The sequence below is a fragment of the Acrocarpospora catenulata genome, from assembly GCF_018476525.1.
GTDB classification, from domain to species: domain Bacteria; phylum Actinomycetota; class Actinomycetes; order Streptosporangiales; family Streptosporangiaceae; genus Acrocarpospora; species Acrocarpospora catenulata.
On sequence record NZ_JAHCST010000003.1, the window covers coordinates 105254 to 161499 of the forward strand.

The window sequence follows — 56246 nt, forward strand, 5'->3', positions numbered from 1 at the left end:
TACGCGCCGCTCGGGGCATACCTGGCGGGCGCGATCGCGGCGGGCACCCTGATGGCGGTCTTCCTGTCCAACTCGGGCGGCGCCTGGGACAACGCCAAGAAGCTGGTCGAGGACGGGCACCACGGCGGCAAGGGCTCCGAGGCGCACGCGGCGACCGTCATCGGCGACACCGTGGGCGACCCGTTCAAGGACACCGCGGGCCCGGCCATCAACCCGCTGATCAAGGTGATGAACCTGGTCGCGCTGCTGATCGCGCCGGCCGTCGTGGTGTACGCGGACAACGTGGCGCTCCGGGTCGGGGTGACCGTGGTCGCGGTGGCCGTCGTGATCGGGGCCATCCTGGTCTCCAAGCGGCGCTCCAGCGGGGACATGGCTTCCCCCGACAACAGCAAGGAAGAGCTCGAGCCGGTCGCCAGCTGATCTTCTGATCCGCTGACCGCACTGAGGGTCCCCCGCGACAGTGGGGGGCCCTCAGCTGTTCATAGACTCTGGTTCCATGGACAAGTCCTCCGGCGGCCGGAGCCTGATGCTGATCCTCCTTGCCATGGTGGCCGTGCTCGCGGCGATCGTGAGCCTGGCGCTCTGGGCGGCGCCGTGAAGACCCTCATCGTGGTACGGCATGCGAAGGCCGAGCACACGGCCGGAGTGCTCGACTTCGACCGGTCGCTCACCAATCGGGGGCAACGGAACGCGCGTGAGGCGGGCGAACTGCTCGCGCCGTTCGATCCCGATCTGATCCTGGCCTCCTCCTCGCGACGGACCAGGGAGACCGCCGAACTGCTCGGGCTGGCGGCGCCGCTGGAACTCGACCGGGACATCTACGAGGCGTACGCCGACGAGCTGCTCGGGCTGATCCGGCAGGTCGCGCCCGAGGTGGGGACGTTGGTGCTGGTGGGACACAATCCGAGCGTGCACGAGCTGGTGCTGGGGTTGACGGGCGCGCAGGTGGACACCTTCCCGCCCGGGGCGTACGCGGTGATCGGGGTGCCCGGGAGCTGGGCCGACCTCGACCCCGGGACGGGCACCCTGGTGGCCACGCATCGGCCGTAGCGCCATGGCCGGGGTCGGCGACCGTCGGCTGGCGATGGGGTACGGGCTCGTCGCGGCGCTGGGGGTGACGATTCCGCTGGTCGCCGGGGTTGGTTTCGGGCATCCCGTACTGGGGGGAATTGTCGCGCTTGGCGCCTGGCTTGTGGCGGTCCGGGCAAATATCGACCCGCCGGGGGTGCGGGTCGAGTACATGCTGGTCGGGGTTCTGTCGTTGGCGTTCGGTACGGTCCTCGGCATGCTGGTGGTCGAGCGGGAGTGGGTGCTGGTCCTGGTCGCGCCCGTGGTGGCGGCGGGGAGCATTCTGGTGCCGCTGGTGGGGCCCACCGCCGCGCTGGCGTTGCTGATCACGGCCGCCAATCCGCTGCCGGTCGATCTGTGGGGGCATCTGGGGCTCACGTTGATCGGGGGCCTGGTGGCGGCGGTGCTGGTGACGCTGTCCTGGCCGTGGCGGCGGAGCCGGCCGCTGGGGACGATCCTGTCCGAGGCGGCGGAGGAGGTCGCCCTGCTCCTCTCGGCGACCACCTCGGCGGACTGGGAGGCGCAGCGGGTCCACGCGGCCTCGGCCGTCTACCTGGCGCGTACGGCGTGCGCCCGGCGGCGGTGGCGGGGGCGGTCCCGGGAGTCCGAACAGGTCGCCACGGCGCTTCGGAAGATCTTCTATGAGGCTGTGACCTTGCGTGACCTGTTCCAGGCGACCGAGGGGAAGGTCACGTCGGAGCGGGTGGGGCTGGGGGAGCTCGCCGGATCGCTGGCCGCCGCTGTTCGGTCGGTGTTCGGCACGGTGGAGGATCTGCCGCAGGACTGGGGGATCGGGGCGTTCACCGCCCGGATCGAGGAGTTGCGGGGGGAGCGGCTCGCGGATGAGCGTGACCTGTTGCTGGTGGTGTTGCTGCGGCAGATCGGGCATACGGCGGAACGGATCCGGGAGGACGTCGAGGAGGCGCGGCCGGCGGCTCGGGCGGTGCGGCTGGGAGGGCTGTCCCTTCCCCGGCTGGATGGGAGTGGGTGGCGGTCGCGGCTGACCCTGGACGATCCCGGGTTCCGGCATTCGCTGCGGTTGGCCCTGGGGACGGCGGTGGCCTGCCTGGGCATCGTGGTGTTCCAGCCGTTGCACGCGCAGTGGCTGGCGGTGACCGTGTTGCTGACCATTCAGCCGACCTATGGGGAGACGTTCGCCAAGGTGTGGGCGCGGGTCGGGGGGAGTGTGGCCGGGGCGCTCGTCGCCGCGCTGGTGTTGCTGGTCGCGCCCGGGTACTGGGTGCTCGCGGCGATCATCGCGGTGTGTGCGGCGCTGGGGTTCGGGTTGGTGGTGGTGCATTACGCGTACTGGGCGACGTTCATGACGTTGTGCGTGCTGTTGCTGATCGATTTTCAGACGCCGTTGTCGCCGGGGATCGCGGCTCTGCGGGTGGGGTTGACGGTTGCCGGAGGGGTGATCGCGCTTGTTTGCACGCGGTTGTTGTGGCCTCGTGGGGAGGCGGTGCGGTTGCGGGAGCGGGTGGCGCGGTTGTTGGAGTCGCATGCCGCGGCGGCTCGGACCGTGGCTGGGGTGAGCCGGGGGGAGCGTAGCGAGGAGAAGGCTACTGACCGCATCAGTCAGGCCGCCCGCGACGCGGACGCTGTCTCGGTGGCCCTCGCGTACATTCCCCACGAACCCGGGGCTCTGTTGCCCGAACACCTCGAAGGCGTGCTGGACACGGCCACCCGGGTCCGCGACGACCTGATCACCCTCACCACGGTCCTCCGCGAGCACTCCGGCGACGTCGGCCCCGCCCCCAAAGTCCTCGACGCGGTCGCCGACCGCCTGTCCGCCGGCGCCGAAGCCATCAGAACCGGCGAGCCCTACCAATCCGGCGGCGACGTCGACACCCGCCTCGCCGACCTCACCCGCTACCTCGGCAAACTAGCCACCACCCGCCTAACCGAAATCACCACCACCCCCACCCAAACCCAAACCAAAACCCGCAAAGCCCTCCTCCACGCCACCGCCACCAACCACGCCCTCCGCCAACTCAACACCGCCTCCTCCCACCTCGTCCAACAAGCCACCACCGCCCCCTGACGTCCCTCACCGACCGTGGTTCTCCCACCCGCCCACCCTTCTGGCCCTGACCCTGCCCAGCTTCCGCCGGGACGGATGGTTACCGTGGAACTCCCACCCACCCTGGGTGACCTTCGGTCGGACCCGGCTCCGCTGGGCGGGGCGTTGCGGGCTCCGTGCCCTGGCCACATGCGGCGCAAGCCCCAGCCTGGTCAGCGTAGAAGTGATCTCCGACGCCCTGGCCGCAGCACGGCGTTCGAATCGGCCAACGAGGCCGGTGGAGCCGGATCTGCGACCGAAGGCCGAAAGGTGGGTGGGAGTCCCGGCAACCAATGTTCGGGGCGTTTGGGGCGGTAGCTGACGCGGCTCCACTCCACCTCGGCGGAGTCTGGGCCCACCGGGCGCGTGGGCTTCCAGCTCGTGGCCGGGATCCCCGGCTTGGCCGCCGCTCTGCGTGACCGGGCCGCCCCTCACGGCGGAGCCGTCCGACCGGAGGTCAGTGATGGGCTGGGTGGGTGGGGCCTCACGGTAATGGAGGGGGCGGGTGGGTGAGTTAACGAGGGCAACCGGAATCGTGCGTATCAACGCGGCAGCCGACCATACGGTGGGGCTGGGTCTGGCCGGAGGTCGAGTGAGTTGAGCGGGTGGGAGTCCCGGCAACCAATGTTCGGGGCCGTTGGGGCGGTAGCTGACGCGGCTCCACACCACCTCGGCGGAGTCTGGGCCCACCGGGGGCGCGGGCTTCCAGCTCGTGGCCGAGATTCCCGGTCTGCCCGCCGCCCTGCGGGACCGGGCCGCCCCTCACGGCGGTGCCGGGTCCGACCGGAGGTCAGTGATGGGCTGGGTGGGGCCTCACGGTGATGGAGGGGGCGGGAGAACGGCGGCAACCGGAATCCCGCGTGTCAACGTGGCGGCTGGTCACCCGGCAGGCGTGTCAACGTGGCGGCTGGTCACCCGGCAGGCGTGTCAACGCGGCCGCTGGCCACCCAGCGGGCGTGTCAACGTGACGGCTGGCCACCCGGCGGGTCGGGTCTGGACGGAGGTCAAAGTGGGTTGGGTGGGGGGCTGGGACGGCCACGGTAAGCAACCACTCCGGTGGGAGTAGGGACCGGACCCGGAAGGTCGATCAGGGTGGGTGGGAGGCGGCAGGCATGGGGAACCCCGGCTGGGGAGGGGCGCAGCCGGGGTTTGGGAGGGGTCAGGTTTCGGTTAGGCCGTCTTCGGCGTCGGCGGCTTCTACCTCTTCGCGGGAGATGCCGAGGAGGTAGAGGATGGAGTCGAGGTAGGGGACGGTGACGGCGGTGTCGGCCGCTTGGGCTACCACGGGTTTGGCGTTGAAGGCGATGCCGAGTCCGGCCGTGGCGAGCATGTCGAGGTCGTTGGCCCCGTCGCCGATGGCCACCGTCTGGCTGAGCGGGATGCCGGCCTGGAGGGCGAAGCGTTCCAGGGCGCGAGCCTTGCCGGGACGGTCGACGATCTCCCCGGTGACCCGCCCGGTGAGACGCCCGTCAACGACTTCGAGCGTGTTGGCGGCGGAGTAGTCGATGCCGAGATCGGTCACCAGCGCATCGGTGATCTGCGTGAACCCGCCACTGACGATCGCGAACCGGTAGTCCAGCCGCTTCAGGGTCCGTACCAGAGTCCGCGCCCCAGGCGTGAGCACAACCTCCTTGACGACCTTCTCGAAAACCTCCTCCGGCAGCCCTTCGAGCAACGCCACCCGCCGCACCAGCGACTCGGCGAAGTCGAGCTCCCCCCGCATGGCGGCCTCGGTAACCCGAGCCACCTCCTCCAGGTTCCCGGCATGCCGGGCCAGCAGCTCGATCACCTCCCCCTGGATGAGAGTGGAGTCCACGTCCATCACGATGAGCCGCTTGGCGCGCCGGTGGATGCCCCACCGCTGCACGGCCACATCCACCTGCTGCTGGTACGCCTCGGCCGCCAGTTCAGCCCGGAGCGAGGCGGGGTTGGCCCCGGAGACGGCCATCTCGATGCAGGTCACCGGATAGCTGGACAGCCGTTCGATGCGGTCGATGTTGGCCCCGCTGGCCGCCACCCGCCCGGCGATCCCGGCCATCGCGGAGGGCAGCAGCGGCGACCCGATCACGGTCACCTGGAGCCGCCCGCGGCGGCGCTTCTCCTTGGACGCGGTGCCGGTGGTCAGCTCCAGGTCCATGTCGAGGTCGGCGGCCACCTGCTCGATCGCCGTCCACAGCCCGCCGATGGTCCCGCCGGTGCGGGTGGACGGGCCGCCGGCGTAGGCGACCAGGACGCCGAGGGTGAGCCGCCCGCGGATGACGACCTGTTCCACGTCGGCGACGGTGACCGGGAATCCCGCGAGTACGGTGAAGAGTCTTGAGGTTACCCCCGGCCGATCGGGGCCGGTAAGGGTGATGAGAAGGGTGCGCTGGTTCATCCGGATCTCTGAAGTGAGCGGGGAACTTACGACGCCTCCACGCTACTGGTCCCTGGTCGACGCCCGCTCACCAGGTTCACCATCCGGACGCATCCGCAACGCCGGTAGGAGATCTGACCGTCATTTCCGCGTGTCGTCATGTCCACATGAAGATGAACCTGTCGGATTCCCGCGGTCGCTACACCGTGGGAATCGCGAACGACGCCGCCGAGGTCAGGGCGGCGCAGCGGTTGCGTCACGAGGTGTTCGCCGGGGAGATGGGCGCCCGGCTGGACTCGCCGGTCTCCGGCCTGGACGTGGACCGGTTCGACGCCTACTGCGACCACCTGCTGGTGCGCAGCGGCGAGGAGGTGGTGGGCACCTACCGGATGTTGCCGCCGGGCCGGTCCGACCGCCTCTACTCGGACACCGAGTTCGATCTCGGCAAGCTGGCCTCGATCCGCAGCGGCCTGGTCGAGGTGGGCCGTACCTGCGTGCACCCGGACCACCGGGGCGGCGCGGTGCTGGCGCTGATGTGGGCGGGCATCGCCCACTACATGGTGGCGGGCGGTCACCAGTGGCTGGCGGGCTGCTGCTCGGTGCCGCTGGAGGACGGCGGCGCGGCGGCGGCCGGGGTGGTGGAGCGCGTGGGGCTCGGCCCGGACGAGTACCGCGTGGTCCCGCACAACCCCTGGCCGGGCGCGACCCCGCCGGAGCGGTTCGTGATGCCGTCGCTGCTCCGCGGCTACCTGCGGCTGGGCGGCTGGGTGTGCGGCGCCCCCGCGTACGACCCGGGCTTCGGCACCGCCGACTTCTTCGTGCTGCTCTCGCTGGCCAACGTGGACACCCGTTACCTGCGCCACTTCCTCGGAGAGTCGTGATGACCGTCACAGCGATACCGCCCGCGGTCACCCCCTGGCAGCCGCTGGCTCCCTGCGAACCGGAGACCTGTGTCTCCCCTGCGCTGACGGAGGCCTCCCGCGCCCGCCGCGTGGCCAGGGCCGTGGGCGCCGTCACGGTGCTGCTGGGCGGCGTGCCGGTGGCGATGGCCGCCCGCTGGATGAGCATGCCCCGGCGGGGCCGGATCACCCGCGGCTGGGCCCGGCTGCTGCTGCGCGCCCTGGGCGTGAAACTGGAGCAGACCCGTGGGTTCGCCTATGTGGCCGGCGTGCCTCTGCTCAGCGCGGTCCCGGACACCTCGGGCACGCTGCTGGTGGCCAACCACGTCTCCTGGATGGATCCGCTGGTGATGGCGGCCACCATGCCCTGCCGTCCGCTGGCCAAGAGCGAGGTCGGCGAGTGGCCGGTGATCCGCACCCTGGCCAGGGGCGCCGGCGCGCTGTTCATCCACCGCGACCAGTTGCTCACGCTGCCGCTGGCCGTGGCGGGCGTGGCGGGCGCGCTGCGGGACGGCGACACCGTGGTCGCCTTCCCCGAGGGCACCACCTGGTGCGGCACCGACATGGGCCCGTTCCGCCCGGCCGTCTTCCAGGCCGCCCTGGACGCGGGCGCCGCGGTCCGCCCGGCGACCATCCGCTACCACGAGGGACCGGCCTGCTCGGCCCGTACCTCCTACGTCGGCGGCGACAGCCTGGTCGGCTCGATCGCGCGGACGATCGGCACCAAGGACCTGACCGTGACGGTCACCCTCTTCCCCCCGGTACGGCTGACGCCCGCCGGCCGCCCGCACGAGGCCAGGAAGGCCCTGGCGGGAGTGGCCGAAGCCCAGGTTCGCACCGGCCTCAATCCCACCCCGCACCATCACCAAATGATCGCCTAGCCTTGGCGGCATGGGGCAAACCATCGTCGTACGCGACCTCCACAAACGGTATGGCGACGTCCATGCCGTGGACGGCGTGTCCTTCTTCGTGGAAGAAGGAGAGTTTTTTGGAATTCTCGGCCCGAATGGCGCGGGGAAGACCACCACGTTGGAGATCATCGAGGGTCTCCGCCAAGCCGACGCCGGCACCGTCGAGGTGCTCGGCCTGTCGCCGTGGCCGCGTAACCCGCGCCTGCTGCCCCGGATCGGTGTGCAGCTCCAGGCGTCCTCGTTCTTCGAACGGCTGACCGCCCGCGAGCAGATCCGCACCTTCGCCTCCCTGTACGGCGTGCCGCCCGCCAAGGCCGACGAGATGCTCGCCGTGGTCGGCCTGGAGGACAAGGCCGGCACCCGTGCCGAGCAGCTCTCCGGCGGCCAGTCCCAGCGGCTGTCCATCGCCTGCGCCCTGGTGCACGACCCCGAGGTGCTCTTCCTGGACGAGCCGAGCGCCGCCCTGGACCCGCAGGCGCGCCGCAACCTGTGGGACCTGCTCCGCTCGATCAACAAGGCCGGCCGTACCGTCGTGCTGACCACCCACTACATGGACGAGGCCGAGTCGCTCTGCGACCGGGTGGCGATCATGGACAACGGACGCATCCTGGAGCTGGGCCCGCCCGCCACGCTGGTCCGGGGGCTGGACAGTGCCACCCACATCAGCCTGGAGACCGGCACGCTCGCCCTGGCCGACGCCCGCGAGCTGGCCGGCCCGGAGGCCGCCGTGGAGGACGACGGGGTGTCGCTGAAGATCGCCACCCACGCGCCCGCCACCGTGCTGACCGCGCTGGCCGAGCGGAACCTGCTGACCGGCATCCAGGTCCGCGGCGCCACCCTGGAGGACGTCTTCCTCAACCTCACCGGACGGGAGTACCGCGCGTGACCCCCCTCAGGTCGCTCTCCCGGGCCATGCTGTACGGCTTCCTCCGTGACCGCATGGCCCTGTTCTTCGCCATCCTCTTCCCGTTGATGTTCCTGGTGCTGTTCGGCACGATCCTGGCCAACCCGGGCACCTCCAAGTCGGAGATCATCCAGGTCGGGGCGGTGCCGCTGCTCGACAACGCGCCCGCCGCCCGCGAGGTCCTGGAGATCAGCAAGGCTGACGACCTGGCCGCGGCCCAAGAGAAGGTGCGCCGGGGCGACGCCACCGCCGCCGTCCGCCAGCAGGGCGACAAACTGGAGCTCTACTACAGCGCCGCCGACCAGGTCAGGGCCGGGACCGTACAGGGGGTCTTCGGGCAGCTGGTCGGCCAGGCCAACATGGCCGGGGTGCCGCAGCGGTTCACCCTCGCCACCGAGCAGGTCGAGGACAAATCGCTCAATACCATCCAGTACATCACGCCGGGCCTGCTGGCCTGGGCCATCTCCATGGGCGCCGCGTTCGGGGCGGCGGCCACGCTGGTGACCTGGCGGGAGAAGAAGATCCTGCGGCGGCTCCGGCTGGCCCCCGTGCGCACCGGCACGATCGTGAGCGCCCGGGTCGGGGTGAGCCTGGCCATCTCGCTGCTCCAGACGGCGATCTTCCTGGGCGTGGCCAGCCTGCCGGTGTTCGGCCTCCAGCTGTCGGCCTACTGGTGGATGGCGGTGCCGCTGGTCATCGCGGGCACGCTGGTCTTCATGGCGATCGGCATGGTGGCCGGCGGCCTGGCCAAGTCGGCGGAGGGGGCGACCAGCGTCGCCAACCTGATCGTGCTGCCGATGGCCTTCCTGTCCGGGGCGTTCTTCCCGCTGGACGCCGCGCCGGGCTGGCTCCAGACGCTCTCCAACATCTTCCCGATGAAGCATATGACCCAGGGCATGCTGGATGTCCTGGTACGCGGCCAGGGCCCGGCGAGCGTGCTGCCCGAGCTGGGCATCATCCTGGGCTTCGCGCTGGTCATCGGGGTGGCGGCGGTACTGATCTTCCGCTGGGACGACGTCTGACGCGGTGATCGCACGCCTTACTTCACCACGACGGTCTTGACCTTCTTGGTGTAGATCCAGCCCTTGATGCCGAGCTCCTTGAGGGCCCTGCGGTCCAGGTCCTCCGCGCCGCTCGGCACGTCGTAGGCGATGGCGCCGACCTGGCCGACCTGGGTGCCGCGGGCGTTCTTCTTGAGGCGGAACTTGATCGACAGGACGTCGGAGTCGCCCACCTCAAGGACGTACGGGGCCCAGCACCAGAACTCGCGCCCGGCCCACTCGCACTCGGTGCCCTTCGCGCCGCTCCAGTAGATCTTCTTCTTGGTGTCCACGGCCTTGGGCAGGATGCCGCCGATCCAGTAGTAGTCGGCGTCGTGCGGGCCGGTGTTGGTGGCCTTGAAGGAGTAGCTGACGAAGCCGCCGGCCTTGGCCTTCTTGGTGTACTTGACGTTGCTGATCTTGAAGATCGAGAACGGCTCGTCGACCTTCGCGGCGGCCGGTGCCGTCGCGAAGAGCGTGGCACCCACCACGGGGGCCAGCGCGAAACTCGCGATCTTGACGATCGTGTTACGCATGCGGATGTCTCCTGTGAGGACGAAGGGGAGCATGCGGAAAGCAGCCCCCGATTGAATCGCAAAGATTTTTACCAGTTCTTGGGGCAAAACGTAAACATCTTTTGCTTTCGATTCGGCATCCTGCCGCATGCCACTTGGAGCGGCCTTGTGTCCCACTGGTGTGGCCGAATGGTAATCAGGTAATTGCTCTATGTGACATCGAGAGGTGGAGTGCGTCCTCAATATTGCGGAGGGTGGGCAAGCGACTGCGTTCAGTGTTTCTGGCGTATGTCGGGGCGTGAATTATTGAGTGTCCCGAGTTGATAACAATTGCCCAGAAGTTGCCATCAAAAATGCTGTGCAATTACGTCAAGCCGTACCGATACGCAATTTCTTATCGGAGAGCCGGGCGGATGTCAGCGTTGGTCGAGCATGACGTCGATGCTGTAGTCCTGGGCCCGGTAGGAGTGGTCGCCGTACTCGATGGCGTTGCCCATCGCGTCGAAAGCGGTGCGGGTCATGGTGAGGACGGGTTCGGCCGGCTTGAGGAGGAGATGGCGGCGTTCCTCGGTGGTCGGGGGGCGGGCGCCGATGGTCTGGTGGGCGACGACGGGGCGGGCGCCGCGGTCGCGCAGCACGGCGTACAGGCCCTTGGTTTCGAGGACCGACTGGGGGATTCCGGCGTAGGGGGGCGGCAGCCAGTTGCGGAGGATGGCCAGGGGGCGGTCGTCGGACAGGCGCAGGCGGACGATGGCGAGCAGTTCGACGTCGGGGGCGAGGTCGAGGGCGGCGGCCACGCGTTCGTCGCGGACCCGTTCGTGGCGCAGGACCCTGGTGGCGGGGCGGCCGCCGGCGCGTTCCAGGTCGTCGTAGAGGCTGGTGAGCTCGGCGCGGCGGTGCACCTTGCGGTTGGCGACGGTGGTGCCGAGACCGCGGCGGCGGAGCAGGAGACCTTGGTTTACCAGTTCCTGGATGGCTCTTCGTACCGTGGGCCGGGAGAGGCTCAGCCGTTCGGCGAGCGCGATCTCGTTCTCGAACGCGTCGCCGGGCTCCAGCTCCCCGCTGGAGATCGCGGTGCCGAGCTGCTCGGCGAGCTGGTGGTACAGGGGAACGGGGGAAGCTCGGTCGATCGCCACAGCCACTTGTCTTGCCACGAGGTACATCTTACCTCTGTATGACATTAAGCAAATATGTCAGGACAAACTCTTGACGCAACATTCGGTTAACAGGCAGGCTCACAGCATCGCGGGCGGCTGACCAGAGCCTTCGGCCGGCCGCGGTGCGGTTCAGCCACTGGATAGGACGGGACGCGCATGCGCATCGGACTCGCGGGTGTCGGACGGATCGGCGCCTTCCATGCGAGAACTCTGCAGGCCCTTGACTTCGTCGACGAGCTCATCGTGACCGACGCCGACCCGGCGGCGGCCAAGGCGGTCGCCGCCGAACTGGACGTGCCGGCCGTCCCTGACGTGGCGAGCCTGCTGGCCTCCGGCGTCGACGGCTTCGTGATCGCCACGGCCACCCCCGGCCACGCGCCGCTGCTGCGCCTGGGCGTCGCCGCCGGGATCCCGACGTTCTGCGAGAAGCCGGTGGCGGGCACGCTCGCCGAGACCATCGCGCTGGCCAAGCTCGTGGCGTCGGAGGACGTGCCGGTGCACGTCGGCTTCCAGCGGCGCTTCGACGCCGGCTACCAGCGGGCGCGGGAGGCCGTCGCCTCCGGGGAGCTGGGCTTCGTGCACACGATCCGCGCCAACACCCACGACCAGGCCCCGCCGCACGCGTCCTACATCCCGACCTCCGGCGGCATCTTCCGCGACTGCAACGTGCACGACTTCGACATCCTCCGGTTCGTCACCGGGCGCGAGGTCGCCTCCGTCTACGCCACCGGCGGCAACAAGGGCGCCGCCTTCTTCGCCGAGGCCGGGGACGTCGACACCGGCGGGGCGCTGCTGACCCTGGACGACGGCACGATCGTCCTGGTCTCCTCGACCCGCTACAACGGCGGCGGCCACGACGTGCGCATGGAGATCCACGGCGAGCGGGGCGCCATCGCCGTCGGGCTGGACCACTCGCTGGCCATGCGCTCCGCCGAGGAGGGCGTCGACTTCCCGCGCGGCCCGCGGAAGTGGTCGTTCATGGAGCGGTTCCTGCCCGCCTACCAGGCCGAGCTGACCGCGTTCGCGGACGTCGTGCGCGGCGTGCGGCCCTCGCCCTGCACCGTCCAGGACGCGCTGGAGGCCTTCCGCGTCGCCGAGGCGTGCGAGCGGTCCCGGGCCGAGGGCAGGCCCGTCGCGCTCTCCGAGATCGAGGGGATCTGAACCATGACCACCACCACCCACGTGGCCGACCGTGTCGCGGGCGCCCCGATCTCCTGGGGCGTCTGCGAGGTCCCGGGATGGGGGCACCAGCTCCAGCCCGACGCCGTGCTGCGCCAGATGCGCGAGCTCGGGCTGTGCGCCACCGAGTTCGGCCCCGAGGGGTTCCTGCCTGACGACCCTGCGGCCAAGGCCGCCACCCTGGCCTCGTACGGCCTGCGGGCGGTCGGCCAGTTCGTCCCCGTCGTCCTGCACGATCCCGGCCACGACCCCCTGCCCGAGGTCGAGCACGCGATGACCGGCCTGGTCGCGGCCGGCGCCTCGACGGTCGTCATCGCCGCCGCGACCGGGCGGGACGGCTACGACGACCGCCCGGTCCTGGACGAGCACGGCTGGGCAGCCCTGCTGGGCAACCTCGACCGGATCACCGACGCCGCGTCCGCCCGCGGCCTGGTGGCCACGCTCCACCCGCACGTCGGCACCATGGTGGAGAGCGGCGAGGAGACCGAACGCGTCCTGGACGGCAGCCGCGTCGGCCTCTGCCTGGACACCGGCCACCTGCTCATCGGCGGCGGCGACCCCGTCGCCATCGCCCGGCGCCACCCCGGCCGGATCGCGCACACCCATCTGAAGGACGTACGCCTGGACTGGGCCCGGCGCGTCCAGTCCGGCGCGGCGAGCTACACCGAGGCCGTGGCGGGCGGCATGTACGTGCCGCTCGGCGCGGGCGACGTCGACATCGCGGCCATCGTCGCCGCGCTGGAGGGGCACGGGTACCAGGGCTGGTACGTCCTGGAGCAGGACACCATTCTGGCCGGACCCCCGTCCGGCGACGGCCCGGCGGCCGACGTACGGGCGAGCCTGGACCACCTGCTGGCCGTTGGGGCAGGCACATGACCCCGTACGACCTGGTGGCCATCGGCCGGTGCGGGGTGGACATCTACCCGCTCGACCACGGCGTCGGCCTGGAGGACGTCGAGCGTTTCGGCAAGTTCCTCGGCGGCAGCGCCACCAACGTCACGGTGGCCGCGGCCAGGCACGGCCGCCGGGCGGCGATCATCACCAGGACCGGCCGGGACCCGTTCGGCCGGTTCATCCACCGGGCGCTGCGCGGCTTCGGCGTCGACGACACCTTCGTCACCGAGGTGGACGGCCCGCCGACCCCGGTGACCTTCTGCGAGATCTTCCCGCCGGACCGCTTCCCGCTGTACTTCTACCGCTACCCGACCGCCCCCGACCTGATGATCGAGGCCGACGAGATCCCGCTGGAGGCCGTCCGCACGGCCGGGGTGCTGTGGGCCACCGTCACCGGGCTCTCCCAGGAACCGTCGCGGTCGGCGCACTTCGCCGCCTGGCAGGCGCGCGGCCGCCGTCGGCACACCGTGCTCGACCTGGACTACCGGCCCATGTTCTGGCCGGACCCCGGCGAGGCCGCCGCCCAGGTGGGCAAGGCGCTCGACCACGTCACGGTGGCGGTCGGCAACCGCGAGGAGTGCGCGGTGGCCGTGGGGGAGAGCGAGCCGACGCGGGCGGCCGACGCCCTGCTGGAGCGCGGTGTGGAACTGGCGATCGTCAAGCGGGGACCCGAGGGCGTGCTCGCCGCGACCGCCGACGAGCGGGTCGAGGTGCCGCCCTTCCCCGTGGACGTGGTCAACGGGCTCGGCGCGGGCGACGCCTTCGGCGGCGCCCTGGTGCACGGCCTGCTGGCCGGCTGGGATCTGCGCCGCGTGGTGCGGTTCGCCAACGTGGCCGGGGCGATCGTCGCCTCCCGGCTGGAGTGCGCCGACGCGATGCCGGCCGAGGCCGAGGTCACGGCCGTCATGAACGGCCGGCTGGAGGGGGAACGATGACCACGACCTGGCGCCCGGACACCGGGCGGCTGACCGAGATCCGGGCGCGGGAGCCGTGGCGGATCGCCGGCGGGTGGGCCGCGCGGCGGCGGCGCGAGCTGCTTGGCCAGGACGGCCGGCTGCTCATCGTGGCCGCGGACCATCCCGCCCGCGGCGCGCTCGGCGTCCGCGACGACCACCGGGCCATGGCCTCCCGCAGCAACCTGCTGGAACGCCTGGCGGTGGCGCTGTCCCGGCCGGGTGTGGACGGCGTGCTCGGCACCCCCGACATCCTGGACGACCTGCTGCTCATGGGCGCGCTGGAGGACAAGGTCGTCGTCGGGTCGATGAACCGGGGCGGCCTGCAGGGCGCGGTCTTCGAGCTGGACGACCGGTTCACCGCGTACACGGCCGACGAGATCGCCGCCCGGGGCCTGGACGGCGGGAAGATGCTGACCAGGATCTGCCTGGACGATCCGGGCACCGCGGCCACCATGGAGGCCAGCGCCCGCGCGGTAACCGCGCTGGCGGGCCACGGCCTGATGGCCATGGTGGAACCCTTCCTGTCCGTCCGCGAGGAGGGCAGGGTACGGAACCTGCTGGACCCCGACTCGACCATCACCTCGATCCACATCGCCGCCGGGCTCGGGGCCACCAGCCGGCACACCTGGTTGAAGCTGCCGGTCGTCGAGGACCTGGCGCGGGTCATGGACGCCACCACGATGCCCACCCTGCTACTGGGCGGCGACCCCAGCGGGCACCCCGACGAGACGTACGCCGCCTGGGGAGAGGCCCTCCGCCTGCCAGCCGTACGCGGCCTGGTCGTCGGCCGGGCGCTGCTCTTCCCACCGGACGGCGACGTGGCCGCGGCCGTGGACATCGCCTCCGGCCTGGTGCACGGGGGTGGCTCGTGAACCGCTGGGTCCGCCCGTACGGCACCGCCGCCGACGGCCCGTTCGAGGTGTCCATCACCGGCGCGATCGAGGGATGGCGGCACACCAGCCTGCGCGTGGCCACCCTGGCGGCGGGGGAGGAACTGCGCCTGCCGACCGGCGACACCGAGATCATCGTGGTTCCCCTGTACGGCGGCGCCGAGGTCACGGCCGCCGGACACCGGGCCCGCCTGGCCGGGAGGGACAGCGTCTTCGCCGGCCCGACCGACATCGCGTACGTCCCGCCGGGCACCGACCTGACGGTCAGGGCGACGGCGCCGGCCAGGATCGCGCTGTGCGGCGCGCGGGCGGCCAAGCGCCGGACACCCCCGCAGTTCAGCCACCTGAAGGCGGCCGACGTCCCGGTGGAGCTGCGCGGCGCCGGTCAGGCCTCCCGCGAGGTGCGCAACTTCGGGATCCCCGGCGTGCTGGACGCCGACTCGATCATCGCCTGCGAGGTCGTCACCCCGGCGGGCAACTGGAGCTCCTACCCGCCGCACAAGCACGACGAGGAACGCGACGGGGTGGAGACCGAGCTGGAGGAGATCTACTACTTCGAGGTCGGGCCCGAGCCGGGGGCTCCCGACGGTGCCGATCCGGTCGGCTACCACCGGGTCTACGGCACGGCCGAGCGGCCCATCGACGTCCTGGCCGAGGTCCGCTCCGGCGACGTGGTTTTGGTGCCGCACGGCTGGCACGGCCCTGCCATGGCCCCGCCCGGCTACGACCTCTACTACCTGAACGTGATGGCCGGCCCCGGCGCGACCCGGGCCTGGCTGATATGCGACGACCCCGCCCACGCGTGGGTGCGCCGGTCGTGGGCCGGGCAGGACGTCGATCCCAGACTCCCGATCGGAGGATCACGATGAACACGGGCACGGTGCGCCTGACCGTGGGCCAGGCCGTCGTACGCTTCCTGACCGCCCAGTGGAGCGAGCGGGACGGCTACCGCCAACGGCTCTTCGCGGGGTGTTTCGGAATCTTCGGTCACGGCAACGTGGCCGGGCTGGGGCAGGCGCTGCTCCAGCACGAGCTGGCCGGGGGCGCGGAGCGCCTGCCGTACGTGCTGGCCCGCAACGAGCAGGCCATGGTGCACACGGCGGTGGCCTACGCCCGGCAGCTCGACCGCCTCCAGACGTGGGCGTGCACCGCCTCGGTCGGCCCCGGCTCGACCAACATGCTCACCGGGGCCGCGCTGGCCACCGTCAACCGCATTCCGGTGCTGCTGCTGCCCTCCGGCACGTTCGCTACGCGGGTCGCCGCGCCGGTGCTCCAGGAGCTGGAGGTGCCATACGCGGCGGACGTGACCGTCAACGACGCCTTCCGCCCGCTGTCGCGCTTCTTCGACCGGATCGACCGGCCGGAGCAGTTGCCGTCCGCCCTGCTCGGGGCCATGCGGGTGCTCACCGACCCGGTCGAGACGGGCGCGGTCACCGTCGCGCTGCCCCAGGACGTGCAGGCCGAGGCCTACGACTGGCCGGTGGAGCTGTTCGCGGAGCGGGTCTGGCGGGTGGCCAGGCCGCTCCCGGAGGCCGCCGACCTCGCCGACGCGGCGGCGCTGGTCAAGGCGGCCCGGCGGCCCATGATCGTGGCAGGCGGCGGGGTGCACTACTCCGGCGCGGAGGACGCGCTGCGCGCGCTCTGCGAGGCCACCGGCATCCCCGTCGGCGAGACCCAGGCGGGCAAGGGCGCGCTGCCGCATGGCCACCCGCAGGCGATGGGCGCGGTCGGCTCCACCGGTACCACCGCCGCCAACGCGCTCGCCGCCGAGGCCGACCTGGTCATCGGCGTCGGCACCCGGTACAGCGACTTCACCACGGCCTCCCGCACCGCCTTCCAGGACCCGGCCGTCCGCTTCGTCAACATCAACGTCGCCCGGTTCGACGCCGGCAAGCACGCCGGGCTGCCGGTGGTCGCCGACGCCCGCGAAGCCCTGACCGCGCTCACCGCCGCTCTCGACGGGCACGCGGTGGACCCCGCGTACCGGGAACTTCAGGCACGGTTGTGGCAGGACTGGGACGCCCGGGTGGAGGCGGCCTACCACCCGTCGGCGGAGGTCACCGACGCGCTCGCCGACGGCGTGCTCACCCAGGGCGCCGTGCTCGGCCGCGTCAACGAGCTGTCCGACCCGCGGGACGTGGTCGTCTGCGCGGCCGGGTCCATGCCGGGCGACCTGCACAAGCTGTGGCGGGTCAGGGACCGCAAGGCCTACCACGTCGAGTACGGCTACTCGTGCATGGGCTACGAGATCCCCGGCGGGATCGGGGTGCGGATGGCGGATCCCAGCCGTGACGTCTTCGTCATGGTGGGGGACGGCTCGTACCTGATGATGCCGTCCGAGCTGGTGACCGCCGTGCAGGAACGGATCAAGGTCATCGTCGTCCTGGTCCAGAACCACGGCTTCCACTCCATCGGCTCGCTGTCGGAGTCGCTCGGCTCGCAGCGGTTCGGCACCGCCTACCGCTACCGCGACCCGGCCACCGGCCGCCTAACCGGGAGCAGGCTGCCCGTCGACCTCGCCGCCAACGCCCGCAGCCTGGGCGCCACCGTGATCGAGGTGCGCAGTCCCGCCGAGCTCGACCAGGCGATCAAGAACGCCAAGGCCGCGGACGGCGGACCCATCGTCATCCACGTCGAGACCGACCCCACCGTGCACGCGCCGGACAGCGCCGCCTGGTGGGACGTCCCCGTCAGCCAGGTCAGCGACCTGGACACCACCCGTGCCGCGTACGAGGAGTACGCGGCACACAAGACCACCCAGCGTCCCCTGCTGGCTCCGATCGAGCCGATCGAAAGGACCGACTCGTGAGCAGACCCGCCATGATCGGCAGCGCCCCGGACAGCTGGGAGGTCTGGTTCCCCGACGACCCCCTCCAGGTGCCCTGGGAGCGGTTCCTCGACGAGGTCGCCGCCGCCGGCTACACCCGCATCGAACTGGGACCGTACGGCTACCTGCCCACCGATCCCGCCCGGCTCCGCGACGAGCTCGCCACGCGGACGCTGACCTACCTGCTGTCCTGCGGCCCGCTGCGCTGAATCCCCGGTAATCCCCATCCCACACGTCGGCCACGACCCCGAGGCGAAATATCACGACACCACCCCCCATGTCCGTCCCCGGCCAGGTGGCGGATAACGAAAGGCAGAATGCAGTGGCCCGTACAACCCGTATCGCAGTTCTGGTGACCGGCACCGTGGCCGCGCTGACCCTGGCGGCCTGCAGCTCCGGTGGAGGCCGGCAGACGACTCAGGAGAGCGCCGCCGCCGGGACCGCCACCACCCCGACGATGACGATCGCCTTCATCACCCACGCGGCCCCCGGCGACACCTTCTGGGACCTGGTCCGCAAGGGCGCGGAGGCCGCCGCCCTGAAGGACAACGTCGACCTGCAGTACCAGGCGGACCCGGACGGCGCCAACCAGGCCAACCTGGTCCAGTCGGCGATCGACAAGAAGGTCGACGGCATCGCGGTCACGCTGGCCAAGCCCGACGCCATGCGGGCCAATGTGACCAAGGCCGGCCAGAGCGGTATCCCGGTCGTCGCGCTCAACGGCGGCATCGACGCCTGGAAGAGCATGGGCGTCCTCGGCTACTTCGGCCAGGACGAGAAGATCGCCGGAGCGGCGGCCGGTGAGCGGCTGACCGCGGACGGCGCCAAGAAGGCGCTCTGCGTCATCCAGGAGCAGGGCCACGTGGGCCTGGAGGCGCGCTGCGACGGCGCGAAGTCGACCTTCGCGGAGACCGAGAAGATCTACGTCACCGGCACCGACATGCCGAGCGTCCAGGCGGCCATCACCGCCAAGCTCCAGCAGGACCCGGCCATCGACCGGGTGCTGACCCTCGGCGCGCCGTTCGCGCTGACCGCCGTCAAGTCGGTCAAGGACGCCAGCAGCGCGGCCAAGGTGGTCACCTTCGACACCAACAAGGAACTCGTCACCGCCATCAAGAACGGCGAGATCGAGTGGGCCGTCGACCAGCAGCCCTACCTGCAGGGTTACCTCGCGGTGGACAGCCTCTGGCTCTACAAGGTCAACGGCAACACCATCGGCGGCGGCCAGGCGACCCTGACCGGTCCCGCGTTCATCGACAAGTCCAACGTCGCCGCGGTCGAGAAGTTCGCCGGCAACGGCACGAGGTGAGGTGACATGACTGCTGCGGCAACAGAGCCGGGCAGGACGGAGGCGGCCCGGGACGACCGGGTCGCCCGCCGTTCCCTGGCGGCGCGGCTGCTGAGCCGGCCGGAGGTGGGGTCCCTCGTCGGCGCGGTCGTGATCTTCCTGCTCTTCATGGCGGTGGCGGTGCCCTTCCGCAACGTCGCCAACGTCGGCACCATCCTGTACGGCGCCTCGGCGATCGGCATCATGGCCGTCCCGGTGGCGCTGCTCATGATCGGTGGCGAGTTCGACCTGTCCGCCGGTGTCGCGGTGACCACCTCCGGCCTGGCGGCCTCCCTCATCGCCTGGAACTTCGGCCTGAACGTCTGGGTGGGCGTGGCCCTGGCGCTCGTGCTGTCCCTGGCGATCGGCGCCTTCAACGGATGGCTGTTGCTGCGAACCGGCCTGCCCAGCTTCCTGGTCACCCTGGGCACCTTCTTCGTCCTGCAGGGCATCAACCTGGGCGTCACCCGCCTGCTCACCGGCAACGTCGCCACCGCCGACATCAGCGACATGGACGGCTTCGCCGCCGCGCAGCGGATCTTCGGCTCCGAGGTCGTCCTCGGGCCGGTCACCCTCAAGGTCACGGTGCTCTACTGGGTGGTGCTGACCGCTCTGGCCGCCCACGTGCTGCTGCGGACCAGGACCGGCAACTGGATCTTCGCGGTCGGTGGCGACGCGGCCGCCGCGCGGGCGGTCGGCGTCCCGGTCCGGGGCACCAAGATCGGCCTGTTCATGGCCGTCGGCTTCTGCTGCTGGCTGTCCGGCATGCACCTGCTGTTCCAGTTCAACACCGTGCAGTCCGGCGAGGGCATCGGCAAGGAGTTCATCTTCATCATCGCCGCGGTGATCGGCGGCTGCCTGCTCACCGGCGGCTACGGCTCGGTGGTCGGCGCCTCGGTGGGCGCGCTGATCTTCGGGATGACCCAGCTCGGCATCAACTACGCCGGGTGGAACCCCGACTGGTTCAAGACGTTCCTCGGCGTCATGCTGCTGCTGGCGACGCTGGTGAACGTGTACGTCAAACGGAAGGCGGACCTGCGATGAGCGTCCCCGTGCTCGAACTCGACGAGGTGGGCAAGAGCTACGGCAACGTGCACGCGCTGCGCGGGGTGAGCCTGCGCGTGCGGCAGGGCGAGGTCACCTGCGTGCTCGGCGACAACGGCGCGGGCAAGTCCACCCTGATCAAGATCATCGCCGGACTGCACGACTACACCGACGGCGCGATGCGGCTGGACGGCGCCGACTGCCGGTTCGGCTCCCCCCGGGCCGCCCAGTCCAGCGGGATCGCCACCGTCTACCAGGACCTCGCGCTGGCCCCCCTGATGTCGGTGTGGCGGAACTTCTTCCTCGCCAACGAGCTGCGCAAGGGACCGCTGCGCATGCTCGACATCGCCAGGATGAAGCGGATCTGCCACGAGGAGCTGGCCAAGATGGGGGTGGTCATCCCCGACCTGGACCGCCCGGTGGGCAGCCTGTCCGGCGGCCAGCGGCAGTGCATCGCCATCGCCCGCGCCATCTACTTCGGGGCCCGGGTGATCATCCTCGACGAGCCGACGGCCGCGCTCGGCGTCAAGCAGTCCGGCGTGGTCCTCAAGTACGTCGTCAAGGCCCGCGACGCCGGCCTCGGCGTCATCTTCATCACCCACAACCCGCACCACGCGTACCTGGTCGGCAACCACTTCGTCATCCTCAAGCTGGGCCGGGTCGTCCTCGACGCCAACCGCGCCGAGCTGACGCTGGACCGGCTGACCGCCGAGATGGCCGGCGGCCAGGAGCTCGCCGAGCTCAGCCACGAGCTGCGCGGCACCGGCCCCGGCAACCAGGAGGTACCCACGTCATGAACGGATCCCCGCTCCGGGTCGGCGTCATCGGCGTCGGCCTGATGGGCGCCGACCACGCCGAACGGCTGGTCCACCGCATCACCGGGGCCGACCTGGTCGCGGTGTCCGACCCCGACACCGGCCGGGCCGCCGCGCTGGCCGCCCGCTACCCGGGCGTCCGGGCCGTCGCCGACCCGCTCGCCCTCATCGCCGACGAGGGCGTGGACGCCGTGCTGATCGCCTCGCCCGGCGGCGTGCACGAGGAGCAGGTGCTGGCCTGCGTCGAGCACGGCAGGCCGACCCTCTGCGAGAAGCCGCTGACCATGGACAGCGCCTCGTCGCTGCGCGTGGTCGAGGCCGAGCGCAAGGCCGGTCGGCCGCTCGTCCAGGTCGGCTTCATGCGGCGCTTCGACCCCGAGTACGCGGAGCTGAAGCGCCTGCTGGACACCGGAGACCTGGGCCGGATCCTGCTCGTGCACAACGTCCACCGCAACCGGGTCGTGCCGGACTCCTTCCGGTCCGAGATGATCGTCCGCGACTCGCTGGTGCACGAGGTGGACGTGTGCCGCTGGCTCTTCGACGACGAGATCGAGACCATCACCGTCCTGGCACCGAAGCCGACCGGGCTGGCGGCGGAGGGCGTGCTCGACCCCCAGGTGGCGATCTTCCAGATGACGGGCGGCGGCATGGCCACCACCGAGGTCTTCGTCAACAGCCAGATCGGCTACGAGGTGCGCTGCGAGGCCGTGGCCGAGCGCGGCAACGTCACGATCGGTCTGGGACAGGGCGTGTTCGTCCGCCAGGGCAACCGCTACGGCGGCGCCATCCCCGACGACTTCCGCGACCGCTTCGGCCGTGCCTACGACCTGGAGGTCCAGGCGTGGGTGGACGCGACCCGGCGCGGCGAGGTCACCGGGCCGACCGCCTGGGACGGCTACGCCGCCACGGCGGTGTGCACGGCCGGCATGGAGTCCCTGGCGACCGGACGGGCCGTCCGGGTCGACCTGGCCAACCGCGCCGACGTCCTGGGAGGTGGCCGGTGGGCCGCGCCTGCCGTCCTCGAAACCCCCGACCGCTACGAAGGATCATCGTGAGCATCGCACCCACCCACGGCGGCGCCGCGCGGCGCTTCCAGCACGAGGTGGAGGTCGGCATGGTCGGGATCAACGTGCCGATCCCGGTGCCCGTCGCCTACTACTCCTTCGGCGGCTGGAAGAACAGCCTCTTCGGCGACACCCACGCCCACGGCAGTGAGGGCGTGCACTTCTTCACCCGCGGCAAGGTCGTCACCTCCCGCTGGCTGGACCCCAGCCACGGCGGCCTGAACCTGGGTTTCCCCCAGAACGACTAGCGCACCACCAGAGCCGCCGCCGCCAGGATCGACGCGCCGAGCACGGCCTGCTCGAAACGGGCCTGGCTCATCCGCCGCGCCACCCGGACCCCGGCCCATCCACCCACCACGACCAGCGGCGCGAGGACGGCCGAGCGCACGACCGTCGCGGTGTCGAGCAGCCCGAGACCCGCGCTGAACGGCAGCTTGCACAGGTTCACGCCGCAGAAGAAGTAGGCGACCGTGCCGAGAAACCGCCGCTTGTCCACGCTCCGCGCCACCAGGTACAGGGTCATCACCCCACCCGCCGCGTTCGCCACCATGGTGGTGAACCCGGCGGCCAGCCCCGCCCCGGCGGCGGGCACCCGCCCCGCCATCAGTCTCGTCAGGTACGGCGGGCGGTTGCGCACCGCCAGCTGGACGAGCGCCAGGGCCACCAGCAACCCGCCGATCAGCCGCCGCAGCACGCCGTCGTCCACCGCCGCGAGGAACGCCGTGCCCAGTACGAGCCCGGGCAGCACCGCGGGAACCAGCCGCCACACGATCGACCAGTCGCAGTCGCGCCGGTAGTGCCACACCGCCATGAAGTCGCCGACGATCAGTAGGAGCAGGATGGCGGCCGTGGACGCCTTGGCCGGCATCAGCGTGGCGAAGATCGCGATGGACACGCTCGACAGACCGCCGATCGCGGTCTTGGCGAAGCCGATCAGCAGCGCCGCCACCCCGAACAGAATCGCGACGGTCACGCTCATCCGGCGCTCCCGTCCGGAAGGCGTACGGGGCTGGTGGTGGAGCGCACGATCAGCGTGGGCGGCACGACCGCGGGGGCGGCGGGCGGGCTGCCTTCCTCCAGGCGTGCCAGGGCGCGCTGGATGGCCAGGCGGCCGAGCGCGTCGGCGTCCTGCCTGATCGTGGTGAGGGCGATGTGGGCGTAGGAGGCCGCGCGGATGTCGTCGAATCCGACGACCGACAGGTCTTCCGGGACCCGGCGGCCGGCCCGCCGTACCGTCTCGATGAGGCCGAGGGCGCAGCGGTCGTTGAAGGCCGTCACCGCCGTGGCGGGTGTGGACGAGGCCAGGAGCTCCGCGGCGGCGCGCGCGCCGTCCTCCTCGGCGATGCCCCCCGTCAGCAACGGCGCCTCCGCCAGCCCGAGCCGCCGGACGGCGGTGTGGTAGCCGCGGCGGCGCTGGGCGGCGCCCGGCGCACGGCCGCCGTCGGTGTGGACGATGGCGGTGTGGCCGAGCGCGTGCAGGTGGGTCACGGCCTGGCGGAGGCCCTCGGCGTCGTCGGTGCGGACCACGTCCAGGCCGGGGACGCGCACGTCGCGTGCCAGGCTCACCGTCGGCAGGCGGCCGGCGAGCTCGGCCAGCGCGCCTGACGACAGCCCGGAGCCGATCAGGATGACGGCCTCGCAGCGCTCGGCGAGCAGGGCGCGCACCGCCTCCTCCTCGCCGCGGCGCGGGGTCACCCCGCTCAGCACCACCTCGTACGCCGAGCCCTCGGCCGCCGCGTACAGGCTGTCGACGAGGTCGCCGTGGAAGGCGTGGCCGACGCCGAACACCACGCCGAGCATGCGGGTGCGGGTCCTGCCGAGCCGGCTGGCCCTGCGGTCCGGCTGGTAGCCGAGTTCGGCCGCCGCCGCCAGCACCCGTTCGCGGGTGGTGGGGGAGGCGCCCGCCGTGCCGCGGAAGACGATGGAGACCAGCGCCCGGGAGACGCCGGCCAGGGCGGCGACGTCCTCCATGGTGGGGCGAGAGGTGCTCATGGCCGCACACTCTACTAGAGCGCTCTAGCGCGGCGTGGCGGACCCTCTCCGCAGTCGGCCCGCCCCGATGACCGTGAACGCGGTCAGGCTGGCGACCACGAGGAACGAGATCGGCAGGGACGTCACGTCAGCGATCAGGCCGATGGCCGCGGGGGTGGCAAGACCGGCGCCGTAGGCGATGGTGGCCACGCCGGCGATCTGCTGCGCGGGGCGCGGCCCGGCGTTCCCCGCCGCGGTGAAGGCAAGGGGGACGATCACCGCGACACCCAGCCCGATCAACGCGAACCCGGCGATCGCCGGCACCGGAGCCCGCGACACCGCCACGGTCAGCGCGCCGGCCACCGCCAGGACTCCCGCCACCCGTACCGTGACCACGGGTCCGAAACGATCGACGACCCGGTCTCCCGCCAGCCGCGCGAGCGCCATCGTCAAGCTGAACCCGGTGACCGCGGCGGCGGCGACTCCCGCGTTCGCCCCGGTCACGTTCGTGAGGTAGATGGCCGCCCAGTCGAGCCCGGACAGCTCCCCGAACACCGCGCAGAAGGCGATCATCGCGATCAGCAACACGGCCTTGGACGGCAACGCGAAGTGGGGGCCTTCGTCGACCTCCCGGTCCGGCATCTCGAGGAGCCTGGGACCGGCGGCCACCGCGATCACCGCGAGCACCAGCGCGATGATGCCGAAGTGCACGCGCGCGTCCAGATCGGCGTGCGCCGCCAGGATGCCCACGGTGGAACCGAGCAGTACCCCGATGCTCCACATGCCGTGCAGTCCCGACATGATCGACTTGCCCAGCCGCTGTTCGACCATCACCCCCTGCTCGTTCATCGCGACGTCGGCCAGACCGCCGGTGGCCCCGTAGACGACCATGGCCGCCCCGAGCAGTACGACACTCGGCGCGAGCGCCGGGAGGATCAGCGCCAGGCACCAGCACACCATCAGCAGCGGCGTGACGACCCGGCTCGGGAAGCGATGGCTGATCACCCCCGAGAACTGCATGGCCGACAGCGACCCGACCGCCGCGAACAACAAGGCCAGCCCCAGCCCGCCCGGATCGGTCCCGAGCCGCTCGGCGATCCACGGCAACCGGGTGGCGAAACTCCCCGTCACCGACCCATGAACCGCGAACATGACGGAAACCGAGACACGCCCTGCCCGAACCCTGTCCACTCAGACCCCTTTCGCCCTCTCTGGGCGAGGGGTGGTGACACCTTACTGGGGATCTCCGATTGGTTGCCGTGGAACTCCCACCCACCCACCCGCCTGACCCTTCGGGTCCGGACTCGGCTCCGCCGGGAGGGTCGGCTGCCGCCGCGACGTGCGAATGATTGGTTGCCGTGATTATCCGCGTGCCCTTCGGCCAGGAGGAGTTGCGCCGGGTGGGTGCGCGGCTCGGTGGTGGCGTGGAGAGTCGGCTCTGGAAGCAATCTTCTAGAGCGCTCTAGATTCACGTCTTGACGGTGGCCTTCCGCCACGTCATTCTCGACTAGAGCGCTCTAGTCGAGTTCTGGCAGAAGGAGTCTCGTCGTGTCATTTCCCGTTCCGCTTCCCGAACCGGTCCGCTTCGCGCTGATCGGCGCGGGGCGTATCGGCGCCTTCCACGCCGCCACGCTCGCCCGCCGCCTGCCGGAGGCCGAGCTGCTGTGGATCGCCGACTCGGCTCCGGGCGCCGCCGAGCGGCTGGCCGCCCCACTCGGCGCGGCGGCCACGGCCGACGTCGAGGCCGTGCTCGCCGACGAGCGGGTGGAGGCGGTGGCCATCACGTGCTCCTCCACAGCCCACGCCGACCTGGTGGCGCGGGCCGCCGCGGCCGGCAAGGCCGTGTTCTGCGAGAAGCCGATGGCGATGACCCTCGATGAGGCGGATGCCGCGATCGCCGCCTGCGCCCGGTCGGGCGTGCCCCTCCAGGTCGGGTTCAACCGCCGCTTCGCCGCGGACTTCGCGGAGGCCAAGCGGATCGTCGGCGAGGGCGGCGTCGGCACGCGGCAGCTTCTGCGCTCGCTCACCCGCGACCCCGGCCTGGCCGACCCCGGCGCCATCCCACCCTGGACGATCTTCACCCAGACCCTCATCCACGACTTCGACACCCTCAACTGGTTCAACGCGGGTGCGACCGCCGTCGAGGTCAACGCGATGGCCGACGCGCTCGTCGCCCCCGGCTTCAAGGACGCCGGGCTGCTGGACACCGCCACGGTCACCATCCGGTACGACAACGGCGCGCTCGCCACGGCCGAGGCGAGCTTCTCCGCCGCCTACGGCTACGACGTGCGCGGCGAGGTCTTCGGCTCGGCCGGCATGGTCACGGTCGGCACCCCCGCCCAGCCCGGCGTCCGGCACTGGACCCGTTCCGGCGTCGCGGGCCCGACCGTACGGGCCGACACCGACCTCTTCCCCGCCGCCTACACCGCCGAACTGGCCGCCTTCTGCCAGGCGGTCCGCACGGGAGCCCCGACCGCCGTGGACGGCCACGACGCCAGGGCCGCCCTGCGCGTCGCGCTCGCCTGCGTCGCCTCGGTCAAGCGCGGCGGACCGGTACGTCTCGACGAGATCGACCGGGTGCCCGCGGAAGGGCGGGCCGCATGAGCGTGCGCGGCGCGCAGCGCCCCTTCACCCTGGCGGTCTGCGCCGAGATGGTCTTCCGCGAACTCCCGATGGCCGACCGGATCCGCCGGATCACCGAGCTGGACTTCCAGGTCGAGATCTGGGACTGGTCCCGCCACGACATCGCCGAACTGGCCGCCCTCCGCGCCGAGGGCGCCGTCTACTCCTCGATGACCGGCTACGTGCGCGGCAGCCTCACCGACCCCGCCGGGGCCGAGGAACTGCTGGCCACCGCCGCCGAGTCCGTACCGGTGGCGCGGCGGCTCGGGATACCCCGGCTCAACCTGCACGGGACCGGCCTGGACCGCGACGGCCTGCCCGTGACGCCGGCCGCCGAGACCACCGGCGAGATGTGGCTGGCGGCGTCCCGCACGCTCGGCCGGATCGCCCGCCTCGGCGCGGAGCACGGGGTCACCTTCGTCCTGGAGAACCTGAACACGGCGGTGGACCACCCGGGCGTGCCGTTCGCCCGCGCCCGCGACTGCCTGGCGCTGGTCGAGTCGGTCGGCAGCGACCACCTGCGGCTGATGCTCGACCTCTACCACGCCCAGATCGGCGAGGGGAATCTCATCGACCTGTGCCGCCGCGCCCTGCCCTGGATCGGCGAGATCCAGGTGGCCGACGTGCCCGGCCGCTGCGAACCCGGCACCGGCGAGATCAACTACCCGGCCGTCGCCCGCGAACTGGCCGCCTTCGGTTACACCGGCACGATCGGCCTCGAAGCCTGGGCCTCCGGCGACGACACCACGGCGCTGAAGTCCTTCCGCGACGCCTTCACCGTCGGTTAGAGGATGAGGTGGCTGTCGCCGAACTCGTGCCAGAGGTAGCCCTCCGCCAGCGCCGCCTGGTAGGAGCGCGTCAGCAGTTCGGTTCCGGCGATGGCCGACAGCATCAGCAGGTGGGTGGAACGCGGTTCGTGCAGGCCGGTGATCAGTCCGTCCACCGCGCGTACGCCTTCGGCCGGGGTGACCAGGTGGGTGGTCCAGCCCGAGCGGGGACGGATCCGGCCGTCCTGGGCGGCGGTTTCCAGGGCGCGGACCACGGTGGTGCCCACGGCGATCACCCTGCCTCCTTCTGAGCGGGTGAGCTCGACCAGGTTCGCGGTGCGGGCGGGGACGGTGAAGCGTTCCGCGTACGGGGGTTCGTCGTGTTCGGGGGAGGCCACCCCCGTGTGCAGCGTGATGGGGGCCACGCTGACGCCACGGGCGACCAGGCGGGTGACCAGGTCGGGGGTGAACGGGCGGCCCGCGCTGGGCATCTCGGCGCTGCCGGGTTCGACGCCGAAGGCGGTCTGGTAGGCGTCCAGTGGCCAGTCCCTGGCCACGTAGGAGTAGCGGATGGCGGTGCCGTACCGGGACAGGTAGGCGGGGACCTCGCGGTCGAGGCGGGCCCGCCAGAGGCGGGGAGTGTGGGGGGCGATCAGGCGCAGGGTGGCCCGGCCGGGGAGGGGCAGCCATTCGCCGGGGGCGCCGCCGGAGTAGGGCTCGGTGGCGGTGGCTGTTCTGCGGCGGAGTTCGACCAGCCACTCGCCGGAGGGCAGCTCGGTGGAGAAGTGCACGGCCAGCCGGTCAAGGCGGACGGCCGCGGGCAGGGTGGCCGAGTTGTTGACCACCAGCAGGTCGCCGGGGGCGAGCAGTTCGGGCAGTTCGGCGAAGGTGTGGTGGGTGATCTCGCCGGTGGCCCGGCGGGAGACCAGCAGCCGGACCGCGTCCCTGGCCAGCCCCCTGGCCTCGGGCGGTTCGTGCGCCTCCAGCACGCGCGGGATCGCGAAGTCGACGCTCACGCCAGGCCGTCCCTGGTGAAGCGGCCACTGGCCGGGCGGCGGGCGGTCAGCCGGACCAGCGCGGCGGCGACCACCTCCGGAGGGTCGGCCTGGGCCGCCTCCGCCGCGCCGATCGCCTCGGCGAGCATCTGGGTCCGCATCTCGCCCGGGTCCACCCACCAGACCGCGACCTCGGGCTCCTCGGCGGCCAGCACGTGGGAGAGCTGTTCCAGCGCGGCCTTGGTGGCGCCGTACCCGCCCCAGCCCTCGTACGCCTCCACGGCCGCGTCCGAGGAGATGTTGAGCAGGGCGCCTTTGCGGCGGCGCAGCACGGGCAGGGTGGCCTGGATCAACCCGAGCGGCGCGAGCACGTTCGTCTCGACCAGCTCGCGCAGCGCGGGGAGGGGGTAGTCGGCCAGCGCCGGCATCGGCCCAAGACCGCTGGCGTTGTTCACCAGCAGATCCAGGTCGGGTACGGCCGCCGCCAGCCGGTCCCGGTGCGCCGGATCGCCGACGTCCCCGGGGATGGCGGTGGCCCCGAGCGCGTCGGCGACCGCCTGAAGCTCACCGGCCCCGCGTGCGGTGAGCGTCAGGCGCCACCCGTCGGCGGCCAGCGCTTCGGCGAGCGCCCGGCCGAGCCCACGGGACGCGCCGGTGATCAGTGCGTGGTTCATTTCGGACCTCCGGTGCGAGTAACGGGTGGACTCTCACGCTAGGAAGGCGGCCCTACCCCCGGCATCGGACGGAAGGCCGGGTCAGGGCGGGTTCATCGGCCTAGGACGGTGGACCGAATCGCACTGTCAGTGCCGGGACCTAGAGTGATGAGCGACCGGGGGTGAGGAGCATGGTGGACGAGGACGCGCGGGACGCGGTGCTGCACGCGGTCAGCTCCGCCGTGCTCGCGGTCACCCGCCACCTGTCCGCCCGTGAGGTGCTCCAGGTCATCGTGCGCTCCGCCGCCCGCCTGCTCGACGCCCGCTACGCGGCGCTCGGCGTGCCCGACGACCAGGGCGCGTTCGCGGAGTTCGTGGCCGAGGGCATCTCCGACGAGCAGTGGGAGGCGATCGGCCCGACCCCGAGGCAACACGGCATGCTGGGCGCGATGCTCCGCGAGGGCGCCCCCGTGCGCCTGCCCGACCTGCGGCGCGACCCCCGGTTCGAGTGGTGGCCCAAGGCCCACCCGGTGCTCAAGGACTTCCTGGGCGTGCCGATCGTGGACGGCGAGCAGGTGCTCGGCATCATCTTCCTGGCCAACAAGCGCACGCCCGGCGGGTTCACGGCTGCCGACGAGGAACTGCTCACCCTGTTCGCCGCGCACGCCGCGATCGCGCTCACCAACGCCCGGCTCTACGAGCGCAGCCGCGAGCTGACCGTGATCGAGGAGCGCACCCGGATGGCCAGGGAGCTGCACGACGCGGTCACCCAGAAGCTGTTCTCGCTCCGCCTCACCGCCCAGGCCGCCGCCGCCCTGCTGGCCACCCATCCGGAGCGGGCGGCCCGCGAGCTCGACCAGGTGCAGCGCCTGGCGGGGGAGGCGCTGGCCGAGCTGCGCGCGGTGATCGTCGAGCTCCGCCCCGCCGAGCTGGACCGGCACGGCCTGGTGGAGACCCTGCGCAAGCACGTCGCCCTGCTCGACCGGCTGCACCCGGTGGAGCTGACCTTCACCCTGGACGGCGCCCTCCCGCGCGAGCTGCCCGAGGCCGCCGAGCTGGCCGTGCTCCGGGTGGCCCAGGAGGCCCTGCACAACGCCGTCCGCCACGCCGAGTCCTGCACCATCCAGGTGCGGCTCACGCCCACCGGCCGCCACCTGGTGCTGGAGATCATCGACGACGGGAAGGGGTTCGACCTGGTGGACGCCGAATCACGCGGGCTCGGCCTGGCCTCGATGCGCGAGCGCGCGCTGTCGGCCGGGGGCTCCTTCGAGGTGGCCGGGAACCCTCCGGGCGGCACGGTGGTCCGGCTGGTGGTGCCGGCATGATCCGGGTGCTGATCGCCGACGATCACCCGATCGTGCGCCAGGGGCTGCGCACGTTCCTGGCGGTCCAGGGCGACATCGAGGTGGTCGGCGAGGCCGCCGACGGCGCCGAGGCGGTGGCGCTGGCCGGTGAGCTCGCCCCCGACGTGCTCCTGCTCGACCTGAAGATGCCCGGTCTGGACGGTCTGGGCGCGCTCACCGAGCTGTCGGCCCGGCGGATCCAGGTGCGCGCGATCGTGCTCACCTCGGTGACCGACCGGGCGGACGTGGCGCCCGCGATGCGCGCGGGTGCGGCCGGTTTCCTTTACAAGGACGTGGATCCGCCCGCGCTGGCGCAGGCGATCAGGGCCGTGCACGGCGGCCAGGTGCTGCTGGCGCCGGAGGCTGCCGACGCCATGCTGGCCGGTCCCGCGGCCGACCGCCGCCCGGACCCGCCGCCCACGCCGGTGCTGCTCACCGAGCGCGAGCGGGAGGTGCTGGGGCTGATCGCGGGCGGCCGGTCCAACCGGGAGATCGCCCGCGAGCTGCACGTGGCGGAGAAGACGGTCAAGACCCACGTCTCCAACGTGCTGATGAAGCTGGGCGTACAGGACCGCACCCAGGCGGCCCTGTACGCGGTGCGTCACGGGCTGGCGCAGTAAGGGTCAGGTGCCCTTCTTGCGGTTCCGGTCGGGGGTGCGGTCGGCCTTGGGGCGCGGGGGCGGCGGCACGTACACCCGGGAGCCGGGGGCGATGATCTTGGTCTTCACCGTGCGGGTGGTGATCCAGCCGTCGATGCCGAGCTCCTTGAGCTGCCGCTTGTCCAGGTTCTCCGCGCCGGTCGGCACGTCGTAGGTGATCGCGCCCAGCTTGGCGGTGGCGGTCCCCCGGGTGCCCTTGAGCAGGGTGATCTGGATGGTCAGCCAGGTGCTGCTGACCTGCCCCTGGTCGGGGTCGACGTCCTTGTCCGGGTAGAGGATGGGCGGCGGCCAGCACCAGAACTCCCGGCCCTCCCAGAAGCAGTCGGTGCCCTTCGGCCCGCCCCATTTCAGCTTGGTCACGATGCCCTTGGGCAGGATGCCGCCGATGTAGTAGTAGTCGGCGCTGTGCGGCCCCAGATTGGTGATCTGGAAGCTGTAGGTGATCTTCCCCCCGGCCTTCACCTTCTTCGGGTAGCTCACGTTGTGGATCTTGAAGTTCGCGTAAGGCGCCCGCTTGGTGGCCGCCGGGGCCGCCGCCGGAGCGGCTGCCGGAGCCGCCGCGGCGGCCGGAACGGTGACCGCGAACGGTGCTAAGAGCGTGAGCCCCGCGAGCATGCCGGACATACGGCGCATGGAGTCTCCGTAGAACGAGTCATGGTAATCCCCGATTTCTCAGATGATTATGACTTCGCAACCGCCTGACTCAAGAACCGGGATCTTCCCTTACTAGAATCTTCCCCCGTAAATTGGATCTTTCGGGGTGATGGGGGGGAGCTCGACGTGCCGCTGACCCAACCGCTCCGCCCGGGAGATCCGGCCACGCTCGGGGCGTACCGGGTGACCGGCCGCCTCGGGGAGGGCGCCCAGGGCGTGGTGTACGCGGGCACCGGCCCGGACGGCACCGCCGTGGCGATCAAGCTGCTCCGGGCCAGGATCGGCGAGGGCGCGGTCACCGACGCCGACGGGTTCCTCCGTGAGATCGCCGCCGCCCGCCGGGTGGCCCAGTTCTGCACCGCCCAGGTGCTGGACGCCTCGATGGACGGGGAACATCCGTACATCGTCAGCGAGCTGGTCGACGGGGTCTCGCTGCAACGGGTGGTGCGGGAGGAGGGGCCGCGCCGGGACGGCGCGCTCTACCGGCTGGCGGTGGGCACCATCACCGCGCTGGCCGCGATCCACCGGGCCGGGATCGTGCACCGCGACTTCAAGCCGAGCAACGTGCTGCTCGGGGCGGACGGGCCCCGCGTGATCGACTTCGGCATCTCGCGGGCGCTGGACTCCTCGGTGACGCTCTCCAGCGGGGTGGTGGGCACGCCCGCGTACATGTCGCCTGAGCAGATCGCCGCGCAGCGGGTGGGGCCGCCGTCGGACATGTTCAGCTGGGCGGTCACCATGATCTACGCGGCCACCGGGGTGCCCGCGTTCGGCGTGGACAGCCTGCCCGCCGTGATCTACCGGGTGATCAACGACGAGCCGGACGTCTCGAAGATCCCCGAACGGCTCCGGCCGCTGGTGCAGTCCTGCCTGGCCAAGAACCAGGACGAGCGGCCAACCGCGGCGGAGGCCCTGTTCTCGCTGCTCGACCAGCAGGCCACGGACTCCCCGAGGCCCGCACCGGCGGCGAGCGGCGCCCCGGCCATGGAGATCGATCTGGACCGCTCGATGAGCGCCGGTCTCCGGGTCGCCGCGACCGACTCCCTACCGCCGACCCCCTCACCGGCTCCGGTCAATCCCTTCGCCTCGCCCTCCTACGACCCGGAGGCCGAGGACTCGGTCACGATCCAGGCCAGGCGTCCCGAGCCGTTATCGCCGCCCCCGCCTCCGCCGCCTCCACCCCCGCTGCCGCCGGTCTTCCTCCCGGACAACGGGGAACAGCCGCCCAGGAAACGGGCGGGGCTGGTCACCGGGGCGCTGGTCGGCGCGGTCGCGCTGGCGGTGACCGCGCTGCTGGTGGTGCCCGCCCTGGTCGACGGGGACAAGAAGGCCCAGCAGGCACAGTCCACGCCGATGGTCTCCTCCTCGGGCATCGTCGTGCCCGCCCCCGGCGTGTCGAACACGACCGATCCGGTCGCCTCCCCGTCGCCGACCATCGAGAAACCCGGGCCGATCAGCGCCGCCACCGCGCCCCCGACCCTCGGCAAGGAGATCGGCAAGCCCCTCTCCGGCCACCGAGGGGCCGTGTACTCCGTCACCGGGGCGACGGTCGGCGACACCCCCGTGCTGGTCTCCACCGGCACCGACCGCCAGGTACGCCTCTGGAACGCCGACACCCGCAAGCCTATGGGCAAGGCCATGACCGGCCACGGCGACGAGGTGTACGCGGTGGCCGCCGCCACCGTCAGCGGCCGCCCCCTGGCCGTGACCGGCAGCCGTGACGGCACCATCCGCGTCTGGGACCTGAAGAAACGCAAACCCGTCGGCGGCGCGCTGTACGGCCACAGCAACGCCGTCTACACGGTGGCCATCGGCAAGGTCGGCAGCCGCTGGGTGGCCGCCTCCGGCGGCGTGGACGGCCGCATCCGCCTCTGGGACCTGAAGAAGCGCAAGCCCATCGGCCGGGCCATCAACGCCCACCGGGATGTGATCAACTGGCTGGCCTTCGGTGACCTGAACGGCACGCCGATCATCGTCTCGGCCAGCGAGGACCGCACCCTCCGGGTCTGGAACGCCAAGACCCGCAAGGCCGTCGGCAAGGCGTTCCGCGACCACAAGAAGCCGGTCTACTCGGTCACCACCGGCGACTTCTCCGGGTTCGACATCGTGGCCTCCGGCGGCCGGGACAACAAGATCCGCATCTGGGACCCGAAGACCGGCAAGGCCATCCAGAAGACCCTCACCGGGCACAAGGGCACCGTGTACTCGCTGGCCTTCGCCAAGGTGAACAACGAGTACCCGATCCTGGTCTCCGGCAGCACCGACGGCACCATCCGCCTGTGGGACCTGCGCGCCTTCAAGGCCATCGGCAAGCCGGTCAAGGCCCACAAGGGCGGCGTCTTCTCGGTGGCCGTGGTCGAGGTGGACGGCCGGCCGGTGATCGTGTCAGCGGGGAAGGACCGGCGGCTGAAGGAATGGCGCCTGGAGGGCGTGGACCTTGTCCAAGCGTCGTGATCAGTGCGTTCTGATCAGTGCGTTCTGAGCTCGTCGATGGCGTGATGGGCGGCCACCCTGGCCCGCCGCACCGCCCGGTCGAGTTCCCGCAGAGCCTCCGCGCGTGCGGCGAGCTGGCCGGAGGTGAGGCCGCGCTCCTCGGCCAGCCGGAGGGCCAGGGCCAGCCGGGCGGTCAGCGCGCCCAGCCGGTGCGCCCGCCCGGGATAGCCGGGGGCCAGCGCCTCGGCCGCGCCGTCCAGCGACGGGAAACCCTGCTCGGGGCCGTGCACGCCGGTCAGCACCTCGGTGGCCGAGCGCATGGTCAAGGTCAGCGCCCGCTCGGCCTCGGCCAGCTGCGGCACGTCGGCGTCGGCGGAGGCGGCGGCCATGCTCACCCAGCGCACCCCCGAGTACGACGACCCCCGCTGGTCGGCCGTCGGCACCAGACCCACCCGCCGACCGGCCAGCACGGCGATGGCCGCCTGCCCGGCCGCCACGGCCTCGCGGGTGAACGCGGGCGGGCCGGTCAGCCCGAGCGGGTCGCCGGGCGCGGGCAGCGCCAGCCGGAACCCGGCCAGCCCCTCGCCGCGCAGCTCGGCCAGGAATCCCCGTAGCGGCACGTCGGTGAGCTGGGCGATCGGCTCGGGATCGAGCAGAGTGGAGGCCGCCACGGCCGCCGGCACGGCCACCAGTTGCGGGCCCGCGGCGCGTTCCAGCCGGTCCACGGCCTCGTCCAGCCCGGTGTGCCCGGCCAACCAGGCGTTGCCCCAGGCGACGAGGGTGGCGGAGATCGGTGAATCGGTGCGCACCCGATCCACGATATGCGCTCTCCCTGCAATAGGTTTGGTCCCGAGCTACTCGTCATGAAGGGGGACTGTCGTGGGCGGTCAGGTGCTTCGGATGCGTGAGGTGGCCGTCCGGCGCGACGGCGCGGCGCTGCTGCGTGGCATCGACTGGACGGTCCGGGAGGACGAACGCTGGGTCGTGATCGGCCCCAACGGCGCGGGCAAGACGACGTTGCTCCAGGTGGCGGCGTCGTTGTTGTTTCCGACCGAGGGTTCGGTGGAGATCCTCGGCGAGCGTCTCGGGCAGACCGACGTCTTCGAGCTGCGGCCCAGGATCGGCCTGGCCAGCGCGGCCCTGGCCGAGCGGGTGCCGCCGGAGGAGAAGGTCATCGACCTGGTGCTGACCGCGTCGTACGCGATTCTCGGCCGCTGGACCGAGGAGTACGACTCGGGCGACGTGACCCGCGCGGTGGAGCTGATCGACCAGCTCGGCTGCGCGCACCTGATCCGGCGCCGGTTCGGCACCCTCTCCGAGGGAGAGCGCAAACGGGTGCAGATCGCCCGCGCGCTGATGCCCGACCCGGAACTGCTGCTGCTCGACGAGCCCGCCGCCGGGCTGGACGTGGCCGCCAGGGAGGACCTGGTCAGGCGCCTGTCCGCGCTGGCCCTGGACGACAGGTCGCCCACCATGGTGCTGGTCACCCACCACGTGGAGGAGGTCCCGGCCGGGTTCACCCACATCATGCTGCTCCGCCACGGCGCGGTGGTGGCCCAGGGCCCACTGGAGCAGGTGATGACCGCCGACAACCTCACGGCCACCTTCGGCGTGCCACTCAGCCTGGACCGCGGTGCCACGGGCCGCTGGTACGCCCGGCCCAGCTAACAGTGGCCTTTCTTGATTAACGAGAAACCCATCCCATAGACAGCCGCCCCGCCTCCGACCAGAGAGCTCGCCGCTGCGGCTGTCCAGATCACGACTTTCTCGTTAATATGTCACCTTTCTGTCCGTAAAAGCACTGAACCAAATAGCATTCCAGTCGGGGTCAAAGACTGGAGTGTGTCCATGGTTCAGCTCATCGCCGCCCTGATCGTGGTCGCCGTCGCGGGGTTCGTCCTGGCCAGAGCGATCAGAATCGTGCCGCAGGCAACGTCCAGAATCGTGGAGCGTTTCGGTCGTTACCACCGCACCCTCAACGCCGGCCTCAACATCGTGGTGCCGTTCATCGACCGCGTCCGCGTCGAGGTGGACCTGCGCGAGCAGGTCGTCACGTTCCCCCCGCAGCCGGTCATCACCTCCGACAACCTGGTCGTCTCCATCGACACCGTCATCTACTTCCAGGTCACCGACCCCAAGGCGGCCACGTACGAGATCGCCAGCTTCATCGTCGCGGTGGAGCAGCTGACCGTCACCACCCTGCGGAACGTGGTCGGCGGCATGGACCTGGAGCGCACCCTCACCTCGCGCGAGGAGATCAACACCGAGCTGCGCGGGGTGCTGGACGACGCCACCGGCAAGTGGGGCATCCGGGTCAACCGGGTGGAGCTCAAGGCGATCGACCCGCCCGCCTCCATCCAGGACTCGATGGAGAAGCAGATGCGGGCCGACCGGGACAAGCGCGCCGCCATCCTCACCGCCGAGGGCAACAAGCAGTCCGCCATCCTGACCGCCCAGGGCGAGCGGGAGGCCGCGGTGCTCCGGGCGCGCGGCGAGGCCGAGTCGGTGGTGCTCCGCGCGCAGGCCGACGCGGAGGCGCGGGCGATGCGGGCCAAGGGCGAGGCGGACGCCATCGCCATGGTCTTCAAGGCCATCCACGAGGGCGCCCCGGACGACCGGCTGCTCGCCTACCAGTACCTGACGACGCTGCCCGAGATCGCCAAGGGCGACGCCAACAAGCTCTGGATCGTGCCCTCCGAGATGGGCCGGGCCCTGGAGAACCTGGGCGGCCTGTTCAGCCCGCCCAAGAATGAGCGCACGGCCATCCAGCAGGACGGTGGCACCCCCGCCTCATGATCCGGTACGGCGGTCGCCGTAGCATCGGGCGACAGCCGTACCGGAATTGGGGGATATGTGACGCCGCTGGAAGCGGCCGCCGTGCTGGCGGCCGGGGTCGGGGCCGGTGGCATCAATGCCGTGGTCGGGTCGGGCTCGCTCATCACGTTTCCGACCCTGGTGGCGATCGGGTACCCGCCGGTCGTGGCCAACGTGTCCAACAACATCGGGCTGGTGCCCGGCGGGGTCACCGGTGTGCTCGGGTATCGGGCGGAGCTGACCGGGCAGCGGGCGCGGCTGGTCCGGCTGGGCACCGGTTCTGTGCTCGGATCGCTGGTCGGCGGATTTCTGCTGCTCTGGTTGCCGGAGTCGGCGTTCAAGGTGATCGTGCCGGCGCTGATCGCGGTGGCCCTGGTGCTGGTGGTGATCCAGCCCTGGCTGAACCAGCGGCTGGTCCGGCGGCGCGCTCACGCGGTCGCCGGGCCCTGGCTCTGGCTGTGCGTGTTCGCGGCCGGGATGTACGGCGGCTACTTCGGGGCCGCGCAGGGCGTGGTGCTGATCGGCATGATGGGCCTGTTCCTCGATGAGTCGCTGCAACGGCTGAACGCCGCCAAGAACCTGCTCTCGCTGCTGGTGAACACGGCGGCCGCGGTGCTGTTCGTGCTGATCGCCGAGGTGGACTGGACGGTGGTGGCGCTGATCGCGATCGGGTCGGCGGTGGGCGGGTTCCTGGGCGCGCGGATCGGCCGGCGGCTGCCCGCCCCCCTGCTCCGCGGGGTGATCGTGGTGGTCGGCGTCCTCGCCATCATCAAGCTCTTGTCCTGAAAAATGCGTACATATGCTCGAAAATGGGTATGCCGAGGGTGTGAAAGGCGATCGGGTAGAAATCGTCATCGACGCGGGGGGCACCCCGCGGAACTATGAGGTCGTCGCCACCAAGGCCGGGCGCCGGGTGGAGGTGACCACCGGGCGGGGCATCGTCGAGGTGAGCGAAGTCACCAGGAACGGCACCCCGGTGCGTACCGCCCGCTTCATGTCCAGTCGCATTCTGGCGCTCGTCGAGCACCCGAAGGATCAGGTCAAGGAGTGAGGTGGCCGCGCGCCACCGACGTCTCCACCAGGTCGACCGCGAACGCCCCCAGGGTGGGTGAGCCCTCCTCGATGATGGCCACCTTCTCCCGCACCTGCCGGGCGGTCACCTTGTAGAGCGACCAGGTGCCGCCCTCGTTGTGATGGTTGGCCATGATCGGCGCCAGCCGGTCCAGCGCCTTGGCGAACCGGGCCTCCGGCGTCCTGCGCTCCTCGAACTCGTCCCAGAGCGCCCGGAACTCCGCCGCCTGCTCGGGCGGGAGCAGACCGAAGATCCGGTCCGCGGCGGCCTGTTCGAGACCGGGCTGGGCCTCGACCGCCGCCTGGTCGTAGATGAAGGTGTCCCCGGCGTCGATCTCCACGATGTCGTGCACGAGTAACATCCGGACCACCCGGTCCAGGTCCGCCCCGGGAGGCGCGTGCTCCGCCATGACCAGCGCGAACATCCCCAGATGCCAGGAGTGCTCCGCGTCGTTCTCGCGCCGCGAGCCGTCGATGAGGGTGTTGCGGCGGATCACCCGCTTGAGCTTGTCGATCTCCAGCAGGAAGGCGATCTGGTCGTGCAGGCGGCTCTGGGCGTGCGGGCGGTTCTGGTGGTGCGCGGTGGTCACCCGGAAAGCCTAATCCGGGATGATCACTCCGCGCCCGCCGTTGACAGGATCACCGGCACCCCGTTGAAGACCGCGTTGCCGGAGAGCGGGTCGATTACGTCCTCGTCGGTGAGCGTGTTGACGTTCACGCCGGGGTGCTTGGCGGCCACCGCCTGGGTGCTGTCCTGGTGGCCCCAGCCGTGCGGCAGGCTGACCACGCCGGGCATGATCGTGTCGGTCGGCTCCACCGGCACGACCAGCTCGCCCTTGGCCGAGCGCACCCGCGCCTGGCCCGCCAGGCCTAGCCGGGCCACGTCGGCGGGGTGGATCTGGAGCGTGCACCGGTTGCTGCCGCCGACCAGCGGGTCCACGTTGTGCAGCCAGCTGTTGTTGGAGCGCAGGTGCCGCCGGCCGATCAGCACGAACTCGGGCGCCGGTTCGGCCAGCCGGGCGCGGAGCCGTACCAGGTCGGACAGGATCGGGGCCGGGGCCAGTTCGATCCGGCCCGAGGCGGTGGTCAGGTTGCCCGGCAGGCGGGGCTCCAGCGGGCCCAGGTCGATGCCGTGCGGGTGGTCCAGCAGGGTGCGCAGGGAGAGCGTGCCGCCGTTCCACTCGCCGTACGGGCCGAGCCGGAGCATCGCGTCCAGCCGGCGTTCCGCGCCGGTGGCCCCGGTCAGCGCGGCCCGGTCGCCCGGGGTGTCGCGGAGCAGCTGGTCCAGGATCAGCTCGTCCAGCGCGGCCGGGTCGGCGTCCGCGCCCTGCCCGGCGGCGATCATCGCCAGCCGGGCCAGGATCTCGGTCTCCGCGGGCCCTCCGTCCAGCGGTAGCACCGGCGGCGAGTAGCGGGCGTAGTTGCGCACCGCGAAGCCGAGCAGCGCGAAGTCGAAGTGCCCCGCCTGGAGCATGCGCGGCGGCGGCAGGATCACGTGCGCGTGCCTGGTCGTCTCGTTCAGGTACGGATCGACGCTGACCATGAACTCCAGCCGCCGCAGGGCCCGCTCCAGCCGCCCGCCGCCCGGCGCCGACAGCACCGGGTTCCCGGCGATCGTGACCAGCGCCCGGATCCGCCCCTCGCCCGGCGTCTCGATCTCCTCCGCCAGCGCCGCCACCGGCAGTTCGCCGTTGGCCTCCGGCAGCCCCCGCACCCGGCTGTGCCACCGCCCGGTCCGGTACGGCTTGCGCCGCGGCGGCCCCTCGGTGGCCGGACGCGGGAACATCACCCCGCCGGGCCGGTCGAGGTTGCCGGTGAGCACGTTGAGCACGTCCACCAGCCACTGGGTGAGCGTGCCGAACTCGGCCGTGCAGGTGCCGAGCCGGGCGTACACGGCGGCGGCCGGGGCGGCGGCCAGCTCCCGGGCCAGCCGGGTGATCACCTCGGCCGGGACCCCGCAGGCCCGCGCGGCGGCCTCGGCCGGGAAGTCGCTGGTCGCCTCGCGTACCTCGTCCAGGCCGTTGACCGGCGCCGACACCCGGACCAGGTCCTCGGCGAAGAGCGTGTGCGCGATCCCGGCCAGTAGGAAGGCGTCGGCGCCGGGCCGGACGAACACGTGCTCGTCGGCCAGGTCGGCGGTGCGGGTGCGGCGTGGGTCGACCACCACCAGCCGGCCGCCGCGCGCCCGCAGCGCCTTCAGCCGCCCGGGGAAGTCCGGCGCGGTGCAGAGCGAGCCGTTGGACTCCAGCGGGTTGGCGCCCAGCATCAGCAGGTAGCTCGTGCGGTCCAGGTCGGGGACCGGGATGGTCAGCGGGTGGCCGAACATCAGCCCCGCCGAGACGTGCTTGGGCATCTGGTCGGCGGTGCTGGCGGAGAAGACGTTCCTGGTGCCGAGCGCGCGGGCCACGGCGGGGCCGTACAGGGCGCCGGCCATGGTGTGGGCGTTCGGGTTGCCCAGGTAGATCGCCCGCGCCGGCCCCGGCACCGCGCCCAGGCCACGCTCCACCACCGCGTACGCCTCCGGCCAGGAGACCTCGCGCCACCCGTCGCCGTCCCGGACCATGGGGGCGCGGAGCCGGTCGGGGTCCTCGTCCAGGCGGCCGAGGGAGGCGCCCTTGGGGCAGATGAAGCCCCTGCTGAACGGGTCCTCGCGGTCGCCACGCACGTCGGTGACCTGGCCGTCGTCGTCGAGGGTGAGTTTCAGGCCGCAGACGGCCTCGCAGAGCGGGCAGGTCCGGTAGACGGTGCGCACGGCGGCTCCTAAAGCTCGGCCAGGCCCCGGGGGAAGCCCCCGCGGGAAGCCCCAGAACAGAATATGGCTCTGGGGCTTCCCCCGGCGCCCTGACGCCCCCGCGGATCGCCAAGGCACCCCTCCCGGGCCGGTCTCTGTCCACCCCACGGAGACCGGCCCGGCCCAGATCAGCTCAGCGCGGCCATCCGGCCGACCTCTTCCAGCTCCCGGACGATGTCGAATCGGGGGTCGCGGTAGTGCCGGGCGCCGAACCCCGACCGGGTGATCGTCCACTCCAGCTCGAAGGCCCACCGGTCCTGCGCGGCGCAGAGCCGCCGGTCCATGCCGTCCAGAAGCAGAATGAGCTGGGCCTTGCATAGCAAGAGTGCGTGTGTACCGTGGAGAGACATAGGAGACTCCTTTTCGGTGGCTTCGAGCGGAGCTCTCAGGCCGGGTCGTCGGTGGCAGCCTTCGACCCGGCCTATTTCTTTGCGCCGTCGCAAAGAGGGGTGATAGCTGATGGGGTCGGCGCCATTGCCGGGTTCGCAGCCCCCGCTGCAAGATCATCGGTGGGGGGTAATGATCTAGAGTGAACCTTCCTGTCTCGATCGTCGCTCAGAAGAGAATTGTCGGCAAGACATGACGTAAGAAAAAATGCGGAATACACTGCAACAGCCGGTGCAATTTGCATACGATGCGGGTGGCCCCTCCGTAGGGGCCGGCCAGCTCGCTCGAGGTGCGAAGGGACGGTGGTTGGAATGGCGTATGTCGAGACTCCGGCCCCCCGTCGGCGGCGCCTCGCTCAGGAACTGCGCCGTATCCGCGAAGCCACCGAGATGACCGGTGAGGAAGCGGCTAGGCGTGTGGGCTGGTCCGCCGCGAAGGTCAGTCGTATCGAGACGGCGAAGACGTTCCCCAGCGAGGACGACATCGTCACCCTGGCCAACCTGTACGGGGTTGGCGGTGTCGTATTAGGGGATGTGCTGAAACTCCGTAAAGATGCCACCCAAAAAGGCTGGTGGGAGAAATACAACGCCGCCCTTGATCAGGGCTATATGGCGTATCTGGGACTGGAAGCCGAAGCCATCGTGATGCGGAACTGGGAGTCGACCATCGTTCCCGGTCTTCTCCAGACGGAGGGGTACATCAAGGCGCTCCTTGGGAAGGTCCTGCACCCGGTGAACCAGATCCCGCCAATCTGGTCGCATCACCGTGTCGAGGCGCGACTGGAGCGCCAACGGCGGCACCTGTACGGGCCGGAGCCGGTGACCCTGCACGCGATCATCGACGAGGCGACCCTGCGTCGCACCGTCGGGGGCCCGAGGATCATGCTGGAGCAGCTCCAGCACCTCGAAGCCGTTTCCGAGCGCCCCAACGTGAAGCTCAGGATCATCACCGAGCGAACGCAGTCACCAGTGCCGACAGGACCATTCGTGCATTTCACTTTTCGTGACTTCCCTGACACCGTCTACCTGGAAGACCTCATAGGCGGGCGTTTCGTCGAGGACGCGGAAGACGTCTTCTACTACGAGCGAGCCTTCGAGCACCTGACGGAGGTGGCTCTCGACGAGCCCAGATCGCGGCTTCTCATTCGGGACACGATGGCGTACTGGCAGACATAGGCGTCTCCAGCACGCGGGATGGATAGCTCGATATGAACACCGACGGCGTCGCCTGGAAGAAGAGCTCCTTCAGCGCGAACGGCAACTGCGTCGAGGTCGCTCGCCTGCAGAACGGAAATGTGGGGGTCCGGGACAGCAAGGACCGGGACGGCCACGCCCTGGTCTTCACGCCCCGCGAGTGGGTGGCCTTCGTCAAGGGTGTGAAGGACGCCGAGTTCGATCTTTAGCAGTAAAGACGGCCCCAGTGCTGGAACACCGGAGCCGTCCAGGAACCACCCATCGGGGCCGGCCCGCCTCTCTCACAAACCGAGCCGGTCCTCCGGCCGGCGGCACGCAAGATCATGAGCCGTCGGACTGGCCCATCATTCCACGGCTCGCAGGGTGCCCCCGCACGACCGCTACCTGGGGATATTCATGGCAATCGCCCGCGACGTCACGTTTCCGCCGGATCGGCAGCGCACGGTTGTAGTGGTGTGTCGGCAATCGGGCAATATGGCTGGATTGCACTAATTTATGTTCTTGAGTAATTGCTCACGCGCCTTCATCCTGATATCGCCTTCGAGGTAAAGGGGTGGGGAGTGCTGAAGATCGACCTGTCCGAGGCCGACTGGCGCAAGAGTCGCTACAGCATCAACGGGAACTGCGTGGAATTCGCGCGACTGGACGCGGCTCACGTAGGGATCAGGGACAGCAAGGATCGCGACGGGGCGGTTCTGATCTTTGCTGTGTCCGAATGGGCGGCTTTCATCAACGGAGTGAAAGCCGGGGAATTCGAGGTCTGAGGGCCGCTGGCCGGCCGCGGTGAGGCAAGGCCCGCGCCCGGGCTGGGGCGCGGGTCTTTCTGGTCGTAAACCTGAAGTCTCAGGGGTTCTCCGCAGTCCAGTCTGCCCAGAGGCGGGCCGGGGATGGCATGCTCAAGCCCGTGAATACCCCGTTGTTGCAGCGCAGTGTTGTGCCGATCGCCCTCCTCTCCCTGCTGGCCCTTGGTTGCTCGGCCGCGAAAGGAGAGGACGTCAAGGAGCCCGTGGCGGACGACTCCCCGGTCGTGTCCGAGACGCCGAGTCCCAAGCCGGAGCGCCGGCCGTACACGATCGCCTTCGGTGGGGACGTGCACTTCGAAGGGGTGCTGCGGAGCAGGCTGGACGCCAATCCGCGGACCGCGCTCGGGCCTATCGCCAAGGTGCTGAGCAAGGCCGATCTGGCCATGGTGAACCTGGAGACGGCGATCACCACGGGGGGCACCCCGGCGCCGGGCAAGCAGTACACCTTCCGGGCCCCGGCGAGTGCGTTCACCGCGCTCAAGGCGGCCGGGGTGGACGTGGCCTCGATGGCCAACAACCACGGCATGGACTACATGGAGAGCGGGCTGAGCGACTCGCTGGCCGCGATCAGGAAGAGCAAGTTCCCGATCGTCGGCATCGGGCGGAACGCGACGGAGGCGTACCGGCCGTTCCGGGCCACCGTGAACGGCAACCGGGTGGCCATCATCGGCGCCACCCAGGTGCTGGACGCCGAGTTCATCAGCGCCTGGACCGCCACCGGCAGCAAGGGCGGCCTGGCCTCCGCCAAGGAGGAGGACCGCCTGCTCCGGGCGGTACGGCAGGCCCGCAAGAACTCCGACACCGTCATCGTGCACCTGCACTGGGGCACCGAGCTCCAGAAGTGCCCCAACGAGGCGCAGCGCTCGCTGGCCCCCAAGCTGATCGAGGCCGGCGCCGACGTGGTGGTCGGCGGCCACGCGCACATCCTGCTCGGCAGCGGCTACCTGGGCCGCGGCTACGTCAACTACGGCATGGGCAACTTCGTCTTCTACAACTGGGGCCCGGAGACCGGGCAGACGGGGGTGCTCACCCTCACGATCAACGGGCGCCGGGTGCTGAAGGACCAGTGGACCCCGGCCCGGATCAACGGCGGGGTGCCCATCCCGGTCACCGGGGCGGCGGGCCAGCAGGCCGTAGCCAACTGGCGGGCGCTGCGCGGCTGCACCGGCCTGACCGCCAAACCGTCATAAGTCCATTAAGTCCCAGGGGTCACTCAGGTCGTCTCCTCTTTTTAACTGTTCCGACATGGTGTCCGAGCGCGGCGCCGGACTACGGTCCCCTCATGACGCAGCGGTCCGGGTACATCCTTGACGTTCTGATGGCCGAGTTCGGTGATTCCATCGCCCGGGAACCGGCCGCCTTCCGGCGGAAGTTCCGGAAGATGGCGGCCACCCCGTTCGCCTTCTACCGGGGGAGCGCCTGCCTGTTCTACGCCGACCTGTCCGGTGACCTGGCCGACGACGCCTACCTGGACGATCTCACCCGGCGGGTCTGGATCCACGGCGACCTGCACGCGGAGAACTTCGGCACGTACATGAACGCCTCCGGCGTGCTGGTCTTCAACGTCAACGACTTCGACGAGGCGTACGTCGGGCCCTACACCTGGGACCTGAAGCGCTTCGCGGCCAGCGTGGCGCTGATCGGTTACGCCAAGGCCCTCTCCGACGAGGTGATCACCCGGCTGGTGGCCGACTTCGCGCACTCCTACCTGGCCGAGCTGACCGGCATCGCGCACGGCGGGGACGACGCGATCGGCTCGCTCACCCTGGACACCACCACCGGCGTGCTGCACACCGTGTTGCAGACCGCCCGGCTCAACACCCGGGTGGCGATGCTGGACCAGGAGACCACGATCGACAACTTCGAGCGGCGGTTCACCCTCACCGAAAGCCGCCTGCCGGTGGACGCGATCACCCGGGCCACCGTGGTGGAGGCGTTCCAGGAGTACCTGGGCACCCTGCCGGGGCCGCTCAACCCGGTGGAACACGTGATCAAGGACGTCGCGCTGCGCAAGGGCATCGGCATCGGTTCCGCCGGGCTGCCCTCCTACAACCTGCTGCTGGAGGGGCACACCCAGGCGCTGGAGAACGACGTCATCCTGTACATGAAGCAGGCGCAGGTGCCGGCGGTGGCCCGGTACATCACCGACGAGAAGGTGCACCGGTACTTCCGGCACCAGGGCCACCGGACCGCCGAGTCGCAGCGGGCGCTGCAGGCGTACGCCGATCCCTGGCTCGGGTACACCGTGCTCAACGGAGTCGGGCAGCTGGTGGCCGAGGTGTCCCCGTACTCGGCGGACCTGGACTGGAGCGACGTCAGCGAGCCGGAGGACCTGTCCTCGGTGGTGCTCGACCTGGGCCGGGCGGTGGCCCGGATGCACTCGGTGGCCGACGACGAGTCCAGCCACGACCTGGTCGACTTCTCCACCGAGGAGGCCATCGCGGCGGTGATCGGGGAGGACCGGGAGGGCTTCGTGACCATGCTGGTGGACTTCGCCCACCGGTACGGCGCCCGCGCCCGCCAGGACCACCAGCTCTTCGTCGACCTGTTCCGCAACGGCCGATTTCCCGGACTGTGAGCGGACTGTAGGGGAATAGATCTCTCCGATACCTAGCCGAGTGGGCAAAATAGAAGAATGTCCAGCCAGCCTCTTGACTGCGATGATCTGGAAGCCACCTCGTTACGCCGCCGCCCCACCCAGCGCCGCAGCGCCCGCCGGGTGGAGCGCATGCTCGACGCCTGCGCCGCGCTGCTGGACGAATCCGGCTACGAGGCGCTGTCGACCACCCGCATCGCCGAGCGGGCGGGCGTGGCGATCGGCTCGGTCTACCAGTTCTTCCCCGACAAGCGCGCCATCAGCCAGGCCCTGACCAGACGGAACGTCGAACTCTTCGTGTCCCGCGTCGGACGCAGGTTCATGCTGGAGGACTTCGACGGCTGGTGGGGCGCGGTGGACGCGATCATCGACGAGTACGTCGAGATGCACCGGACCGTGCCCGGCTTCCGCTCGCTGCACTTCGGCGACGCGGTCGACCTCAACCTGCTGGACTCGGTCTCCGACAACAACACGGTGATCGCCGGCCGCCTGCGGGCCATGCTCCTGGAGGAGTACGGCCTGGCCGACAGCGAGCGCCTGGATCTGGCCGTGCTGGTGGCCGTGGAGGCCGGGGACGCGGTGCTGAAGCTGGCCTTCCGCCGGGATCCGAACGGGGCTCCGGAGATCATCGAGCAGGCCAAGCAGATGGTGCAGAGCTACCTGTCACGGCAGTTGGGGTCGGGGTTGTAGCGGGATCCGAGGCAACCGGGCCGGGGCCGGGGGACGATCGGTTCGGTGCGTACGCGCACCTCGGTCACCCTGCGTGGGTCGCCACGGCTGCACGGGGCGCCGGCCGGCCGGGTCGCCTGTTCCAGTTCGGTCAGGCCGCCGATGTGCGCCCGCAGCCGGGCCAGTTCCAGCTTGCTCTGGTCGTACGCTTCGAATTTGGCGGAGGCGTACCCCGCGAAACCGGGGAGCACTGTGGCGAGCGCCGCCGCGCAAACGATCGTGAAGGCCGTCTTTCCGGACCCACCCACTACAGCCCCCTCACCGTCGACGCATCTCAGGCAAGGGCCATCATGCCCGACACCTGGAACGACACACGCTAAGTAGCCGTTTCGGGGCAAATCGTGACTAGAGGAATGCCTGCGGTTGTCCAGCCAAAGACGGTCCGCTCTCGATAGCCTCATCCTGTGGCACATGTGACTCGGGAGCAGCTTGATCGACTGCTCGAACAAGCCCTCCTCCTCGACGACCACGGTGCCCTCGCCCGCCAGCTGGACAATTTGGCCCAGTCGTACGAAAGCGGCGAGGTGTCGAGGGCGGCGATCCTGATCCTTGCGGCGGAGGAGTGGCGGCAGTCGGGGCAGCCCGCGGCGGCGCTCGACCGTTTCAAGCAGGCGGCCGAGGACGGTGGCGAGGTGCCGGTGGACCCGCGCGCGGGCATCGCCGACACGCTGTTCGAACTGGATAGGCCGGACGAGGCCCGCGACATGGTCTCGACCATCCTGGCCAGTGGCTGGAGCCCGGCGACCGCGCTCACGGTGGCCGAGACGCTGGCCGCCTACGGGGACCTGAACGGCGCGCACGAGTGGGCGACGCGGGGGGTGGACTCCTGCCCGCCCGGTCTGCTCCGTGAGGCGTTGCTGCGCACCAGGTACCGGATCCGGGTGGACCTCGGCCTCCCGGAGGACGACCTGGACGCGCTGCTCGACCTCTCCCGCTAAAAACGATCAAGGGGCCGCCCATCGGCGGCCCCTTGATCGTGTGCTGCGGACCCGTCAGGGAATCAGCCGGGTGCCGAGCAGGTGCTGCGCCAGGTCGGTGAGACCCGCGGTCGCCCTGCTGTCCGGCAGTCCGGCCTTCCTGGGCAGCGCGGGCGTCCTGGGCGGCAGCGCGACCGTCCGGCCCAGCCGCACCCCGGCCGGCTGCTGCGCGACCTTCGACACGGACTTCGACACCGCCTTCGGCAGGCCGAGCACGGGGGGCAGCCCCGCGGCCGGTCCGCCCGACCCCCAGGCCGCGAGCCCGCGCGCCAGCGGCACCCTCGGCAGGCCCGGCAGGGTGCGCACGCCCGGCAGTTCGGGCAGCGCGGCCACCCTGTTCACATCGGTCAGGCCGGGCACCCGGTGCACGGCAGGGATCACCTGCGGCAGGCCCGGCAGGCCGGAGGTGGCGGCGGCGCCCGCCGCGTCCGCGACGCTCAGCAGCGCGCTGGCGCGGCCAGGGCCCGGCATGGTCAGGGTGTCCAGCGTCGCGCACGGGATGCCGGACAGCACCCCGGTCCGCCCCGCCGTGGTCATCGCCGAGGCCATCGCGGTCCGCCCGGTGGCCCCCGCCGCCACGTCCGCGGTGGCGGTCAGCTCCCGGGCGGTCCGGTTGGCCGTGTCGATCGCCGACGACTTCACGGTCGAGCAGGTGTGGTCCGCCCACGCCGGCTGGCCCCAGCTGAGCACGGTGAGCGCCGCCAGCGCGGCGCAGCCCCGGCGAATATTGCGTGACATACACGTCCCCCTGGTCGCTTACAGTAGTCCGACGATGGCCGAACGTAGCAGCGAGACCAGGGGGAGGTGTGCGCTTGCCGGAACAGTGGGGAACTCCTTACCCAGCTCCCTACCGGGTTTCGGCGGCTCGGACCGCCGGGCGGATGATCAGCGAGTCGCTCCCGGCGTCCAGTTCCACCAGGATCTCGTCGCCGTCCCTGATCTCCCCGGCCAGCAGCTCCTTGGCCAGCTGGTCGCCGATGGCCGACTGCACCAGGCGGCGGAGCGGGCGGGCGCCGTACAGCGGGTCGTAGCCGGTCAGCGAGAGCCAGTCGCGGGCGGCCGGGGTGACGGTGAGGGTCAGCCGGCGCGCCGCCAGCCGCCGGGCCAGGTGCTCCACCTGGAGGTCGACGATCTGGGAGAGCTCCTCCGAGCCGAGCGCGTCGAACAGGATCACGTCGTCCAGCCGGTTGAGGAACTCCGGCTTGAACGCCGACCGCACCGCGGCCATCACCGCCTCCCGCTTGGCCCCGTTCTCCAGCTTCGGGTCCACCAGGAACTGCGAGCCGATGTTGGAGGTCAGGATCAGGATGGTGTTGCGGAAGTCGACCGTGCGCCCCTGGCCGTCGGTGAGGCGGCCGTCGTCCAGCACCTGAAGCAGCACGTCGAAGACCTCCGGGTGCGCCTTCTCCACCTCGTCCAGCAGCACCACCGTGTACGGCCGGCGGCGCACCGCCTCGGTGAGCTGGCCGCCCTCCTCGTAGCCGATGTAGCCGGGGGGCGCCCCGACCAGCCGGGCCACGCTGTGCTTCTCGCCGTACTCGCTCATGTCGATGCGGGTCATCGCCCGCTCGTCGTCGAACAGGAAGTCGGCCAGCGCCTTGGCCAGCTCGGTCTTGCCGACGCCGGTGGGGCCGAGGAACAGGAACGAGCCGGTCGGGCGGTCCGGGTCGGAGACGCCTGCCCTGGCCCGGCGCACCGCGTCCGACACCGCCTGCACGGCGGCCTTCTGGCCGATCAGGCGCTTGCCCAGCTCCTCCTCCATGCGGAGCAGCTTGGCGGTCTCGCCCTCCAGCAGCCGGCCGGCGGGGATGCCGGTCCAGGCCGAGATGACCTCGGCGATGTCGTCGGGGCCGACCTCCTCCTTGACCATGGTCTGCTCCCGCTGGGCGGCCTGGGTGGCGGCGGCCAGCTCCTTCTCCAGCCGGGGCACCTCGCCGTACATGAGCCGGGCGGCCTCTTCGAACTTGCCGTCCCGCTGGGCCCGCTCGGCCTGGCTGCGGGTGTCGTCCAGCTGCTTCTTCAGGTCGCCGACCCGGTTCAGGCCCGCCTTCTCCTGCTCCCACCGGCCGACCAGGGCGTTCAGGTCCTCCTGGCGGTTGGCCAGCTCCTCGCGGAGCTTCTCCAGGCGCTGCAGGCTGGCCTCGTCGGTCTCCTTGGCCAGCGCCAGCTCCTCCATCTTCATCCGGTCCACCACACGCTGCAGCGCGTCGATCTCGACCGGGCGGGAGTCGATCTCCATCCGGAGCCGGCTGGCCGCCTCGTCCACCAGGTCGATGGCCTTGTCCGGCAGGAACCTCGCGGTGATGTACCGGTCGGACAGGGTGGCCGCGGCGACCAGCGCGCCGTCGGCGATCTGCACCTGGTGGTGGGCCTCGTACCGGCCCTTCAGGCCGCGCAGGATGGCGATGGTGTCCTCGGCGCTCGGCTCGCCCACGTAGACCTGCTGGAAGCGGCGCTCCAGCGCGGGGTCCTTCTCGATGCGCTCGCGGTACTCGTCCAGCGTGGTGGCGCCGATCATGCGCAGCTCGCCGCGGGCCAGCATGGGCTTGAGCATGTTGCCGGCGTCCATGGCGCCCTCGGCGGCCCCGGCGCCGACCATGGTGTGCAGCTCGTCGATGAAGGTGACGATCTGGCCGTCGCTCTCCTTGATCTCGTTCAGGACGGCCTTCAGGCGCTCCTCGAACTCGCCGCGGTACTTGGCGCCGGCCACCATGGCGCCCAGGTCCAGCGAGACCAGCCGCTTGTTGCGCAGGCTCTCCGGCACGTCACCGGCGACCATGCGCTGGGCCAGGCCCTCCACCACGGCGGTCTTGCCGACGCCCGGCTCGCCGATCAGCACCGGGTTGTTCTTGGTACGGCGGCTGAGCACCTGGATCACCCGGCGGATCTCGCCGTCCCGGCCGATCACCGGGTCCAGCTTGCCGTTCCTGGCGCGCTCGGTCAGGTCGACGCCGTACTTCTCCAGCGCCCGGTAGGTGTCCTCCGGGGTCTCGCTGGTCACCCGGGTGTGGCCGCGCACCTTCTCGAAGGCGTCCAGCAGCGCGTTCGGGGTCGCCCCCTGCGCCTTGAGCAACTCGGCGACCGGCCCGCCGTCGGTGGCCAGCCCGACCAGCAGATGCTCGGTGGAAACGTAGTCGTCCTCAAGTTGCTTGGCGCGCTGCGCGGCCGTGTTCAACACGGTGAGCAACTGGCGGGACGTCGCGGGCGCCGCGACCGTCGCCCCCTGCGCCTTGGGCAGGCCCGCCAGCATCTGCTCGGCCTGAGTCCTTAACGCCTTCCAATCGGCGCCAACGGCTTCCAGCAGCGGGACGGCCGTGCCCCCCGTCTGCGCGAGCAACGTGGTCAACAGGTGCGCGGGCGAAATCTCAGGGTTACCCTCGGCCGCAGCTCGCCGCATGGCCCCCGCCAGAGCCTCCTGGCTCTTCTGGGTGAGCTTGTAGTCCATAACATTGCCTCACTTCGTTCGGCGGCCCGGCCGCTCCGCAGCCGGTGTCTTCCCTCTCTCCGGTCGCTGCGCTCCCTGCGTTCAGTCCAGACACCGGCAGCGGCCGGGCAATTCCTACATATGACTGGGGGAATTAGCCGGGGGGAAGTTGGTATTGGATGAGGGCCCTGATCATGGTGAGTTCGCCGCGGAGGCGGGCCAGTTCGTCGCGCTGGCGGAGGTTCTCTGTCTCGAGTTCGAGGATGCGCTTGATGCCGGCCAGGTTGATGCCCTCCTCCTGGGAGAGGCGTTGCACCTCGCGCAGCAGGATGATGTCCCTGGTCGAGTAGAGCCGGCCGCGGCCGGCGGTGCGCCCCGGGCTGACCAGGCCGAGGCGGTCGTACTGGCGGAGGGTCTGCGGGTGCAGTCCGGAAAGCTGGGCCGCCACCGAGATGACGTAGACGGGTGTTTCGTCGGACAGGTCGAAGAAATTGGCGTCCATCGGCTACTCGCTTCTGGCCTGCTTGATCAGTTCCTCTCGCAGGTCCACTCCCTCGGTCGCGTCGCGGAACTGCTCCAGCGCCGCGCGCGCCTTGTCGTCCAACCGCTCCGGCACCGTCACCTGGATGGAGACCAGCAGGTCGCCCTTGGTGCCGTCCTTGCGGGCCGCCCCCCGGCCGCGGACCCGGAAGGTACGGCCGTTCGGAGTGCCCTCCGGAATGCGGAGCGTGACCGGCATGCCGCGCAGCGTGGGCACCTTGATCTCGGCGCCCAGCGCGGCCTCCGGGAAGGTGACGGGCACGGCCACCGTCAGGTTCTCCCCGCTGCGGCCGAACACCGGGTGCGGCTGCACGTGCACCACCACGTAGAGGTCGCCGGCGGGCCCCCCGTTCTCGCCGGGCGCCCCCTTGCCCTTGAGTTTGACACGCTGTCCGTCGCTCACCCCGGCCGGGACCCTGGCCTGGATGTTCCGGGTGCTCTTGCCCCGGCCGCTGCCGTCGCAGACCGGGCACGGGTCGTCGACCAGCAGGCCGCGCCCCCGGCAGTCCCGGCAGGGCTCGGAGAAGGCGAAGTTGCCCAGGTTCCGGCTGGCCGCCCCGGTGCCCTCACAGGTCGGGCAGACGCGCGGGGTGGTGCCGGCCTTGGCCCCGGTGCCGGCGCAGGCCGCGCAGGCCGCCGAGCTGGTGAGGCGGAGGGAGACGGTCGCGCCGTCCACCGCCTCGGCGAAGGAGAGCGTCACCTCGGACTCGATGTCCTGACCGCGCCGGGCCCGCCCGGCCGAACTCGGCCGCTGGCTGCCGCCCCGGTTGAACAGGCCGCCGAACAGGTCGTTGATCCGGTCCCCCGCGCCGGTGTGGCCGGCGGTGCCCCCGAACAGGTCGCCGAAGTCGAAACCGCCGCGCGAGCCGCCGGGCGCGCGGCCGAAGTTGCCCAGCCCGGAGCCGAAGAGCGTGCGGGCCTCGTCGTACTCCTTCCGCCGTTTGGTGTCGGAGAGCACGTCGTACGCCTCCGAGACCTCTTTGAACTTCTCCTCGGTCTCGGTGTTGCCCTTGTTCGCGTCCGGGTGGTACTTCCGGGCGAGCTTCCGGTACGCCTTCTTGATCTCGTCAGCGCTCGCGGTCTTGGGCACACCAAGGACGGCGTAGTAGTCCTTCTCCAGGTAGTCCTTGGTGCTCATCTACCGCTTCCTCCGCGTCTGCTGCGCATATATGGTCGGGTCCCCTCCCGTATAACCGGGAGGGGGGTTCCCGGGGAAGATCAGTCTTCGTCGGAATCCTCGGCGAGGATGTCCCCGCCGCTCTCCGTGGCGGGCGTGCCGGTGCTCTCGCCCTCCTCCGGCTCGGCCACCGCCACCCGCGCGGGACGCAGGATGCGCTCGCCGATCCGGTACCCGGGTTGGAGGATCTCGACGCAGGTCGGCTCGGTCACCTCGGTGGAGTAGCTGTGCATCAGCGCCTCGTGCACCGTCGGGTCGAACGGGTCGCCCTTGACGCCGAAGGTGGCCAGGCCGAGCTTGCCGACCGCCGCCTCCAGCGACTCGCTCACCTTGGCGAAACCGCCGGTGAGCTCGCCGTGGTCGCGGGCCCGGCCGATGTCGTCCAGCACCGGGAGCAGCTCGGTCAGGACCCCGGCCACGGCGTGTTCCCGGACGAGGGTCCTGTCCCGCTCCACCCGCTTGCGGTAGTTGCTGTATTCGGCCTGCAGCCGTTGCAGGTCGGCCGTGCGTTCCGCGAGCATCTCCGCAGCCACTCCGTCTAGGGCGCCACCGAGGCCACCCGTGGGAGCGGGGGTCTCGGCGGCTTCTGGCGACTCTGCCGACTCGGCAGGCGCGGGCTCCCGCGCCTCCAGGGTCTCCGGGTCGATCTTGCGGTTGTCGCGGATCACCGGCTCCTGCTCGGAACCGTTCTCGCGCGCGGTCACTTGGCGCCGCCCTCCCGCTTCGGCTCGTCGTCGACGATCTCGGCCTCGACCACGTCGTCGTCGGCCTTGGCCTGGCCGGAGGCGTCGGCCCCGGGGCCGGGGTTGGCGCCATCGGCGCCCGCGGCCTGGGACTGCGCGTAGATCGCCGAGCCCATCTTCTGGCTGACCGTGGCCAGCTTTTCGGCGGCGGCCCGGATGGCGGGGGTGTCGGTGCCCTCCAGGGTCTTCTTCAGCTCCGCCAGCGCGTCGTTGACCTCGGTCTTGATGTCGCCGGGGACCTTGTCGTCGTTCTCCCGGAGGAACTTGTCGGTCTGGTAGGCCAGCGAGTCGGCGTTGTTGCGGACCTCGGCGTCCTCCCGGCGCTGCTTGTCGTCCTCGGCGTAGGACTCCGCCTCGCGCATCATGCGCTCGATGTCCTCCTTGGCCAGGGCGGAGCCGCCGGTGATGGTCATCGTCTGCTCCTTGCCGGTGCCAAGGTCCTTGGCGCCGACGTTGACGATGCCGTTGGCGTCGATGTCGAAGGTGACCTCGATCTGCGGGATGCCGCGCGGCGCGGGGGCGATGCCGGTCAGCTCGAAGGTGGCCAGCTTCTTGTTGTACGCCGCGATCTCGCGCTCGCCCTGGTAGACCTGGATCTGCACGGAGGGCTGGTTGTCCTCGGCGGTGGTGAACACCTCGGAGCGCTTGGTGGGGATCGTGGTGTTCCGCTCGATGATCTTGGTGAAGATGCCGCCCTTGGTCTCGATGCCCAGCGACAGCGGGGTCACGTCGAGCAGCAGGACGTCCTTGACCTCACCCTTGAGCACGCCGGCCTGGAGCGCGGCGCCGATCGCGACGACCTCGTCCGGGTTGACGCCCTTGTTCGGCTCCTTGCCGCCGGTCAGCTCCTTGACCAGGTCGCTGACGGCCGGCATACGGGTGGAGCCGCCGACCAGGACCACGTGGGCGATGTCCGAGACCTTGACCCCGGCGTCCTTGATGACCTGGTGGAACGGGCCCTTGCAGCGCTCGAGCAGGTCCGCGGTGATGCGCTGGAACTCGGCCCGGGTGAGCTTCTCCTCCAGGTGCAGGGGGCCCTCGGCGGAGGCGGTGATGTAGGGGAGGTTGATCGAGGTCTCGGTCTGGCTGGACAGCTCGATCTTGGCCTTCTCGGCCGCCTCGCGGAGGCGCTGGAGGGCCATCTTGTCCTTGGACAGGTCCACGCCGTGCGCGTTCTTGAAGCGGGTCACCAGCTCGTCCACCACGCGCTGGTCCCAGTCGTCGCCGCCCAGGTGGTTGTCACCGCTGGTGGCCTTGACCTCGACGAAGCCGTGACCGTCCTCCTGGCCGACGTCCAGCAGGGAGACGTCGAAGGTGCCGCCGCCGAGGTCGAAGACCAGGATGGTCTGGTCCTTGTCCTTGTCCAGCCCGTACGCCAGGGCCGCGGAGGTGGGCTCGTTGATGATGCGCAGGACGTTGAGGCCCGCGATGGTGCCGGCCTCCTTGGTCGCCTGGCGCTGCGCGTCGTTGAAGTAGGCCGGGACGGTGATCACGGCGTCGGTGATCTTCTCGCCCAGGTAGGCTTCGGCGTCCTGCTTCAGCTTCTGCAGCACGAAGGCGCTGATCTGCTGCGGGGTGAACTTCTTGCCGTCGATCTCGACCGACCAGTCGGTGCCGATCTCGCGCTTGACCGATCGGATGGTCCGGTCCACGTTGGTCACGGCCTGGCGCTTGGCGACCTCGCCAACCAGGACCTCGCCGTTCTTGGCGAACGCGACCACGGACGGCGTGGTCCGCGAGCCTTGCGCGTTCGCGATGACGGTGGGCTCACCGCCCTCAAGGATCGAGACGACGGAGTTGGTCGTCCCCAGGTCGATACCTACCGCACGTGCCATGAGTACGTCCTTGTAGTCAAAGTTGAGTCGGTCCGACTCAATACTGGAGGTGGGTCATCCCGCTTGTCAAACGCGACCCTGTCAACCGTCTTGAGTCTAGTTGGCTCAACCCTCAACCCGCGCGAAAAGTTCCCGGGCTGACATACACGGCGGTACCGGTGGTTAACGGGCGCCGTCGACTACTTTCCGCTTGCCCAGGGGGGCCTTGAGCTTGATGATCGTGCTCTTCTTGACCGCGATCATGATGCACATCCCGTTGTCCTTGATGGAGCCCTCGTACAAGGTGACGGTGACCTTCTTCTTGGTCTCCGTCACCTTGACCCGCGCCAGCGGGCGGCACTCCTGTGGCCCGCCCCACCAGGTCACTTTCAGCGACTTCTGCTTGTACGGCTTCGCGGAGATCCACTGCACCTTGTGCTGGTTGACGGTTCCCGGGGTGGGTTTGACCGGGCCGGCGGCGGCCTGGGCGGGAGCCGTGCCGAGCAGCAGGACCAGAGCCGCACTCAGGGCGGCGGCGAGTTTTCTCACTTGGCACCGTCCACGACTTCGCGCCCGTTCAGGGGCTTGGCGAGCTTGACGATGGTCGCCTTCTCGATGGCGATTTCGATGCAGACGGCCTCCTCGTCGGTGGTGCCCTCCCAGAGGGTCACCGTCACGGTGGAGGCGGTCTCGGTCACCTCGACCCGGTCGAGGGAGTAGCAGGGCTCGACCCCGGAGGTCCAGGTGATCTTCAGACCCTCGGCCACGGGGGTGGCGCTGGTCCAGGGCACCTTACGCGGATTGATCGTGTTCCCGACGGGGACGGCCATCGAGGGCCCGGCGCTGGGCACGCCCGAACTCGCCGGAACGCTGACCGGCTGGTCGGGGTTGGCGGCGCTGTCCACGGCTCGCCCCTCTCCGCAGGCCACCACCGTCGACAGCAGTAGCGCGATTAGCCAGATCCTTCTCATGACCTTATGACGGCCGGCCCCCGAGCGAGGTTCATATACCCATTGACTCCGGTATGACCCGGGCTTAAATTCAACGCATGATGAATTCAACCGGCCCGGCGGTCTCGGTACGGGACCTCCGGGTGACCCGAGGCCGCCGCGAGGTGCTCCACGGGTTGACGTTCGAGGTGCCCAGAGGCCAGATCACCGGCCTGCTCGGCCCCAGCGGCTG

The 56246-nt window shown here is 70.7% G+C and carries 56 protein-coding genes and 2 pseudogenes (2 of these 58 running past the window's edge); 36 read left to right on the plus strand and 22 right to left on the minus strand.

Annotated elements, in window-relative coordinates:
* From KIP79_RS04090 to KIP79_RS48895, 3 genes are all read left to right on the plus strand, one after another.
* Window positions 1-420: the final stretch of a sodium-translocating pyrophosphatase gene (locus KIP79_RS04090; RefSeq protein ID WP_372453519.1), read on the plus strand. The gene continues 1836 nt to the left of window position 1, outside the view; only the last 420 of its 2256 coding nucleotides appear in the window; the start codon falls outside the window, past its left edge; it ends in the stop codon at window positions 418-420.
* Window positions 421-594: 174 nt separating this feature from the next.
* Complete coding sequence (locus KIP79_RS04095; RefSeq protein WP_308169549.1) at window positions 595-1050, plus strand: SixA phosphatase family protein; 456 nt, start codon at window positions 595-597, stop codon at window positions 1048-1050.
* 4 nt (window positions 1051-1054) lie between these two features.
* Window positions 1055-3112: an FUSC family protein gene (locus KIP79_RS48895; protein ID WP_214103289.1), complete on the plus strand. Its 2058-nt coding sequence runs from the start codon at window positions 1055-1057 to the stop codon at window positions 3110-3112.
* Window positions 3113-4289: 1177 nt separating this feature from the next.
* Here KIP79_RS48895 and serB read toward each other — a convergent pair.
* Window positions 4290-5507: a phosphoserine phosphatase SerB gene (gene serB, locus KIP79_RS04105; protein WP_214103290.1), complete on the minus strand. Its 1218-nt coding sequence runs from the start codon at window positions 5505-5507 to the stop codon at window positions 4290-4292.
* A gap of 146 nt (window positions 5508-5653) precedes the next feature.
* On the opposite strand from serB, the gene KIP79_RS04110 reads away from it, so the two are divergent.
* From KIP79_RS04110 to KIP79_RS04125, 4 genes are read left to right on the plus strand one after another with little or no spacing between them, the layout of a single operon-like run.
* The gene (locus KIP79_RS04110; RefSeq protein ID WP_214103291.1) at window positions 5654-6367 is read left to right on the plus strand and encodes a GNAT family N-acetyltransferase; all 714 of its coding nucleotides are present in this window, start codon (window positions 5654-5656) and stop codon (window positions 6365-6367) included.
* Complete coding sequence (locus tag KIP79_RS04115) at window positions 6367-7266, plus strand: lysophospholipid acyltransferase family protein (RefSeq protein WP_214103292.1); 900 nt, start codon at window positions 6367-6369, stop codon at window positions 7264-7266. The genes KIP79_RS04110 and KIP79_RS04115 overlap by 1 nt, the downstream gene beginning before the upstream one ends.
* A 10-nt stretch (window positions 7267-7276) precedes the next feature.
* Entirely contained in the window at window positions 7277-8182 is a 906-nt protein-coding gene (locus tag KIP79_RS04120; protein WP_214103293.1) for an ABC transporter ATP-binding protein, read from the plus strand.
* Window positions 8179-9222: an ABC transporter permease gene (locus tag KIP79_RS04125; protein WP_308169550.1), complete on the plus strand. Its 1044-nt coding sequence runs from the start codon at window positions 8179-8181 to the stop codon at window positions 9220-9222. Before KIP79_RS04120 ends, KIP79_RS04125 begins: the two co-directional genes overlap by 4 nt.
* A 17-nt stretch (window positions 9223-9239) precedes the next feature.
* On the opposite strand, the gene KIP79_RS04130 is transcribed toward KIP79_RS04125, so the two are convergent.
* Window positions 9240-9776, minus strand: a complete 537-nt coding sequence (locus tag KIP79_RS04130) for a hypothetical protein (RefSeq protein WP_214103294.1) — start codon at window positions 9774-9776, stop codon at window positions 9240-9242.
* A gap of 395 nt (window positions 9777-10171) precedes the next feature.
* The gene (locus tag KIP79_RS04135) at window positions 10172-10918 is read right to left on the minus strand and encodes a GntR family transcriptional regulator (RefSeq protein WP_214103295.1); all 747 of its coding nucleotides are present in this window, start codon (window positions 10916-10918) and stop codon (window positions 10172-10174) included.
* Window positions 10919-11068: 150 nt separating this feature from the next.
* Between KIP79_RS04135 and KIP79_RS04140 the strand changes: the two genes are divergently transcribed.
* From KIP79_RS04140 to KIP79_RS04195, 12 genes and pseudogenes are all read left to right on the plus strand, one after another.
* The gene (locus KIP79_RS04140; protein ID WP_214103296.1) at window positions 11069-12073 is read left to right on the plus strand and encodes a Gfo/Idh/MocA family protein; all 1005 of its coding nucleotides are present in this window, start codon (window positions 11069-11071) and stop codon (window positions 12071-12073) included.
* Window positions 12074-12076: 3 nt separating this feature from the next.
* On the plus strand, window positions 12077-12967 hold the full coding sequence (locus tag KIP79_RS04145) for a sugar phosphate isomerase/epimerase family protein (protein ID WP_214103297.1): 891 nt from the start codon (window positions 12077-12079) through the stop codon (window positions 12965-12967).
* Window positions 12964-13920 carry a 5-dehydro-2-deoxygluconokinase gene (iolC, locus tag KIP79_RS04150; RefSeq protein ID WP_214103298.1) on the plus strand — a complete coding sequence of 319 codons (957 nt, stop codon included), beginning with the start codon at window positions 12964-12966 and terminating at the stop codon, window positions 13918-13920. Before KIP79_RS04145 ends, iolC begins: the two co-directional genes overlap by 4 nt.
* Complete coding sequence (locus KIP79_RS04155) at window positions 13917-14813, plus strand: class I fructose-bisphosphate aldolase (protein ID WP_214103299.1); 897 nt, start codon at window positions 13917-13919, stop codon at window positions 14811-14813. The genes iolC and KIP79_RS04155 overlap by 4 nt, the downstream gene beginning before the upstream one ends.
* Window positions 14810-15700, plus strand: a complete 891-nt coding sequence (gene iolB, locus KIP79_RS04160; protein WP_214103300.1) for a 5-deoxy-glucuronate isomerase — start codon at window positions 14810-14812, stop codon at window positions 15698-15700. The genes KIP79_RS04155 and iolB overlap by 4 nt, the downstream gene beginning before the upstream one ends.
* Window positions 15697-17640: a 3D-(3,5/4)-trihydroxycyclohexane-1,2-dione acylhydrolase (decyclizing) gene (iolD, locus tag KIP79_RS04165; RefSeq protein ID WP_214103301.1), complete on the plus strand. Its 1944-nt coding sequence runs from the start codon at window positions 15697-15699 to the stop codon at window positions 17638-17640. Before iolB ends, iolD begins: the two co-directional genes overlap by 4 nt.
* Window positions 17637-17867 carry an IolE/MocC family protein gene (locus tag KIP79_RS04170; RefSeq protein ID WP_308169551.1) on the plus strand — a complete coding sequence of 77 codons (231 nt, stop codon included), beginning with the start codon at window positions 17637-17639 and terminating at the stop codon, window positions 17865-17867. The genes iolD and KIP79_RS04170 overlap by 4 nt, the downstream gene beginning before the upstream one ends.
* 143 nt (window positions 17868-18010) lie before the next feature.
* Window positions 18011-18967 carry a sugar ABC transporter substrate-binding protein gene (locus KIP79_RS04175; protein ID WP_308169552.1) on the plus strand — a complete coding sequence of 319 codons (957 nt, stop codon included), beginning with the start codon at window positions 18011-18013 and terminating at the stop codon, window positions 18965-18967.
* A 6-nt stretch (window positions 18968-18973) separates the two neighbouring features.
* Complete coding sequence (locus tag KIP79_RS04180; RefSeq protein ID WP_214103303.1) at window positions 18974-20029, plus strand: ABC transporter permease; 1056 nt, start codon at window positions 18974-18976, stop codon at window positions 20027-20029.
* On the plus strand, window positions 20026-20826 hold the full coding sequence (locus KIP79_RS04185) for an ATP-binding cassette domain-containing protein (RefSeq protein WP_214103304.1): 801 nt from the start codon (window positions 20026-20028) through the stop codon (window positions 20824-20826). The genes KIP79_RS04180 and KIP79_RS04185 overlap by 4 nt, the downstream gene beginning before the upstream one ends.
* Window positions 20823-21899 carry a Gfo/Idh/MocA family protein gene (locus KIP79_RS04190; RefSeq protein ID WP_214103305.1) on the plus strand — a complete coding sequence of 359 codons (1077 nt, stop codon included), beginning with the start codon at window positions 20823-20825 and terminating at the stop codon, window positions 21897-21899. Before KIP79_RS04185 ends, KIP79_RS04190 begins: the two co-directional genes overlap by 4 nt.
* Before the next feature lie 11 nt (window positions 21900-21910).
* Window positions 21911-22156: pseudogene (locus KIP79_RS04195) on the plus strand (aldehyde dehydrogenase family protein); the annotation flags it as partial.
* Here the strand turns inward: KIP79_RS04195 and KIP79_RS04200 are convergent.
* The 3 genes from KIP79_RS04200 to KIP79_RS04210 are packed head-to-tail and all read right to left on the minus strand — an operon-like array spanning window position 22153 to window position 25031.
* A complete protein-coding gene (locus tag KIP79_RS04200) occupies window positions 22153-22887 on the minus strand; it encodes a sulfite exporter TauE/SafE family protein (RefSeq protein ID WP_214103306.1) in 735 nt (244 codons plus the stop codon). The pseudogene KIP79_RS04195 and the gene KIP79_RS04200 overlap by 4 nt on opposite strands.
* Entirely contained in the window at window positions 22884-23900 is a 1017-nt protein-coding gene (locus tag KIP79_RS04205) for a LacI family DNA-binding transcriptional regulator (RefSeq protein WP_214103307.1), read from the minus strand. The genes KIP79_RS04200 and KIP79_RS04205 overlap by 4 nt, the downstream gene beginning before the upstream one ends.
* 24 nt (window positions 23901-23924) lie before the next feature.
* Window positions 23925-25031 (minus strand): MFS transporter, encoded by a 1107-nt coding sequence (locus KIP79_RS04210; RefSeq protein WP_214103308.1) that lies wholly within the window; start codon window positions 25029-25031, stop codon window positions 23925-23927.
* A gap of 396 nt (window positions 25032-25427) precedes the next feature.
* On the opposite strand from KIP79_RS04210, the gene KIP79_RS04215 reads away from it, so the two are divergent.
* Window positions 25428-26483 carry a Gfo/Idh/MocA family oxidoreductase gene (locus KIP79_RS04215; RefSeq protein ID WP_214103309.1) on the plus strand — a complete coding sequence of 352 codons (1056 nt, stop codon included), beginning with the start codon at window positions 25428-25430 and terminating at the stop codon, window positions 26481-26483.
* Window positions 26480-27289, plus strand: coding sequence for a TIM barrel protein (locus tag KIP79_RS04220; RefSeq protein ID WP_214103310.1), 810 nt, complete (start codon window positions 26480-26482; stop codon window positions 27287-27289). Before KIP79_RS04215 ends, KIP79_RS04220 begins: the two co-directional genes overlap by 4 nt.
* Here the strand turns inward: KIP79_RS04220 and KIP79_RS04225 are convergent.
* Together KIP79_RS04225 and KIP79_RS04230 are read right to left on the minus strand one after the other, a co-directional pair.
* Window positions 27286-28284, minus strand: coding sequence for an S-adenosylmethionine:tRNA ribosyltransferase-isomerase (locus tag KIP79_RS04225; protein ID WP_214103311.1), 999 nt, complete (start codon window positions 28282-28284; stop codon window positions 27286-27288). The two genes, KIP79_RS04220 and KIP79_RS04225, sit on opposite strands and share 4 nt — an antisense overlap.
* Window positions 28281-28937 carry an SDR family NAD(P)-dependent oxidoreductase gene (locus KIP79_RS04230; RefSeq protein ID WP_214103312.1) on the minus strand — a complete coding sequence of 219 codons (657 nt, stop codon included), beginning with the start codon at window positions 28935-28937 and terminating at the stop codon, window positions 28281-28283. Before KIP79_RS04230 ends, KIP79_RS04225 begins: the two co-directional genes overlap by 4 nt.
* 170 nt (window positions 28938-29107) lie before the next feature.
* On the opposite strand from KIP79_RS04230, the gene KIP79_RS04235 reads away from it, so the two are divergent.
* A complete protein-coding gene (locus KIP79_RS04235; RefSeq protein ID WP_214103313.1) occupies window positions 29108-30241 on the plus strand; it encodes a GAF domain-containing sensor histidine kinase in 1134 nt (377 codons plus the stop codon).
* Window positions 30238-30879, plus strand: a complete 642-nt coding sequence (locus KIP79_RS04240; RefSeq protein ID WP_214103314.1) for a response regulator — start codon at window positions 30238-30240, stop codon at window positions 30877-30879. Before KIP79_RS04235 ends, KIP79_RS04240 begins: the two co-directional genes overlap by 4 nt.
* Before the next feature lie 3 nt (window positions 30880-30882).
* Here KIP79_RS04240 and KIP79_RS04245 read toward each other — a convergent pair whose 3' ends face one another.
* Window positions 30883-31551, minus strand: coding sequence for a hypothetical protein (locus KIP79_RS04245; RefSeq protein ID WP_214103315.1), 669 nt, complete (start codon window positions 31549-31551; stop codon window positions 30883-30885).
* Between the two features lie 147 nt (window positions 31552-31698).
* Here KIP79_RS04245 and KIP79_RS04250 point away from each other — a divergent pair, with 147 nt between their 5' ends.
* Window positions 31699-34026, plus strand: a complete 2328-nt coding sequence (locus tag KIP79_RS04250) for a serine/threonine-protein kinase (RefSeq protein WP_214103316.1) — start codon at window positions 31699-31701, stop codon at window positions 34024-34026.
* A 14-nt stretch (window positions 34027-34040) separates the two neighbouring features.
* Here KIP79_RS04250 and KIP79_RS04255 read toward each other — a convergent pair whose 3' ends face one another.
* Entirely contained in the window at window positions 34041-34814 is a 774-nt protein-coding gene (locus KIP79_RS04255; protein WP_214103317.1) for an Rv1486c family protein, read from the minus strand.
* A gap of 70 nt (window positions 34815-34884) precedes the next feature.
* Here KIP79_RS04255 and KIP79_RS04260 point away from each other — a divergent pair, with 70 nt between their 5' ends.
* From KIP79_RS04260 to KIP79_RS04275, 4 genes are all read left to right on the plus strand, one after another.
* Window positions 34885-35673, plus strand: a complete 789-nt coding sequence (locus KIP79_RS04260; protein WP_214103318.1) for an ABC transporter ATP-binding protein — start codon at window positions 34885-34887, stop codon at window positions 35671-35673.
* A 180-nt stretch (window positions 35674-35853) separates the two neighbouring features.
* A complete protein-coding gene (locus KIP79_RS04265; protein ID WP_214103319.1) occupies window positions 35854-36801 on the plus strand; it encodes an SPFH domain-containing protein in 948 nt (315 codons plus the stop codon).
* A 57-nt stretch (window positions 36802-36858) separates the two neighbouring features.
* On the plus strand, window positions 36859-37605 hold the full coding sequence (locus KIP79_RS04270) for a sulfite exporter TauE/SafE family protein (protein ID WP_214103320.1): 747 nt from the start codon (window positions 36859-36861) through the stop codon (window positions 37603-37605).
* Between the two features lie 40 nt (window positions 37606-37645).
* Window positions 37646-37870 carry a DUF8836 family protein gene (locus KIP79_RS04275; RefSeq protein WP_214103321.1) on the plus strand — a complete coding sequence of 75 codons (225 nt, stop codon included), beginning with the start codon at window positions 37646-37648 and terminating at the stop codon, window positions 37868-37870.
* Here KIP79_RS04275 and KIP79_RS04280 read toward each other — a convergent pair.
* From KIP79_RS04280 to KIP79_RS04290, 3 genes are all read right to left on the minus strand, one after another.
* Window positions 37860-38480, minus strand: a complete 621-nt coding sequence (locus KIP79_RS04280) for an HD domain-containing protein (protein WP_214103322.1) — start codon at window positions 38478-38480, stop codon at window positions 37860-37862. The genes KIP79_RS04275 and KIP79_RS04280 overlap by 11 nt on opposite strands.
* A gap of 23 nt (window positions 38481-38503) precedes the next feature.
* Complete coding sequence (locus KIP79_RS04285) at window positions 38504-40642, minus strand: molybdopterin-dependent oxidoreductase (RefSeq protein ID WP_214103323.1); 2139 nt, start codon at window positions 40640-40642, stop codon at window positions 38504-38506.
* 167 nt (window positions 40643-40809) lie between these two features.
* Window positions 40810-41004 (minus strand): hypothetical protein, encoded by a 195-nt coding sequence (locus KIP79_RS04290; protein WP_214103324.1) that lies wholly within the window; start codon window positions 41002-41004, stop codon window positions 40810-40812.
* A 375-nt stretch (window positions 41005-41379) separates the two neighbouring features.
* On the opposite strand from KIP79_RS04290, the gene KIP79_RS04295 reads away from it, so the two are divergent.
* The 6 genes from KIP79_RS04295 to KIP79_RS04320 all read left to right on the plus strand — a co-directional run bounded on the left by KIP79_RS04295 (window position 41380) and on the right by KIP79_RS04320 (window position 46350).
* Window positions 41380-42243 carry a helix-turn-helix domain-containing protein gene (locus KIP79_RS04295; RefSeq protein WP_214103325.1) on the plus strand — a complete coding sequence of 288 codons (864 nt, stop codon included), beginning with the start codon at window positions 41380-41382 and terminating at the stop codon, window positions 42241-42243.
* A 32-nt stretch (window positions 42244-42275) separates the two neighbouring features.
* Window positions 42276-42470, plus strand: coding sequence for a DUF397 domain-containing protein (locus tag KIP79_RS04300; RefSeq protein WP_214103326.1), 195 nt, complete (start codon window positions 42276-42278; stop codon window positions 42468-42470).
* Between the two features lie 351 nt (window positions 42471-42821).
* On the plus strand, window positions 42822-43025 hold the full coding sequence (locus tag KIP79_RS04305; protein ID WP_308169553.1) for a DUF397 domain-containing protein: 204 nt from the start codon (window positions 42822-42824) through the stop codon (window positions 43023-43025).
* 128 nt (window positions 43026-43153) lie between these two features.
* Window positions 43154-44254 carry a CapA family protein gene (locus KIP79_RS04310; protein ID WP_214103327.1) on the plus strand — a complete coding sequence of 367 codons (1101 nt, stop codon included), beginning with the start codon at window positions 43154-43156 and terminating at the stop codon, window positions 44252-44254.
* 92 nt (window positions 44255-44346) lie between these two features.
* Window positions 44347-45642, plus strand: a complete 1296-nt coding sequence (locus KIP79_RS04315; protein WP_214103328.1) for a DUF2252 domain-containing protein — start codon at window positions 44347-44349, stop codon at window positions 45640-45642.
* A gap of 57 nt (window positions 45643-45699) precedes the next feature.
* On the plus strand, window positions 45700-46350 hold the full coding sequence (locus KIP79_RS04320; protein WP_250212643.1) for a TetR/AcrR family transcriptional regulator: 651 nt from the start codon (window positions 45700-45702) through the stop codon (window positions 46348-46350).
* On the opposite strand, the gene KIP79_RS04325 is transcribed toward KIP79_RS04320, so the two are convergent.
* Complete coding sequence (locus KIP79_RS04325; protein WP_214103329.1) at window positions 46317-46637, minus strand: hypothetical protein; 321 nt, start codon at window positions 46635-46637, stop codon at window positions 46317-46319. The genes KIP79_RS04320 and KIP79_RS04325 overlap by 34 nt on opposite strands.
* A gap of 156 nt (window positions 46638-46793) precedes the next feature.
* Between KIP79_RS04325 and KIP79_RS04330 the strand changes: the two genes are divergently transcribed.
* A complete protein-coding gene (locus KIP79_RS04330) occupies window positions 46794-47327 on the plus strand; it encodes a tetratricopeptide repeat protein (RefSeq protein WP_308169555.1) in 534 nt (177 codons plus the stop codon).
* A 54-nt stretch (window positions 47328-47381) separates the two neighbouring features.
* Here the strand turns inward: KIP79_RS04330 and KIP79_RS04335 are convergent, their stop codons facing one another.
* From KIP79_RS04335 to KIP79_RS04370, 8 genes and pseudogenes are all read right to left on the minus strand, one after another.
* A complete protein-coding gene (locus tag KIP79_RS04335) occupies window positions 47382-48104 on the minus strand; it encodes a hypothetical protein (RefSeq protein WP_214103330.1) in 723 nt (240 codons plus the stop codon).
* Between the two features lie 109 nt (window positions 48105-48213).
* The gene (gene clpB / locus KIP79_RS04340; RefSeq protein WP_214103331.1) at window positions 48214-50811 is read right to left on the minus strand and encodes an ATP-dependent chaperone ClpB; all 2598 of its coding nucleotides are present in this window, start codon (window positions 50809-50811) and stop codon (window positions 48214-48216) included.
* A 222-nt stretch (window positions 50812-51033) separates the two neighbouring features.
* A pseudogene (locus KIP79_RS04345) lies at window positions 51034-51292 on the minus strand (heat shock protein transcriptional repressor HspR); the annotation flags it as partial.
* 3 nt (window positions 51293-51295) lie between these two features.
* A complete protein-coding gene (gene dnaJ / locus KIP79_RS04350; protein ID WP_214103333.1) occupies window positions 51296-52468 on the minus strand; it encodes a molecular chaperone DnaJ in 1173 nt (390 codons plus the stop codon).
* Between the two features lie 80 nt (window positions 52469-52548).
* Window positions 52549-53211: a nucleotide exchange factor GrpE gene (gene grpE / locus KIP79_RS04355; protein ID WP_214103334.1), complete on the minus strand. Its 663-nt coding sequence runs from the start codon at window positions 53209-53211 to the stop codon at window positions 52549-52551.
* Window positions 53208-55085, minus strand: coding sequence for a molecular chaperone DnaK (dnaK, locus tag KIP79_RS04360; protein ID WP_214103335.1), 1878 nt, complete (start codon window positions 55083-55085; stop codon window positions 53208-53210). The genes grpE and dnaK overlap by 4 nt, the downstream gene beginning before the upstream one ends.
* Before the next feature lie 162 nt (window positions 55086-55247).
* Window positions 55248-55613, minus strand: a complete 366-nt coding sequence (locus KIP79_RS04365; RefSeq protein ID WP_214103336.1) for a hypothetical protein — start codon at window positions 55611-55613, stop codon at window positions 55248-55250.
* Window positions 55610-56035 carry a hypothetical protein gene (locus KIP79_RS04370; protein ID WP_214103337.1) on the minus strand — a complete coding sequence of 142 codons (426 nt, stop codon included), beginning with the start codon at window positions 56033-56035 and terminating at the stop codon, window positions 55610-55612. The genes KIP79_RS04365 and KIP79_RS04370 overlap by 4 nt, the downstream gene beginning before the upstream one ends.
* Window positions 56036-56112: 77 nt before the next feature.
* Here KIP79_RS04370 and KIP79_RS04375 point away from each other — a divergent pair, with 77 nt between their 5' ends.
* A protein-coding gene (locus KIP79_RS04375) for an ABC transporter ATP-binding protein (protein WP_250212644.1) crosses the window boundary here: on the plus strand, window positions 56113-56246 show its 5' portion. It continues 595 nt past the right edge of the window; the window shows 134 of its 729 coding nt (coding positions 1-134); its start codon is at window positions 56113-56115; its stop codon lies off the right edge, out of view.

Coding starts and splice junctions, on each gene's coding strand:
- iolC (WP_214103298.1), top strand. CDS start 12,964: ATGACCCCGTACGACCTGGTGGCCATCGGCCGGTGCGGGGTGGACATC.
- KIP79_RS04235 (WP_214103313.1), top strand. CDS start 29,108: ATGGTGGACGAGGACGCGCGGGACGCGGTGCTGCACGCGGTCAGCTCC.
- dnaJ (WP_214103333.1), bottom strand. CDS start 52,468: ATGAGCACCAAGGACTACCTGGAGAAGGACTACTACGCCGTCCTTGGT.
- KIP79_RS04130 (WP_214103294.1), bottom strand. CDS start 9,776: ATGCGTAACACGATCGTCAAGATCGCGAGTTTCGCGCTGGCCCCCGTG.
- KIP79_RS04145 (WP_214103297.1), top strand. CDS start 12,077: ATGACCACCACCACCCACGTGGCCGACCGTGTCGCGGGCGCCCCGATC.
- KIP79_RS04220 (WP_214103310.1), top strand. CDS start 26,480: ATGAGCGTGCGCGGCGCGCAGCGCCCCTTCACCCTGGCGGTCTGCGCC.
- KIP79_RS04180 (WP_214103303.1), top strand. CDS start 18,974: ATGACTGCTGCGGCAACAGAGCCGGGCAGGACGGAGGCGGCCCGGGAC.
- KIP79_RS04265 (WP_214103319.1), top strand. CDS start 35,854: ATGGTTCAGCTCATCGCCGCCCTGATCGTGGTCGCCGTCGCGGGGTTC.
- KIP79_RS04205 (WP_214103307.1), bottom strand. CDS start 23,900: ATGAGCACCTCTCGCCCCACCATGGAGGACGTCGCCGCCCTGGCCGGC.
- KIP79_RS04320 (WP_250212643.1), top strand. CDS start 45,700: ATGTCCAGCCAGCCTCTTGACTGCGATGATCTGGAAGCCACCTCGTTA.
- KIP79_RS04115 (WP_214103292.1), top strand. CDS start 6,367: ATGACCGTCACAGCGATACCGCCCGCGGTCACCCCCTGGCAGCCGCTG.
- KIP79_RS04230 (WP_214103312.1), bottom strand. CDS start 28,937: ATGAACCACGCACTGATCACCGGCGCGTCCCGTGGGCTCGGCCGGGCG.
- KIP79_RS04300 (WP_214103326.1), top strand. CDS start 42,276: ATGAACACCGACGGCGTCGCCTGGAAGAAGAGCTCCTTCAGCGCGAAC.
- KIP79_RS48895 (WP_214103289.1), top strand. CDS start 1,055: ATGGCCGGGGTCGGCGACCGTCGGCTGGCGATGGGGTACGGGCTCGTC.
- iolD (WP_214103301.1), top strand. CDS start 15,697: ATGAACACGGGCACGGTGCGCCTGACCGTGGGCCAGGCCGTCGTACGC.
- KIP79_RS04370 (WP_214103337.1), bottom strand. CDS start 56,035: ATGAGAAGGATCTGGCTAATCGCGCTACTGCTGTCGACGGTGGTGGCC.
- KIP79_RS04185 (WP_214103304.1), top strand. CDS start 20,026: ATGAGCGTCCCCGTGCTCGAACTCGACGAGGTGGGCAAGAGCTACGGC.
- KIP79_RS04295 (WP_214103325.1), top strand. CDS start 41,380: ATGGCGTATGTCGAGACTCCGGCCCCCCGTCGGCGGCGCCTCGCTCAG.
- KIP79_RS04200 (WP_214103306.1), bottom strand. CDS start 22,887: ATGAGCGTGACCGTCGCGATTCTGTTCGGGGTGGCGGCGCTGCTGATC.
- clpB (WP_214103331.1), bottom strand. CDS start 50,811: ATGGACTACAAGCTCACCCAGAAGAGCCAGGAGGCTCTGGCGGGGGCC.
- KIP79_RS04135 (WP_214103295.1), bottom strand. CDS start 10,918: ATGTACCTCGTGGCAAGACAAGTGGCTGTGGCGATCGACCGAGCTTCC.
- KIP79_RS04155 (WP_214103299.1), top strand. CDS start 13,917: ATGACCACGACCTGGCGCCCGGACACCGGGCGGCTGACCGAGATCCGG.
- KIP79_RS04335 (WP_214103330.1), bottom strand. CDS start 48,104: ATGTCACGCAATATTCGCCGGGGCTGCGCCGCGCTGGCGGCGCTCACC.
- KIP79_RS04245 (WP_214103315.1), bottom strand. CDS start 31,551: ATGCGCCGTATGTCCGGCATGCTCGCGGGGCTCACGCTCTTAGCACCG.
- KIP79_RS04315 (WP_214103328.1), top strand. CDS start 44,347: ATGACGCAGCGGTCCGGGTACATCCTTGACGTTCTGATGGCCGAGTTC.
- serB (WP_214103290.1), bottom strand. CDS start 5,507: ATGAACCAGCGCACCCTTCTCATCACCCTTACCGGCCCCGATCGGCCG.
- KIP79_RS04120 (WP_214103293.1), top strand. CDS start 7,277: ATGGGGCAAACCATCGTCGTACGCGACCTCCACAAACGGTATGGCGAC.
- KIP79_RS04210 (WP_214103308.1), bottom strand. CDS start 25,031: ATGTTCGCGGTTCATGGGTCGGTGACGGGGAGTTTCGCCACCCGGTTG.
- KIP79_RS04310 (WP_214103327.1), top strand. CDS start 43,154: ATGCTCAAGCCCGTGAATACCCCGTTGTTGCAGCGCAGTGTTGTGCCG.
- KIP79_RS04240 (WP_214103314.1), top strand. CDS start 30,238: ATGATCCGGGTGCTGATCGCCGACGATCACCCGATCGTGCGCCAGGGG.
- dnaK (WP_214103335.1), bottom strand. CDS start 55,085: ATGGCACGTGCGGTAGGTATCGACCTGGGGACGACCAACTCCGTCGTC.
- KIP79_RS04190 (WP_214103305.1), top strand. CDS start 20,823: ATGAACGGATCCCCGCTCCGGGTCGGCGTCATCGGCGTCGGCCTGATG.
- KIP79_RS04140 (WP_214103296.1), top strand. CDS start 11,069: ATGCGCATCGGACTCGCGGGTGTCGGACGGATCGGCGCCTTCCATGCG.
- KIP79_RS04110 (WP_214103291.1), top strand. CDS start 5,654: ATGAAGATGAACCTGTCGGATTCCCGCGGTCGCTACACCGTGGGAATC.